Annotated in this window: 54 protein-coding genes, 25 tRNA genes and 2 rRNA genes (2 of these 81 only partly in view); 15 read left to right on the top strand and 66 right to left on the bottom strand. The window is 38.5% G+C overall.

What is annotated here, in order from left to right:
• The 5 genes from IGL07_RS01690 to IGL07_RS01670 all read right to left on the bottom strand — a co-directional run.
• On the bottom strand, window positions 1-871 hold the 5' portion of the coding sequence (locus IGL07_RS01690; protein WP_010817002.1) for an amidohydrolase family protein. It extends 341 nt beyond the left edge of the window; only the first 871 of its 1,212 coding nucleotides appear in the window; it begins with the start codon at window positions 869-871; the stop codon falls past the left edge of the window.
• A gap of 51 nt (window positions 872-922) precedes the next feature.
• The gene (locus IGL07_RS01685; protein ID WP_002373191.1) at window positions 923-1,726 is read right to left on the bottom strand and encodes an ankyrin repeat domain-containing protein; all 804 of its coding nucleotides are present in this window, start codon (window positions 1,724-1,726) and stop codon (window positions 923-925) included.
• A gap of 173 nt (window positions 1,727-1,899) precedes the next feature.
• Window positions 1,900-2,943: a DUF4822 domain-containing protein gene (locus tag IGL07_RS01680; RefSeq protein ID WP_010817001.1), complete on the bottom strand. Its 1,044-nt coding sequence runs from the start codon at window positions 2,941-2,943 to the stop codon at window positions 1,900-1,902.
• A 218-nt stretch (window positions 2,944-3,161) separates the two neighbouring features.
• Window positions 3,162-4,127 carry a DUF4822 domain-containing protein gene (locus IGL07_RS01675; protein WP_002379048.1) on the bottom strand — a complete coding sequence of 322 codons (966 nt, stop codon included), beginning with the start codon at window positions 4,125-4,127 and terminating at the stop codon, window positions 3,162-3,164.
• Between the two features lie 184 nt (window positions 4,128-4,311).
• A complete protein-coding gene (locus IGL07_RS01670) occupies window positions 4,312-5,289 on the bottom strand; it encodes a DUF4822 domain-containing protein (protein WP_002366072.1) in 978 nt (325 codons plus the stop codon).
• Between the two features lie 324 nt (window positions 5,290-5,613).
• Here IGL07_RS01670 and IGL07_RS01665 point away from each other — a divergent pair, with 324 nt between their 5' ends.
• Both IGL07_RS01665 and IGL07_RS01660 read left to right on the top strand, forming a co-directional pair.
• Window positions 5,614-6,957 (top strand): sensor histidine kinase, encoded by a 1,344-nt coding sequence (locus IGL07_RS01665; RefSeq protein WP_025189470.1) that lies wholly within the window; start codon window positions 5,614-5,616, stop codon window positions 6,955-6,957.
• On the top strand, window positions 6,954-7,646 hold the full coding sequence (locus IGL07_RS01660; protein ID WP_002355236.1) for a response regulator transcription factor: 693 nt from the start codon (window positions 6,954-6,956) through the stop codon (window positions 7,644-7,646). Before IGL07_RS01665 ends, IGL07_RS01660 begins: the two co-directional genes overlap by 4 nt.
• 54 nt (window positions 7,647-7,700) lie before the next feature.
• Here the strand turns inward: IGL07_RS01660 and IGL07_RS01655 are convergent, their stop codons facing one another.
• The 3 genes from IGL07_RS01655 to IGL07_RS01645 form a co-directional block, all read right to left on the bottom strand.
• A complete protein-coding gene (locus tag IGL07_RS01655) occupies window positions 7,701-8,846 on the bottom strand; it encodes a cysteine desulfurase family protein (RefSeq protein WP_002358363.1) in 1,146 nt (381 codons plus the stop codon).
• A gap of 125 nt (window positions 8,847-8,971) precedes the next feature.
• Entirely contained in the window at window positions 8,972-10,708 is a 1,737-nt protein-coding gene (gene ezrA / locus IGL07_RS01650; RefSeq protein WP_002375789.1) for a septation ring formation regulator EzrA, read from the bottom strand.
• A gap of 185 nt (window positions 10,709-10,893) precedes the next feature.
• Window positions 10,894-11,580 (bottom strand): HAD family hydrolase, encoded by a 687-nt coding sequence (locus IGL07_RS01645; protein WP_010816999.1) that lies wholly within the window; start codon window positions 11,578-11,580, stop codon window positions 10,894-10,896.
• A gap of 186 nt (window positions 11,581-11,766) precedes the next feature.
• On the opposite strand from IGL07_RS01645, the gene IGL07_RS01640 reads away from it, so the two are divergent.
• Window positions 11,767-13,119, top strand: a complete 1,353-nt coding sequence (locus tag IGL07_RS01640) for an aspartate kinase (RefSeq protein ID WP_002385384.1) — start codon at window positions 11,767-11,769, stop codon at window positions 13,117-13,119.
• 22 nt (window positions 13,120-13,141) lie between these two features.
• Here the strand turns inward: IGL07_RS01640 and IGL07_RS01635 are convergent, their stop codons facing one another.
• The 3 genes from IGL07_RS01635 to IGL07_RS01625 are packed head-to-tail and all read right to left on the bottom strand — an operon-like array spanning window position 13,142 to window position 15,312.
• On the bottom strand, window positions 13,142-13,678 hold the full coding sequence (locus IGL07_RS01635; protein WP_002408664.1) for a haloacid dehalogenase: 537 nt from the start codon (window positions 13,676-13,678) through the stop codon (window positions 13,142-13,144).
• 16 nt (window positions 13,679-13,694) lie between these two features.
• On the bottom strand, window positions 13,695-14,528 hold the full coding sequence (locus IGL07_RS01630; RefSeq protein ID WP_002358361.1) for a DUF72 domain-containing protein: 834 nt from the start codon (window positions 14,526-14,528) through the stop codon (window positions 13,695-13,697).
• A 49-nt stretch (window positions 14,529-14,577) separates the two neighbouring features.
• On the bottom strand, window positions 14,578-15,312 hold the full coding sequence (locus IGL07_RS01625; protein WP_010816998.1) for an acyl-ACP thioesterase domain-containing protein: 735 nt from the start codon (window positions 15,310-15,312) through the stop codon (window positions 14,578-14,580).
• A 274-nt stretch (window positions 15,313-15,586) separates the two neighbouring features.
• Between IGL07_RS01625 and IGL07_RS01620 the strand changes: the two genes are divergently transcribed.
• Window positions 15,587-16,171, top strand: coding sequence for a lytic polysaccharide monooxygenase (locus IGL07_RS01620; RefSeq protein WP_002355225.1), 585 nt, complete (start codon window positions 15,587-15,589; stop codon window positions 16,169-16,171).
• Window positions 16,172-16,213: 42 nt separating this feature from the next.
• The gene (locus IGL07_RS01615) at window positions 16,214-17,260 is read left to right on the top strand and encodes a chitinase (RefSeq protein ID WP_010816997.1); all 1,047 of its coding nucleotides are present in this window, start codon (window positions 16,214-16,216) and stop codon (window positions 17,258-17,260) included.
• 95 nt (window positions 17,261-17,355) lie between these two features.
• On the opposite strand, the gene IGL07_RS01610 is transcribed toward IGL07_RS01615, so the two are convergent.
• A complete protein-coding gene (locus IGL07_RS01610; protein ID WP_002355223.1) occupies window positions 17,356-17,667 on the bottom strand; it encodes a DMT family transporter in 312 nt (103 codons plus the stop codon).
• The gene (locus tag IGL07_RS01605; protein ID WP_002386054.1) at window positions 17,664-18,020 is read right to left on the bottom strand and encodes a DMT family transporter; all 357 of its coding nucleotides are present in this window, start codon (window positions 18,018-18,020) and stop codon (window positions 17,664-17,666) included. The genes IGL07_RS01610 and IGL07_RS01605 overlap by 4 nt, the downstream gene beginning before the upstream one ends.
• Window positions 18,021-18,286: 266 nt before the next feature.
• Between IGL07_RS01605 and IGL07_RS01600 the strand changes: the two genes are divergently transcribed.
• Both IGL07_RS01600 and IGL07_RS01595 read left to right on the top strand, forming a co-directional pair.
• Window positions 18,287-19,261, top strand: a complete 975-nt coding sequence (locus IGL07_RS01600) for a ring-cleaving dioxygenase (protein WP_010816996.1) — start codon at window positions 18,287-18,289, stop codon at window positions 19,259-19,261.
• A 21-nt stretch (window positions 19,262-19,282) separates the two neighbouring features.
• Window positions 19,283-19,903 (top strand): flavin reductase family protein, encoded by a 621-nt coding sequence (locus IGL07_RS01595; RefSeq protein WP_010816995.1) that lies wholly within the window; start codon window positions 19,283-19,285, stop codon window positions 19,901-19,903.
• Between the two features lie 44 nt (window positions 19,904-19,947).
• Here the strand turns inward: IGL07_RS01595 and IGL07_RS01590 are convergent, their stop codons facing one another.
• Window positions 19,948-21,276 (bottom strand): aminopeptidase C, encoded by a 1,329-nt coding sequence (locus tag IGL07_RS01590; protein WP_002358357.1) that lies wholly within the window; start codon window positions 21,274-21,276, stop codon window positions 19,948-19,950.
• A gap of 149 nt (window positions 21,277-21,425) precedes the next feature.
• On the opposite strand from IGL07_RS01590, the gene IGL07_RS01585 reads away from it, so the two are divergent.
• Entirely contained in the window at window positions 21,426-21,815 is a 390-nt protein-coding gene (locus IGL07_RS01585; protein ID WP_002358356.1) for a GntR family transcriptional regulator, read from the top strand.
• Window positions 21,815-23,185: a DUF5808 domain-containing protein gene (locus tag IGL07_RS01580; protein ID WP_010816994.1), complete on the top strand. Its 1,371-nt coding sequence runs from the start codon at window positions 21,815-21,817 to the stop codon at window positions 23,183-23,185. Before IGL07_RS01585 ends, IGL07_RS01580 begins: the two co-directional genes overlap by 1 nt.
• A 44-nt stretch (window positions 23,186-23,229) precedes the next feature.
• Here the strand turns inward: IGL07_RS01580 and IGL07_RS01575 are convergent, their stop codons facing one another.
• The 6 genes from IGL07_RS01575 to IGL07_RS01550 all read right to left on the bottom strand — a co-directional run bounded on the left by IGL07_RS01575 (window position 23,230) and on the right by IGL07_RS01550 (window position 29,801).
• Entirely contained in the window at window positions 23,230-23,436 is a 207-nt protein-coding gene (locus IGL07_RS01575) for a heavy-metal-associated domain-containing protein (RefSeq protein ID WP_002355215.1), read from the bottom strand.
• A 21-nt stretch (window positions 23,437-23,457) separates the two neighbouring features.
• Window positions 23,458-25,944, bottom strand: a complete 2,487-nt coding sequence (locus IGL07_RS01570) for a heavy metal translocating P-type ATPase (protein ID WP_010709189.1) — start codon at window positions 25,942-25,944, stop codon at window positions 23,458-23,460.
• Window positions 25,945-25,959: 15 nt separating this feature from the next.
• Window positions 25,960-26,400, bottom strand: a complete 441-nt coding sequence (locus IGL07_RS01565) for a CopY/TcrY family copper transport repressor (protein WP_002358353.1) — start codon at window positions 26,398-26,400, stop codon at window positions 25,960-25,962.
• Between the two features lie 127 nt (window positions 26,401-26,527).
• Window positions 26,528-27,691: a cation:proton antiporter gene (locus IGL07_RS01560; RefSeq protein ID WP_002355211.1), complete on the bottom strand. Its 1,164-nt coding sequence runs from the start codon at window positions 27,689-27,691 to the stop codon at window positions 26,528-26,530.
• Between the two features lie 20 nt (window positions 27,692-27,711).
• On the bottom strand, window positions 27,712-29,079 hold the full coding sequence (locus tag IGL07_RS01555; protein ID WP_010816993.1) for a TrkH family potassium uptake protein: 1,368 nt from the start codon (window positions 29,077-29,079) through the stop codon (window positions 27,712-27,714).
• A gap of 131 nt (window positions 29,080-29,210) precedes the next feature.
• Window positions 29,211-29,801, bottom strand: coding sequence for a dihydrofolate reductase family protein (locus IGL07_RS01550; RefSeq protein WP_002386047.1), 591 nt, complete (start codon window positions 29,799-29,801; stop codon window positions 29,211-29,213).
• Window positions 29,802-29,999: 198 nt separating this feature from the next.
• Between IGL07_RS01550 and genR the strand changes: the two genes are divergently transcribed.
• The 3 genes from genR to genA all read left to right on the top strand — a co-directional run bounded on the left by genR (window position 30,000) and on the right by genA (window position 33,726).
• Window positions 30,000-30,761, top strand: coding sequence for a transcriptional regulator GenR (gene genR / locus IGL07_RS01545; RefSeq protein WP_002362941.1), 762 nt, complete (start codon window positions 30,000-30,002; stop codon window positions 30,759-30,761).
• 173 nt (window positions 30,762-30,934) lie between these two features.
• Window positions 30,935-32,269, top strand: coding sequence for a PTS sugar transporter subunit IIC (gene genB / locus IGL07_RS01540; RefSeq protein ID WP_002355207.1), 1,335 nt, complete (start codon window positions 30,935-30,937; stop codon window positions 32,267-32,269).
• A 26-nt stretch (window positions 32,270-32,295) separates the two neighbouring features.
• Window positions 32,296-33,726, top strand: a complete 1,431-nt coding sequence (gene genA / locus IGL07_RS01535; RefSeq protein WP_010816992.1) for a 6-phospho-beta-glucosidase GenA — start codon at window positions 32,296-32,298, stop codon at window positions 33,724-33,726.
• A gap of 36 nt (window positions 33,727-33,762) precedes the next feature.
• On the opposite strand, the gene IGL07_RS01530 is transcribed toward genA, so the two are convergent.
• From IGL07_RS01530 to efp, 4 genes are all read right to left on the bottom strand, one after another.
• The gene (locus tag IGL07_RS01530; RefSeq protein WP_438747238.1) at window positions 33,763-34,899 is read right to left on the bottom strand and encodes a cystathionine gamma-synthase; all 1,137 of its coding nucleotides are present in this window, start codon (window positions 34,897-34,899) and stop codon (window positions 33,763-33,765) included.
• Between the two features lie 13 nt (window positions 34,900-34,912).
• A complete protein-coding gene (locus tag IGL07_RS01525; RefSeq protein WP_002408655.1) occupies window positions 34,913-35,830 on the bottom strand; it encodes a PLP-dependent cysteine synthase family protein in 918 nt (305 codons plus the stop codon).
• 89 nt (window positions 35,831-35,919) lie between these two features.
• Window positions 35,920-36,057 (bottom strand): hypothetical protein, encoded by a 138-nt coding sequence (locus tag IGL07_RS01520; RefSeq protein ID WP_010816990.1) that lies wholly within the window; start codon window positions 36,055-36,057, stop codon window positions 35,920-35,922.
• Between the two features lie 169 nt (window positions 36,058-36,226).
• Window positions 36,227-36,787 (bottom strand): elongation factor P, encoded by a 561-nt coding sequence (gene efp / locus IGL07_RS01515; protein ID WP_002355202.1) that lies wholly within the window; start codon window positions 36,785-36,787, stop codon window positions 36,227-36,229.
• Between the two features lie 354 nt (window positions 36,788-37,141).
• On the opposite strand from efp, the gene IGL07_RS01510 reads away from it, so the two are divergent.
• On the top strand, window positions 37,142-37,789 hold the full coding sequence (locus tag IGL07_RS01510) for a FusB/FusC family EF-G-binding protein (RefSeq protein WP_002379038.1): 648 nt from the start codon (window positions 37,142-37,144) through the stop codon (window positions 37,787-37,789).
• Between the two features lie 40 nt (window positions 37,790-37,829).
• On the opposite strand, the gene IGL07_RS01505 is transcribed toward IGL07_RS01510, so the two are convergent.
• The 3 genes from IGL07_RS01505 to fabF form a co-directional block, all read right to left on the bottom strand.
• Window positions 37,830-38,798, bottom strand: a complete 969-nt coding sequence (locus IGL07_RS01505; protein WP_002386045.1) for a dihydroorotate oxidase — start codon at window positions 38,796-38,798, stop codon at window positions 37,830-37,832.
• A 163-nt stretch (window positions 38,799-38,961) separates the two neighbouring features.
• Window positions 38,962-39,396 (bottom strand): 3-hydroxyacyl-ACP dehydratase FabZ, encoded by a 435-nt coding sequence (fabZ, locus tag IGL07_RS01500; protein WP_002355197.1) that lies wholly within the window; start codon window positions 39,394-39,396, stop codon window positions 38,962-38,964.
• Between the two features lies 1 nt (window position 39,397).
• A complete protein-coding gene (gene fabF, locus IGL07_RS01495) occupies window positions 39,398-40,636 on the bottom strand; it encodes a beta-ketoacyl-ACP synthase II (protein WP_002358339.1) in 1,239 nt (412 codons plus the stop codon).
• A gap of 297 nt (window positions 40,637-40,933) precedes the next feature.
• Here fabF and fabI point away from each other — a divergent pair, with 297 nt between their 5' ends.
• Entirely contained in the window at window positions 40,934-41,686 is a 753-nt protein-coding gene (fabI, locus tag IGL07_RS01490) for an enoyl-ACP reductase FabI (RefSeq protein WP_002358338.1), read from the top strand.
• Window positions 41,687-41,784: 98 nt separating this feature from the next.
• On the opposite strand, the gene IGL07_RS01485 is transcribed toward fabI, so the two are convergent.
• From IGL07_RS01485 to IGL07_RS01465, 5 genes are all read right to left on the bottom strand, one after another.
• Window positions 41,785-42,198: a DUF4809 family protein gene (locus IGL07_RS01485; protein ID WP_002389555.1), complete on the bottom strand. Its 414-nt coding sequence runs from the start codon at window positions 42,196-42,198 to the stop codon at window positions 41,785-41,787.
• 29 nt (window positions 42,199-42,227) lie between these two features.
• Window positions 42,228-43,163 carry a cation diffusion facilitator family transporter gene (locus IGL07_RS01480; protein ID WP_002355191.1) on the bottom strand — a complete coding sequence of 312 codons (936 nt, stop codon included), beginning with the start codon at window positions 43,161-43,163 and terminating at the stop codon, window positions 42,228-42,230.
• Window positions 43,164-43,305: 142 nt separating this feature from the next.
• A complete protein-coding gene (locus IGL07_RS01475) occupies window positions 43,306-43,980 on the bottom strand; it encodes an HD domain-containing protein (protein WP_010816989.1) in 675 nt (224 codons plus the stop codon).
• A 12-nt stretch (window positions 43,981-43,992) separates the two neighbouring features.
• On the bottom strand, window positions 43,993-44,505 hold the full coding sequence (locus IGL07_RS01470) for a DNA-3-methyladenine glycosylase I (RefSeq protein ID WP_002355189.1): 513 nt from the start codon (window positions 44,503-44,505) through the stop codon (window positions 43,993-43,995).
• A 12-nt stretch (window positions 44,506-44,517) separates the two neighbouring features.
• A complete protein-coding gene (locus tag IGL07_RS01465; RefSeq protein WP_002389531.1) occupies window positions 44,518-45,009 on the bottom strand; it encodes a methylated-DNA--[protein]-cysteine S-methyltransferase in 492 nt (163 codons plus the stop codon).
• 110 nt (window positions 45,010-45,119) lie between these two features.
• On the opposite strand from IGL07_RS01465, the gene IGL07_RS01460 reads away from it, so the two are divergent.
• Window positions 45,120-45,713, top strand: coding sequence for a bifunctional transcriptional activator/DNA repair enzyme AdaA (locus tag IGL07_RS01460; protein ID WP_173958984.1), 594 nt, complete (start codon window positions 45,120-45,122; stop codon window positions 45,711-45,713).
• Between the two features lie 17 nt (window positions 45,714-45,730).
• On the opposite strand, the gene IGL07_RS01455 is transcribed toward IGL07_RS01460, so the two are convergent.
• The 34 genes from IGL07_RS01455 to IGL07_RS01290 form a co-directional block, all read right to left on the bottom strand.
• Window positions 45,731-46,474 (bottom strand): alpha/beta hydrolase, encoded by a 744-nt coding sequence (locus IGL07_RS01455; RefSeq protein ID WP_010816987.1) that lies wholly within the window; start codon window positions 46,472-46,474, stop codon window positions 45,731-45,733.
• 478 nt (window positions 46,475-46,952) lie between these two features.
• Complete coding sequence (locus IGL07_RS01450; RefSeq protein ID WP_002377892.1) at window positions 46,953-47,567, bottom strand: hypothetical protein; 615 nt, start codon at window positions 47,565-47,567, stop codon at window positions 46,953-46,955.
• A gap of 618 nt (window positions 47,568-48,185) precedes the next feature.
• Entirely contained in the window at window positions 48,186-49,004 is an 819-nt protein-coding gene (locus IGL07_RS01445) for a histidine phosphatase family protein (protein WP_002355185.1), read from the bottom strand.
• Window positions 49,005-49,024: 20 nt separating this feature from the next.
• A complete protein-coding gene (locus IGL07_RS01440) occupies window positions 49,025-50,491 on the bottom strand; it encodes a glycoside hydrolase family 1 protein (RefSeq protein ID WP_010816986.1) in 1,467 nt (488 codons plus the stop codon).
• Window positions 50,492-50,614: 123 nt separating this feature from the next.
• Window positions 50,615-52,045, bottom strand: coding sequence for a 6-phospho-beta-glucosidase (locus tag IGL07_RS01435; protein WP_002355183.1), 1,431 nt, complete (start codon window positions 52,043-52,045; stop codon window positions 50,615-50,617).
• Between the two features lie 23 nt (window positions 52,046-52,068).
• Complete coding sequence (locus IGL07_RS01430) at window positions 52,069-53,967, bottom strand: beta-glucoside-specific PTS transporter subunit IIABC (RefSeq protein ID WP_002358327.1); 1,899 nt, start codon at window positions 53,965-53,967, stop codon at window positions 52,069-52,071.
• Window positions 53,968-54,040: 73 nt separating this feature from the next.
• Window positions 54,041-54,883, bottom strand: a complete 843-nt coding sequence (licT, locus tag IGL07_RS01425) for a BglG family transcription antiterminator LicT (protein WP_002355181.1) — start codon at window positions 54,881-54,883, stop codon at window positions 54,041-54,043.
• 242 nt (window positions 54,884-55,125) lie between these two features.
• Window positions 55,126-55,197, bottom strand: a tRNA-Glu gene (locus IGL07_RS01420).
• Window positions 55,198-55,212: 15 nt separating this feature from the next.
• Window positions 55,213-55,300: transfer RNA gene (locus IGL07_RS01415), tRNA-Ser, on the bottom strand.
• 10 nt (window positions 55,301-55,310) lie between these two features.
• Window positions 55,311-55,384, bottom strand: a tRNA-Ile gene (locus IGL07_RS01410).
• 13 nt (window positions 55,385-55,397) lie between these two features.
• Window positions 55,398-55,468, bottom strand: a tRNA-Gly gene (locus IGL07_RS01405).
• Between the two features lie 14 nt (window positions 55,469-55,482).
• A tRNA-Phe gene (locus IGL07_RS01400) sits at window positions 55,483-55,555 on the bottom strand.
• Between the two features lie 5 nt (window positions 55,556-55,560).
• Window positions 55,561-55,634: transfer RNA gene (locus IGL07_RS01395), tRNA-Asp, on the bottom strand.
• Window positions 55,635-55,682: 48 nt separating this feature from the next.
• Window positions 55,683-55,756, bottom strand: a tRNA-Met gene (locus IGL07_RS01390).
• Between the two features lie 33 nt (window positions 55,757-55,789).
• Window positions 55,790-55,879: transfer RNA gene (locus IGL07_RS01385), tRNA-Ser, on the bottom strand.
• Window positions 55,880-55,891: 12 nt separating this feature from the next.
• Window positions 55,892-55,963, bottom strand: a tRNA-Glu gene (locus IGL07_RS01380).
• Window positions 55,964-55,977: 14 nt separating this feature from the next.
• Window positions 55,978-56,051 (bottom strand) — tRNA-Ile (locus tag IGL07_RS01375).
• Window positions 56,052-56,060: 9 nt separating this feature from the next.
• A tRNA-Gly gene (locus IGL07_RS01370) sits at window positions 56,061-56,131 on the bottom strand.
• Between the two features lies 1 nt (window position 56,132).
• Window positions 56,133-56,209 (bottom strand) — tRNA-Asp (locus tag IGL07_RS01365).
• A gap of 38 nt (window positions 56,210-56,247) precedes the next feature.
• Window positions 56,248-56,321, bottom strand: a tRNA-Met gene (locus tag IGL07_RS01360).
• A 33-nt stretch (window positions 56,322-56,354) separates the two neighbouring features.
• Window positions 56,355-56,444, bottom strand: a tRNA-Ser gene (locus IGL07_RS01355).
• A 33-nt stretch (window positions 56,445-56,477) separates the two neighbouring features.
• Window positions 56,478-56,551 (bottom strand) — tRNA-Ile (locus tag IGL07_RS01350).
• A 20-nt stretch (window positions 56,552-56,571) separates the two neighbouring features.
• Window positions 56,572-56,645, bottom strand: a tRNA-Met gene (locus tag IGL07_RS01345).
• A gap of 23 nt (window positions 56,646-56,668) precedes the next feature.
• Window positions 56,669-56,741 (bottom strand) — tRNA-Ala (locus tag IGL07_RS01340).
• Window positions 56,742-56,754: 13 nt separating this feature from the next.
• Window positions 56,755-56,828, bottom strand: a tRNA-Pro gene (locus IGL07_RS01335).
• A gap of 11 nt (window positions 56,829-56,839) precedes the next feature.
• Window positions 56,840-56,913, bottom strand: a tRNA-Arg gene (locus IGL07_RS01330).
• A 14-nt stretch (window positions 56,914-56,927) separates the two neighbouring features.
• A tRNA-Leu gene (locus IGL07_RS01325) sits at window positions 56,928-57,013 on the bottom strand.
• 15 nt (window positions 57,014-57,028) lie between these two features.
• A tRNA-Gly gene (locus IGL07_RS01320) sits at window positions 57,029-57,100 on the bottom strand.
• 4 nt (window positions 57,101-57,104) lie between these two features.
• A tRNA-Thr gene (locus IGL07_RS01315) sits at window positions 57,105-57,180 on the bottom strand.
• Window positions 57,181-57,186: 6 nt separating this feature from the next.
• Window positions 57,187-57,268 (bottom strand) — tRNA-Leu (locus tag IGL07_RS01310).
• 16 nt (window positions 57,269-57,284) lie between these two features.
• Window positions 57,285-57,357: transfer RNA gene (locus IGL07_RS01305), tRNA-Lys, on the bottom strand.
• A 6-nt stretch (window positions 57,358-57,363) separates the two neighbouring features.
• Window positions 57,364-57,436, bottom strand: a tRNA-Val gene (locus IGL07_RS01300).
• A 14-nt stretch (window positions 57,437-57,450) separates the two neighbouring features.
• Window positions 57,451-57,566: ribosomal RNA gene (gene rrf, locus IGL07_RS01295) — 5S ribosomal RNA — on the bottom strand.
• Window positions 57,567-57,662: 96 nt separating this feature from the next.
• Window positions 57,663-57,671: ribosomal RNA gene (locus IGL07_RS01290) — 23S ribosomal RNA — on the bottom strand (it continues 2,904 nt past the right edge of the window).

The raw sequence follows: 57,671 nt of genomic DNA, 5'->3' as shown, positions 1-57,671 counted from the left end.
GAATCGTGTTAGGTGTGATTGGCACGCTGGAATTAATATGAATTTTTTCTGCTGCTAAAGCATCATAAACTTCGTCACGTTCTTCACCAATGAAATCATTTAACCCGAAGGCATGGCTGATAAATACTTTGTCTTGTAGGTCATATTCTTTCGTTAAACGGATAATTTCTTTAATCGTTGTTGTCCCAGCTTCGTGACGGTCATGTAAATGAATATCCACACCGACACCATGTTTATCTGCTAAGCGGAATGTTTCAGCCAATGATTTTTTGTAATCACCATCTAGTGAATAAGGATCCACGCCACCAATAAAATCGGCACCTTTTGCTAATGCTTGATCAACTAATTCAACGGAATCTGAACGTAGTAAGCCGTGCTGTGGAAAGACGACAATTTCTACCGCAAATGGTTTCGTTTGGGCCAACGCTTGGACTTCATCAAAATAACGTAAGTCTGTCATCGGTTCCACGTCGACATGTGTTCTGAAGGCTGTCGCGCCATGTGGTAATTCTAAGTCGATTAAATGGTTGGCGCGTTCAGTTAAAGAAAGTTCTAAACTATCTAAATAAGGAATTTCTGCTTCGACACGTTCCACAATTGACTTCGCTGGTGTCACCGGATACCACGGAACACCTAGTTTACTTTTATCAAAGTGACAATGTTTTTCAATCAAACCTGGTAAAATCAATTGATGGTGACCATCAATAATTGTCAACCCAGGTTCTTCTACCAATTCTTCATTGGGAATGATTTTCGTAAATACTCCATCTGTTACTTCAATTGCTACTTCTTTGGTTACTGTCCCAGATAACCAGTCACCTTCTTTTTGATACCCTGTTTCAATTCGAACATTTTTTAACCAATAATTCATGCTTACCTTCACTCCTACCTGTATTTATTCCTTCCCGAAAGGACACAATACTTAGTTGTACTGTGCTAAAATTTTACTAATTTCCGTATAACCTTTTTGATTGGCATAGTCCATTGCTGTTCGACCAGAATTGTCTTTAATGGATTGATCCGCACCATTTTCCATTAACAATTTTACAATATCTTGGTAAAGTTGGTTCCCTTCACGTAACCCCACTGCCTCAATCAACGCTGTATAGCCAAAGTCATTTTGGAAATCTATGTCTTCTCGTCCATCTTCTAACAAGAGCTTCACATTGTCAATATGTCCTTTTTCAGCTGCCGGAATTAACGCATTGCCACCGTAACGGTTATGCTTATTTAAATCTGGGGTCGCATTTTTTAACATATACGCTAAAATCTCCGTACGTCCTTGCGCTCCCGCATAAAGATAGGGACTATCACTAATGCTATTTTGCAGATTAATATCGGCACCCCGATCAATCAACGCTTTTGCAATCTCAATGTCATTATTGTGAACAGCGATATTGAGCGGTGTGTTGCCTTCTGTGTCGACTTCATCTACTTGATAAGTAGTATCTTGTAAAATTTCCTTGACCTTCTTCGTATCTCGTTGATTGGCTGCTTCTAAAAGCGCACCCACTTCATAGGTCTTCATCGGTTCTTTCACTTCCTCTTTTGATGTTGTTTGAGCCACCGAACGGGTTGTACTGGTGCTTTCAGTTTTTGCACTACTTTGAGTAGTCACCGTTTGACTATTTTTTGACGCTGCGGAAGGTGTTTCTCCTCCTTGACACGCAGCAAGTAATGGAATGGTCACGACACTTAATAGCCCCATTAAAATTTTTTTGTTCATTGTGCTCAACTTCCTTTCCTCGAGAGAAATATGAGATTTGTCTCCAGTGGTTCTAATCTAACGAATCTTTTTTTATTTGTCGATTAAAACGCTTTCTCTGTTTTTCTATTTTAAAAAGAGAGAAACCAAAAGAAGTCGAAACTTTTTTTGGTTTCCATTCGTATGTTTTGTTCTTAAAAGGTAAATTCAGGATTAAAAGTTCCTTGGTATGGTTCATGTTCCACGTAGACTTGGATATCGTTTCCTTCGTTATCTTTACCCATTCGTGTGTACGTAAAACGATTATCATTCAATTCTGTTAATTCTAAGACAGCACCATAGCGATTGGTTCCAATGGACACATGGGCACGGAATTTATTTTGATTTCCTACTTTAAAGTAGCCATAGTCGCCACGAGTTTCACCTGTTTGTAAATTGAAAAATTCATATTTGCTGCTGTCTTGGTCAAATTTCGCTAAGCTGATAAAGTTTTGGTTGGCCGAAGTTACGTCATTGCCATCTTTATCCACTACTTTTGTGCCATTCCAAAGAAGTTGCGGTGTCCCATCAAAAGAGGTTTTACCAATAATTTCATCCCCTTGTCGATTTACATCAATCTGACCTGTTTGTTCTGTCATGGCACGGCGACCATTCGTAAATTCCAATGTTCTCGGACGATTATTTGGGAAAGGTTGTGGACGGCCATAGACTGGTCCTGAGGTTGCTTTATTTTCTACAAAAACTTCCACATCATTTCCTGCTTTGTCTTTCCCTGTTTGGCTATACGTAAAGGTATCTTGGTACAAGGTTTTCAGACGATAAACGCCTTGATAATTTTTCGTTTCCGAGATAAGTACCAGACGAGAAACATCCGTAATACCAGCAGTCATAAAGAAGGTTCCTTCATCTCCTGTGGATTCTCCAGTCTCTTTATCAAAAAATTCATAGAAACTAGTGGTTGCATCAAACTTGATTGCATGCAATAAATCCTGATTTTCAGCAGTTAAGTCGGTCCCATTTTTATCATAGACACGTTGACCTGCCCAATCTTTTTCCGATAACATTTCATCTTGCCGAATACCAACCGAGCGTAAATACTCAGGTAAATCTCCTAAATTATTGGGATTAGCCATTGCTACAGGCGCATATGCCTGTGCTGTGACAGAACTCCCTACTCCACCAACTAACATTGCACTTAGGGCCAATAATGTAATTGTCCCCACCATTTTTTTCTTCATAAGCTACTACTCCCTTTCCTTTTGATAATTTAAGGATAGCAAGTAGTTATTAACTCCACCTGTCCATAATATGAACAAATTATTAAATAATAATCATTATAATTATCTTAATAATAATGTTTAATTGTAACTAATAACAATTTATTTATAGAAGAAGAGAAAACAAAAGAACGTTGGGGGACGTTCTTTTGTTAAATAAGAGAGAAGACAAGAGACTTTTAAAAAGTAAAGGCTGGATGATATGTGCCTTGGTAAGGTTCATGTTCCACGAACACTTGAATATCATTACCAGCATTATCTTTACCCATTCGAGTATACGTAAATCGATCATTGTTTAGTTCCGTTAATTCTAGCGCCGCACCGTAACGATTCGTCCCAATAGATACATGGGCCCGAATCTTGTTATTGTCCACCACTTGGAAGTACCCAAAATCGCCGCGGGTTTCACCTGTTTGTAAATTGAAAAATTCATATTTACTTGTGTTTGGATCAAATTTCGCTAAACTAATGAAATTTTGATTGGCCGCTGTCACATCATTACCGTTTTTATCTACGACTTTTGTGCCATTCCACAAGGTTGTTCCTAAAATTTTATCCCCTGATTTATTTGTCACAATTTTGCCAGTTTGATTGGTTAATGCTTCACGTCCATTTGTAAAAGCTAATTTTTTCCCATGATAAGGAATGTGTTCCACGTAAACTTCAACATCATTCCCCAGTTTATCTTTCCCTAAACGCTTGTAAGTAAATTTGTCTTTACTCACTTCGGTTAAATCCACTACGGCTTGATAATTTTGTGTCCGCGAAATTAAAATTCGTTTTGTGCCATCACCTGTCACAAAAAATGTTCCTTCGTCACCACGGGTTTCCCCAGTATTTTTGTCGAAAAACTCGTAAAAACCGGTTTCACCATCATATTTTGCTAAACCAATAAAATTAGCATTTTCTGCCGTTAAATCATTACCAGCAGCATCATAAACACGGGTTCCTTGCCAGTCCGTGCCAGATAAAATCTTTGTCGCCTTATCGCCTTTTGTTTGGCCATTGTTTTGATGTTTGCCTAAATTTGCTGTAGCACTATTTGGATTGGCTGCATGATCTGCAAATGCTGGACTTGCATAACCTGCTATAAGTAACGTACTTAATGTTACTAAAGTAATCGAACTTAATACTTTCTTTTTCATAAAGCATCGCTCCTTTTCTTTGATAAACCTATCTTAACAAACGATTCTAAACTACCACTGTCAGAAAAATGAACAATTTATAAACGATTAAAAACAACTATAAACTATTTTTTTGTTAAAAATGAAGCGGTCAAAAGAATCCTTTACTTCCTTTTGACCGCTTCATCCACTCGTGATTGACTAATTAGAACGTGAAGTCTGGCGTAAAATCTCCTTCATATGGTTCATGTTCTACAAAGACTTTAATTTCTTTGCCATTGTTGTCTTTACCCATTCGTGTATACGTAAAACGTTTATCATTTAATTCTGTTAATTCTAACGCAGCTCCATATTTATTGTCACCAATTGAAACGTGGGCCCGGATTTTGTTATTATCAATTACTTGGAAGTAACCAAAATCTCCACGTGTTTTACCCGTTTCTAAATCAAAGAATTCATATTTACTTGTTTTATTATCAAATTTCGCTAAACTAATAAACATTTTATTTGCTTCAGTAACATCGTTACCGTCTTCATCTAAAACTTTCGTGCCATTCCATAATGTGGCCCCTAAAATGTCATCCCCAGGTTCATTGGTAACAATTTTGCCAGTTTCTGTTTCTAAATCTTTACGGCCATTCGTAAAGGTTAATTTCTCGTCAGAATAAGGGATATGTTCTACAAAGACTTCTACATCTTTTCCGTCTTTATCTTTACCCATTCGCTTATAGGTAAATTTATCTTTCGTCACTTCCGTTAAATCAACGACTGCTTGATAGTTTTGTGTATCCGAAATCAAGATACGCTTTTCGCCATCGTCTGTCACAAAAAATGTGCCTTCATCGCCACGGGTTTCACCTGTTTCTTTGTCGAAAAATTCATAAAAACCTGTTTCACCATCATATTTTGCTAAACCAATAAAATTAGCATTTTCTGCTGTTAAATCATTATTATTTTTGTCGTAAACTTTTGTGCCTTGCCAATCAGTACTGGATAAAATTTCTGTTAATTCTTGTCCTTTTGATTGCTCTTTAGCTGCTTCTGCTGAACTAGAGACTGCAGTGCTTGAGCTAGCTGCACTTGATTTATCTGTTGCAGAGTTGGCTCCGCCAGCACAGCCTGCAATCAACAGCGTACTAAAGGTTAATAAGGTAATCGTACTAAAAACTTTTTTCTTTTTCATAGTTGGTAATCCCCTTTTTTCTTTTTGATATACCTAGAATAGCAAAGCCTTATAAACTCCTACTTGCCGAAAAATGAACAAATTATAAACAAATGAAAAAAAGTTAATAACAATACTAGCTTTTTTTTGTTCACTTGTAATACACTATAAGTAAGAAATAGATTAAAACCACTAGGAGGGACGCTTTTGACCATTAAACGCCGCTTTTTTATTTCTTATATTAGTGCCATCATTATTACTTTAGCCTCTGTTTTAGCTGTTTTATCCTTAGCTTCTTACATCACATTAGGAACTGTCCCCAGTTTGCCCCAAGCTTACCGAATGATGAATAAGCAACGACCATTGACCGCTAACGAAGAAGAAAGTTATTTGGCCTTAGATCAATTGTTAAAAAAGTCACCGAAATTACTAGATACGCCTTTGAGTAAAGAATTAAAGGAAACGATTCAAACAATTGAGGCAAAAGGATTAAGTGTGATTATTCGAAAGAATGCACGGTTTCCTTATTATTCGGATAATTTAGTAGAAAAATCTTTGTCTGTACATATTCCAAACTACGAAATGAATAATATTATGCCAACTGGCACACTGGATAATGCAGGGCGTCTATATCATTATGTCAAATCCGATTTTCATTATTTAGATGGTTCTAACGGGAGCTTTATTGTCTTGAAACGCGAAAGCAGCCTTTTTGAATTCTTCACACGCTGGATTATCTGGATGATTTTGTTAATTATCCTTGTAGCAATTGCGGCAGCTTGGCTCATTAATAAGCGCTTAACCAAAACCACTATCGAGCCATTAGAAGCATTAGAAAAAGCGACTAAAACATTGGGTAAGGATGCCCAAAAAGAAAATCCATTTACACCAACTAGCCACCAAACCGTCTCAACGGAAGTCAAACAGCTCCAACTTAGTTTTGAACAAATGTGGCAAGATTTAGAAGAAGCCAATGCGGAACGCGAAAAATATGAAGATAATCGGAAAGAATTAATTGCAAATATTTCTCATGACTTAAAAACACCAATTACTTCTATCATTGGTTACGTTGAAGGCTTGATGGATGGTGTTGCCAATACCGAAGAAAAAAAACAGCGCTATTTAACGGTCATTCATGAAAAAAGTTTAGGCCTCAATGATTTAATCGAAGAATTATTTTTGTATTCTAAATTAGACCTAGACCGTGCTGTCTTTACAATGGAAAAGACCAATTTCACTCGTTTTATTGCACATATTCTTGAAGAATACCGTTTGGAACAAGAACTCGTGATCACTTCTGTACTTCCCACCGAAGCTTTATACGTTCAAATGGATCCAACGCAGATGAATCGCGTGATTACCAATCTAATTCAAAATAGCATTAAATTTGCGGATCCCAATAAAGAGCAACTGGCCTTTACGATTTCTTTAACGCATAATCAAACAGACTTAGTTTTAACCATTGCAGATAACGGCATTGGTATCGATAAAAAAGAATTACCTTATTTATTCGAACGTTTCTATCGTGTGGACAAATCTCGAACCCCAACAGTTAAAGGAAGCGGCTTGGGATTAAGTATTGTCAAACAAATTATTGACTATCATCAGGGAACAATCACTGTCACAAGTAAAAAAGGAGACGGCACCAACGTGATAATTACGCTGCCGTTGTTGGAGGATGAAAAATGAAACCACATGTATTAATTATTGAAGATGATCCAAGCATTGCTGATTTGCAAAAAGATTATTTAGAAATTAATGATATGACTGTCACAATCGAACATGATGGAAAAAAAGGATTGGAAGCAGCTTTAAATGAGCCCTTTGATTTAATTATTTTAGATGTGATGCTGCCAACTATGGATGGTTTTGAAATCTGTCGTGCAATTCGGAAAAAAAAGCAAACGCCGATCATGATTGTTTCGGCTAAAAAAGAAGATATTGATAAAATTCGTGGGCTTGGCTTAGGTGCTGATGATTATATAATCAAGCCGTTTAGTCCCAATGAATTAGTCGCTCGAGCAAAAGCCCATATGAACCGTTATCAATTGCTAAGCAAAGCAGAACAACCACCACAATTACTAAAAATCAATGAAATCGCTGTCGACACTGCCGCCCACAAAGTGTTTGTTTTAGAAAATGAAGTTATTTTTACAAGCAAAGAATACAAATTATTGGTTTTCTTGATGGAACATCCTAACCGTGTGTGGAATAAAGAAGAACTTTTTGAAAGTGTCTGGGGGTTTGATGCCTTAGATACTGAGGTTTCGACTGTCGTTGTTCACATTAAACGGATTCGGGAAAAATTAAAAAAAGCCAATCTCTCTGATTCTCCGATTGAAACACTCTGGGGAAGTGGCTACCGCTTCAATCGATAAAGAAAGCAAAAAAATAAGTCAGAGCCTAGAAATAGGCTCCGACTTATTTTTTTATTAATTTACACGAGAAAATTTTTGATAAAGTTGGTTAAAAACAATCATAAATTGTTCAATCTCTGCCATTGTATTGCTTTCATCTAAACTAATGCGCACAGCGGAGGTCGCCAATTCCCCAGGCACATGCATGGCATACAAGGTGCTGCTAGCCATTTTTTTTCGGCTAGAACAAGCACTCGTAGTCGAAATATAAATCTGTTTTTCTTCCAATGCATGGACTAGCACTTCGCCGCGGATCCCTTTCAAAGCAAAACATAAAATGTGTGGCGCAAAATGTTCATTATCTTGTGAAAAAACAGTCACATTTTGAAATTCTTCTAGCGCCTTTAATAAATAACTCCGTAATGTCGCCACATGTTGCGGCCGTTGTTGTTCGTTCTCTAAATGCAAACGCAACGCTTTGGCCATTGCCACGATTGCTGGTACGTTTTCTGTCCCACTGCGTTGGTTGTTCTCTTGCCCGCCTCCTGTTAAAAGCGGCGCTAAACGTTTTCCTTGTTTCCAATACATAAAACCAATGCCTCGTGGTCCATGAAATTTATGTGCAGAAAACGTTGCAAAATCCACCCGATCCGTTAACCACTCTGAGTAATTAACTTTCCCAATTGCTTGAACCGCGTCTACATGAAAATGAATTTTAGGAAACTCCGCTAAAACCTCGCTGATTTCTTTAATTGGTTGAATCGTTCCCACTTCATTGTTGACTGCCATAACAGAAACCAAAATCGTTTCTTTTCTAATTAATTTCTGTAGTTCCTCGACTTTTACACGACCTTCTTTATCCACTGGCGCATAAGAAAGTTCAAAACCTAGTTCGACTAATTGTTCCGCTGTTTCTGTAACTGCTGGATGTTCCACTGCAGAAATAATGATGTGATTACCAAATTCTCGTTTTTCGATTGCCGTTCCTTTTAAAACCCAGTTATCTCCTTCAGTTCCGCCACTTGTAAAATAGATTTCATTTGCTGAAACATTGATTAGCTCCGCAATCTGCTTCCGTGCTTGTTGTAAGAGCCGATTCGCTTGGCTGCCTAAGTCATGCAGACTAGACGGATTGCCAATAATCCGCTGACTGGTTTTTACATATGTATCTAAAGCCTGGGGGTAAATCGGTGTAGTTGCACTATTATCAAAATAAATCATTTGTCACCCTTCTTTTTTAAAATTCTTTCCCATTATATACTTTCTAAAGTATCACTTCAAGTCACCACCACGCCATAAAAACAGAGGCTTGTCTGTCGACAAACCTCTGTTTAGTGATTGTTTAATTAAATTGCTGTTAAATTAGGGTTATTGATATTTTTAAAATAAAAATCTTCGATTCGTTTGAACGCCCCTGGCTCAACAGCTTCCAATGCTGTTCCAATTTCATCTAATGCATCTTGATAACGGAATTCTGTCGAGAATAAATACATGCTTTTATCTAAAGCCGTTCGGATGTTCTCGTGAGTATGACGATAGCGGTTTGCATATTGCATCATTTGTTCTGTCAGAGCTGCTGCATTGACTAAATCTTTTGTTTTCTTATCTAATAACTCTAAATCATCTTCGCATAAGTCACACAAACGATTGATTTCATCCATGTTAATGCGCATTTTATTTAAGGCTCGGCTTAAATCTTCAATTCGATCCGTTGCCACATAGAAAAATTCTAAGTAATCAGCAGACAAACCTGGTAATCGTTGCTTTTCAACATACCGTTTGATACTCCGTAAACGGAATTCGTATTCGTCGACTTTTTCTTGGGCGACTTTTTCGCCTTTTCTTAGTTCTTTCAATGAAGCATCAATTTCTAATTGTTGATTTTCAATATCATCTAAAATCTTATAGCATTCTTTATAGAACGCCTGAATTTCAGAGTAAGGAACGGTATGTTCTTTCATTCGAGGTTCCAAATCTTTTTGACGGCGAATAATTTCTTCAATTTCCGTTTGGAAGCCACGACTACGTCCTAGCTCGTTGTTGTTTAAGGTATAGCTTTGTGATACATGGTCCAATTCAATCATTAATTGACGGTTATTTTTTAAGGAATGAGAAATATAATCATCAATAATTTTTTGATTGGTCACGACATATTTCTTCGCTTCAATTTCACGTTCCATCACTTCATATAATGCATCAATCGCCGTTGCTGTGTCGCGGTTCGCAACCTCTACTGCGGCAATCTCTGTTTTTTCTAAATCAGCCATTGAATTCTCGACACGTTTTTTCGCATGTTGAATTTCTTCAGCAAAGTTTTGTTCAGGGAACACGTAATCGTCAGCTAATAATTGGTTATAGCCTTCTTCGATTTCTTTTAATTGATCTGGGAAAGTTTCATTTAATTCTTCATACATTGGTGGAATCCGTTTCATTAAGTCTTCCAATTCATACGTATGACGTTCCGCATCTTCTAGGACTTCTCGAGCCTCGATTGGGTCCCCCGATGTATTTAGTGTGACAAATTGTGTGAATTCAATTTCGACGTTTCTTAATTGTTTTTGGATTTCGGAGTAAGCTGGACCAAAGCTAGCTTTATCATCTTTTAGTGATTTACTTAATTCTTCATAGACATCCAAAGCTTTTTGAACTTCTAATGAATTGCGCTCTTCACTTTCACGTAATTCTTTCAAGCCATTACGAATGACTTCCACTTCGGCTTCCATTTCGGTCATCGTTTCATTCGCTTCCACGACTGCTTTCTTCGCTTTCATGAAACGGAAAATTTCATTTTGATTTTCGACTTCATAAATTTGACTCTCTAGTTCGGCGAAAGAACGCGTCGATAGTTCTACCCAACGTTGATTCCATTCACGGAAACTATTTTGACTCTGTCCAACTAGATGCATTTTTTTAATGTCATCGATTTCTTCAAAGACTGGCAAGTCAAACAGGGCTTCTTTACGAACTTCTAATTCATCTAATTGTTCTTGATTTTTTTTGCGCATAAAATAACCAATTAAGTATAGCACCGCAGCAATAATAACGATTACTAGTACTAAAATGATAATCCAATTATTCTTCATTTTGGCTCCTCCGATAATTTTTCTATAATAAAAGAAAGGTTGTTTGTTCTCTTCACACGGTTATCTATTGTTCCTGACCCTTGAAAAAGGGCATTCTTGCAGAAATACCTATAGAAAATTATAGCACAAACTGTATATTCATTCACTAGTTATAACAAACTTTTTTAAGAAAACCCGCGATCTTCTTACGAAGGGGTTGATTCACTGCTTTCATCGATCCGATTTTCACTAATTTTTTTACAAATATCACTTAGTTGTGTTAAGAAGGCATCCGCTTGACTTTGATCCATCCCAAAGTGTTCATCGCGCATCGCCCAAACTTCTAGCCCAGCTTCTTTGGCAGAGGCAATGCCTTTTTCTGAATCTTCAATGGCTATACATTCCTGTGGCGCAACATCTAATTCTTGTAACGTGTGCAGATAAATATCCGGCGCCGGTTTACTTTCTTCGAAATCTTCCCCACTCACGACCGCATCAAAATAACTACTTAATTGCCCCACTGTCAAAACCTCTTCAATTGCGTCTTTTGTGGAAGAAGAAGCTAATCCGATTTTATAGCCTTGTCTTTTTAAAAATTGTAAAACACGTTTCGCATTTTCATCAAGCACAGCTAAATAATCTATCGGATGCGCTTTTTTATAGGCTATGTATTGTTCATTTAAAAAAGCAATATCTAGCTCTTTTTTGTTGACTTGTTCAATCTTTTGCCATAATGAACGCATATCCGCACCGACTAATTCCGGCAAGGTTAGGCCCTCAATGGTCAAATCAAATTCCGCTAAAAATGCTTTACGTCGCTCATAATAATAAGCTTCGCTATCTACTAGGACACCGTCCATATCAAAAATAATGGCAGTTTTGGATTCTGTCATACTATTTAACTCCTTCGTTACGACTCATATCTTTACAGTTTAACAAAATTTTAAGGAAAAATGAAGAACAAATATTTTCATGATTTCCTAACTTTCTGAAAATAAGTGGTTGCTTTTCTAAATGTTTTTCGGTATCCTTTTACTAATCTACAAATGAGAAAATAATTAAAAACAGGAGTGATAAACGTGAACGTAGTTAAATTCGGCGGTAGCTCGCTAGCATCAGCACCACAGTTACAGAAAGTCTTACAAATCGTCAAGGAAGAGCCGCGCCGAACGTTTGTCGTTGTATCCGCTCCTGGAAAGCGAACCCCGCAAGATATTAAAGTGACTGATTTATTGATTCAATACTATCAGCGCTACTTAAATAATGAGGAAATTGAATCGACAATCTCTGCCATCATTCGTCGTTATGAAGATCTTTTTGATGAATTACACTTGGATAAAGCAGTTTTAGCTGATATTGCTATTTCGATTCGCCAATTAGCCACTTTACCAAAAGAAAACAATGCTTTTTTATTTGACTATTTTTTAGCTAGCGGCGAGGACAATAATGCAAAAGTTGTTGCCAGTTTTTTCAATCAGAATGGCTTAGATGCTCGCTACATTAGTCCAAAAGAATTAGGTCTCCTAGTAACACCTGAGCCAGGCAATGCTCGCATTTTACCAAAAGCTTTAGAGAAAATTAGTGCCTATCGTGAGACTCAACAAATCTTGGTTATTCCAGGTTTCTTTGGTTATACAGAAGCCGGCGAAATTTGTACTTTTTCTCGTGGCGGTTCCGATATCACAGGGTCCATTGTTGCCGCAGGTGTTCAAGCAGATTTGTATGAAAACTTTACCGATGTGGACGGAATTTATGTCGCCCATCCTGGAATTATTGAACAGCCTCAAACGATTCAAGAATTGACCTACAGAGAAATGCGGGAGTTAGCTTATGCAGGATTTGCCGTCCTCCACGACGAAGCCTTAATGCCTGCCTATCGCGCAAATATTCCAGTCGTTATCAAAAATACTAACAACCCACATCATCCTGGCACCCTAATTACCACTTCTCGCAAAGTTAAGCATGCCCCTGTTGTAGGAATTGCTAGTGATCAAGGGTTCGCAAGTATTTACATTAGTAAGTATTTAATGAATAGAGAATTAGGTTTTGGGCGACGGCTTTTAGAAGTACTAGAAAAATTAGCCTTAAGCTATGAGCATATGCCCTCAGGAATTGATGACATCACGATTGTTTTAAGAGAAGACCAGTTAACAACTGAAATTGAAAATCGACTGATGGCTCAACTCCAAGAAGTTTTAGCGCCTGATGAGTTACGCATCACGCATCACCTTTCCATGATTATGATTGTCGGGGAAGGCATGCGCCAACGAATTGGGGTTACTGCTGAAAGTACAATGGCGTTAGCCAAAGAAAAAATCAACTTAGAAATGATTAACCAAGGATCTTCGGAAGTAAGTATTATGTTTGGTATCAAAAAAGAACAAGAGGAAAAAGCCATCAAAGCCTTATATCGGACGTTCTTCCATGATTAATAAAAAAGACGAATGAGAAAACTCATTCGTCTTTTTTATTGGTCTCAGTAATTTTCAATTGGCGTTGAATTTCCGCTTTAATTTTAGCTTCTGGCGCAAAATCTTGTTCCCAATTTTCAGGTTTTAATACTTTATTTGTTTCCGGATCATAATGTGGCTGTCCATCTGGAAATAATTTTCCCATATTGGCTTGATGAACGATTTCAATAATTTTTGTTGGATTGACGCCCATTAAGCAAAACGAACCATAAGTAAAATACAATAAATCAACTAGTGCATCCACTTCCTCCACTAAAGGATCAGATACTGGTTTGCCTTTCGCCAAGACTTTCTGCTCTGCTTTATCGACAGATTTTTTTAATCCGTTGACCAATTGTTGAAAAAGCACTTGGTCATTATTAGCAGCACTATATAAAAATTCCACAAGTTCTTCGACTTTAAACTCTGCTCGTCGACTGGCTAGCTCTGGCGAAAAAGCAGTTGGTTGCTCTGGTTGTTGTGGATTAAAAACCTCGTGGAAGGCACAAGCCATTTCATAAGGGGATTGCTTTTCAGACATTCAGCTACCTTCTTTCTCAAAATAAATCTAATTGTTTTGGATTCAAATCATCGTAACTCAAATTCAAGACTTTTTGCATCTGTAGAGCGTTTTCTGCGGCATCGCCGCCAGAATTATTATTAAAAATTACGCCCACTTCTTTAGCTTCTTGCGACATTTTTAAAACAGCTTCGCTTAAATCAGCGATTTCCTGCGTATTATAATGATAGAGGGTTCTTTTTTTACGCCACTCTGCATCATTGGCTAACCAGCCAGCCGCATTACGTCCGTGAAACCGGAAGAGCACGAGATTAGGATTCGTTACATAAGGATAAAAGGGCACTGGATTCGTAGGAATCTGCGGTTCATCTACAATCACAAGTGAAAATTGATTTTCTTTCATAAATTGCAACATTTGTTTTACAAAGTTTGGTTGATACCATGAATTATTTCGTAATTCAATGGCGATGGGTAGGTCTTTAAACCAGTGACGAATTTTTTGCAAGTAAGCGACATTTTCTTTCGTACAACCAAATGTTCCTGAAAATTGTACCAGAAAGGCAAATAATTTTTTACTTTCAATTAATGGGGCCATACTTTCTAAAAAGGCGGTGATCATTTCTTCTTCACTTGCATAATAAGTCTGCCACTCACCTTGACAACTGATTCCACTATAAACTTTCATGACAAAGCGAAAGTTTTCGGGAACTGCTTTGACCCATTCAGCTACTCGTTCTTTGGGAGGAATCCCGTAATACGCCGTGTCCATTTCAACTAGCGGTAAATGACTGGCATATTCATAAAGCGTGGCCCGTTTTTTTCCAGTTAAATAGTCGTGTTCACTAAAAGATGTTAATCCTAAGCGAATCATGTCCTTCCTCCTCTGCGTAACTTTTTATTTTTTAAATCGTCATCTTAACTTAGTTGGTCCAATCGATATTCGCTTCACAATAGGTTTGACCATCAATCCGAATCTCATGGCGCGTTTTCAACTGATTTTCTTGTTCGACAATTTCGTAATGACTTTCGACTTCTTGCCCATATTCTACTTCTTTATCAAATTTCACAAGAATTTTTTTCGGTTGATGCGTTGTCAAAAAGTCATACCCTAACACATCCAATAACCAATTAAAGTAAATCGCATTATTAACATGTTGATTGCCATCAATATCAAAAAAACGCACACGATAAGGTAAAAAGTTCCCCTCTGCGACTTTTTCAATTTTTTCATGGCGATAAATTTTAGTGATTTTTTCAGAATCAAAAGGTGCAATAATTTCTGGTAACACACTACTGATTTTCCGATTTTTTTGATCCATTAAGACAAAGGTTGATTTCACAAAGACACATTCATTGCCTTTTTCATCATGAACCCAAAAGTTACGATAACAAAAATATTTGTTATAACTCATAGCTTGCGTTGTAATTGCTACTTTTTCACCAACTTTTGGTAAGCGGTGAATCTCTATTTCATAATTGGTGATGACCCAGCCTAGGCCAAATTGAGCGACATAAGCTGCATCTCTTCCTAGTAATTCTGTTTGTTCTTCTGATACTTTAATGACAACCGCTAACAAAGCCGGTATCTTCATTGCACCAGTAAAATCGCCGTCATAGTAGGCAACTTCATAAGAGGATGTATGTTTTTTTCCCACGAAATAATCTCCTTTTTCCAATGGCTACTTTCGTGTCATTGTTTCTTCTTAAAAGTATACCACGTGATTTCTTCAATTGCGATTCCGAATGAAAAATTAACAAAACTTTGAAAAACACTATTATTTATATTATTTAAAAACGTTCTTAATATTACTTAAAAAATATTGTTTTATTTTTAAAAATAACATTTCTTATTATTTGTATCCGAAAGATTATTATGTTATATTCCTATCTGTAAGCGCATACAAAATAATTTTTTAGGAGGTTTTTTTCGTGAAAAAGAGTTTATTAACAATCGTCCTGGCTTTTAGTTTTGTTTTAGGTGGCGCTGCATTGGCCCCTACTGTTTCGGAGGCTCATGGTTACGTAGCAAGTCCTGGAAGTCGTGCTTTCTTTGGTAGTTCTGCTGGTGGTAACTTAAATACAAATGTTGGTCGTGCACAATGGGAACCTCAAAGTATCGAAGCGCCCAAAAATACGTTTATTACTGGTAAATTAGCCAGTGCAGGTGTCTCAGGTTTTGAACCTTTGGATGAACAAACAGCTACTCGTTGGCACAAAACAAACATTACAACAGGTCCCCTTGACATCACTTGGAACTTAACTGCCCAACATAGAACTGCTTCTTGGGATTACTATATTACTAAAAATGGCTGGAATCCCAATCAACCATTAGACATTAAAAACTTCGACAAAATTGCTTCAATTGACGGCAAACAAGAAGTTCCTAATAAAGTTGTTAAACAAACAATTAATATTCCGACAGACCGCAAAGGTTATCATGTCATTTACGCTGTCTGGGGCATTGGTGATACGGTGAACGCCTTTTACCAAGCGATTGATGTGAACATTCAGTAAAAATACTCACATCTTAAACTAAATTAAAGGAGTTCTCAAAAAATGAAGCTAAAAAAAATAATTCCTGCTTTTCTCCTTCTTTCAACCGTAGCAGTTGGCTTGTGGTTAACGCCTACTCAAGCTTCTGCAGATGCTGCGGATACGATGGTAGATATCTCTGGCAAAAAAGTGTTGGTTGGATATTGGCATAACTGGGCCTCAAAAGGACACGATGGTTACAAACAAGGAACATCAGCATCGCTGAACCTTTCAGAAGTAAATCAAGCCTACAATGTCGTACCGGTTTCCTTCATGAAAAGCGATGGTACGACACGGATTCCTACGTTCAAGCCTTATAACCAAACGGACACTGCCTTCCGACAAGAAGTCGCACAATTAAATAGTCAAGGTCGCGCAGTTTTATTGGCACTTGGTGGAGCAGATGCACATATCCAATTAGTCAAAGGCGATGAACAAGCCTTTGCGAATGAAATCATTCGTCAAGTGGAAACATACGGCTTTGATGGTTTAGACATCGACTTAGAGCAATTGGCGATTACTGCTGGTGACAACCAAACCGTCATCCCTGCTGCGTTGAAAATAGTCAAAGACCATTATCGAGCACAAGGAAAAAATTTCATCATTACGATGGCGCCAGAATTCCCTTATTTAAAACCTGGTGCCGCTTATGAAACATACATTACTTCCCTAAATGGTTATTATGATTACATTGCCCCACAATTATATAACCAAGGCGGCGACGGTGTCTGGGTTGATGAAATTATGACTTGGGTTGCTCAAAGCAACGATGCTCTAAAATACGAGTTCCTCTATTATATGTCTGATTCATTAATCCATGGCACGCGCGGCTATCTACAGATACCAAATGATAAATTAGTCCTTGGTTTACCAGCAAATCGGGATGCGGCTGGTAGCGGCTATGTCGTTGAGGCTACCCCTGTAGCCAAAACTTTTGATCAGTTAGCAAAAGACGGTAATCCTATCCGTGGCTTAATGACTTGGTCTGCAAATTGGGACGTTGGTCAAGATGTCAACGGCAAGTCCTACAACAATGAATTTGCGACACGTTATAGTAACCTTGTAAAATAAAAGCTATTTTGAGACAGAACACCGCATTTGGTTCTGTCTCTTTTTAAATTTTACTCACCTGTCTTTCAATAATCCAAACAATGTTCTCTTGCTTTCTAACCAATTAATTTTAAACCAATCACAGAAACAATGATTAAAAAAATAAAAAATATCCGGCGTAGGTCTTTTGATTCACCTAAGAGCATTCCTAAAATAGCGCCTCCTGCTGTACCAATTCCTGTCCAAACTGCATAAGAAACGCCCATCGGTAGTTGTCTCATCCCTAAATATAAAAATAAAAAACTACCACTAAACGCTAGAATTAAAATTAACAATGAACGTAAGTCTTTTTTTGTTGTAAATAATTTAATTGAACCTACGCCAAAGATTTCAAAACAGCCTGCAATAACTAAGTATAACCAACTCATCTTGTTTCCTCCTCTTTATTTCCAGTTACCATTTTTAAGCCAATCACACCTATTAATAACAGCAACAGAAAAAGAACTTTTCCTATGCCCAATGGTGTGTGGAATAAAAAATGATCTGTTACAATAGTTCCAGCACTACCTAAGCCGACAAATACAGCATAGGCTGTGCCGACTGGCAATTCCTCTCCTGCTTTAATCAGCGCATAAAAACTGATAAAGATTGCGATTACTGTCCCTAAAATCTCCCACCATGTTGTACTATGCTTCATGCCAATGACCCAAATCACTTCACAAAAAGCGCCAAAAATAACTTTTAACCAAGCTTTACTCATCTTGTTTTCCTTCCCTTCCAAACAAAAAAAGTGCCAACAAACAGTTCAGCTATGGCCTAAGAACTGTTCATTAACACTTTAGTCGCAAGCATCCGGCGATGTTTACGAAAGTTTTATGTATTAAAATATCTCAGGCTATTATATTCTTATTTTTAAAAAAAATCAACTAAAAAATAATAGTTCGAATTCGAGACATTTCTTTTGCATTTTTAGGACTAATCACTTAAACTTACTTTTAGTAAGTTAATTAATTGAAAAATTATTTTTCTTTTAGGAGGATTTTTATTATGAATACACAAATTTTAGGTTTACACCACGTCACTGCCATGACTTCAAGTGCCGAAAAAATTTATCACTTTTTCACCGATATTTTAGGTCTACGTTTAATTAAGAAGACTGTTAACCAAGACGATATTGAAACATATCATTTATTTTTTGCTGATGATGCCGGCTCTCCCGGAACAGATATGACTTTCTTTGACTTCCCAGGCTTACCTAAAGGAACCAAAGGAACCAATACAATTTCTCGTACTTCCTTCCGTGTAAAAGATGATGCTGCTTTGGATTACTGGGTATCACGCTTTAATGAATATGAAATTGATCATGGAGAAATTCAAGAACGTTTTGGTAAAAAGTATTTAGAATTTGAAGATTTTGACAATCAACGTTACCAACTTATTTCTGATGAAAAGAACCAAGGTGTTGCAGCCGGCACGCCTTGGAAAAAATCTAACGTTCCTAGTGAACATGCTTTAATCGGCTTAGGACCAGCCTTTGTAACTGTCGAAAATTACGAACATCTGCAACTAGTTTTAACTGAAGTTTTAGGGTTCAAATTGATTGATGCTGAAGGTAGTTTCCATTTATTTGAAGTTGGCGAAGGTGGGAATGGTGCCAGCATTATCGTAGAGCATCGGGAAGATTTGCCAGCGGCTCAAGAAGGCTACGGCAATGTCCATCACTTAGCCTTGCGTGTTGCCGATGAGGAAGCACTACGTTTCTGGATTGAAAAAATTAATCGTTTGGAATTTCCTAATTCTGGCTTTGTGGAACGTTTTTACTTTAAATCTGAATATTTCTTGGCAGCAACACATGTTTTATTTGAACTGGCAACCGATGGTCCTGGATTTTTAGAGGATGAAACCTATGAACACGCTGGCGAAAAATTATCATTACCGCCATTTTTAGAACCAAAACGGGCAGGGATTGAAGAATTTGTGCGTCCTTTCGATACTTCAGATGCGAATGTTCAACGAAATTAGTATTTTTTCTAGGAGGCTCCTATGATTCATTACAATAGTAACGAGTTATCTGCAAAAACAGCGTATAAATTTTTATCAGGAAGCATTATTCCTCGACCAATCGCTTGGGTTACGACACAAGATACAGCCACAGGTATCGTCAACGCTGCCCCCTTTAGTTTCTTTAATGCGGCGGCAGCTGAAATTCCTTTAGCAACGTTGTCCATTTTACGACCAGACAAAGAGCCTAAAGATACGGCACGAAATATCTTGGCTACTAAAGAACTTGTCATCCATTTCGTTAACGAAGACGTTCTTACTCAAATGAATCAGACTTCGGCGTCTTTAGCAGCAGAGATCAGTGAAATTGACACATTTGGGATTGAAACCATTGCCAGCCAGACTGTTGCTGTTCCAGCAATCAAAGCCGCGCCGATTCGGATGGAAGCTCGCTTACATCAATATGTACCTATTGATAACCATGAAGGTCAAATTATTACGGATTTATTCATTGTAGAAATTACCGATTTCTATTTTGATTCAGCCGTTTTTGATGAAGAACATCAGTACATTTTACCTGAAAAACTCCAACCGATTGCTCGTTTAGCAGGTAATGATTATACAACATTGGGCGAAATCCGTGAAGTTCGCCGCCCAACGTAAAAAGAAGGCCCCCGCCATGACGGCGGGGGCCTTCTTTTTCTGTTTTATGCTAATGCTCCCATTGGATCCCAAGGTGCCAAAACAGTTGGCGCTTGTTCCCAAGCTTTTTTCTGTTCGTCAGTTAATAAATCTTTGTGCACAACGATTTGATAAGTGTATTCGTCCATCCACGCATCGCTCATGACGAAGAAGCCATTTTCACCGACTTTTTCGCCCCAGCTATTTTCCACTTTCCATTTTGTTGTTTGACCATCAACGATATCAACACCTGTTAAAACCATGGCGTGTGTCATTAAGCTTTCACCAAAGTCTAAACGTTCTGCTTTAGTCATCGTAAAATCAATATCAAAAAGATCGTTCATATCGTAAACGTCTAATGCCATAATTCCTGTGTCACGTGTTGAAGATTGTCCGACATCACAACCAAACCAAACAGATTCGCCTTGTTCCAATTGTGCAGCAGCTAATTTTTTGAAAGCAGCCATTTCTACATTTAAATATTTAACTTCTTTGCCGCCGACAACATTCCCTAACATTTCAACAGTGTATGTTTTGTTGAAGGGTTTATCTTCTGTAGGAGCATTAATAATACTTACATAATCATGTAAATTAACGCCAACGTATTTTTCAAAGAATGTTTGCGGTGTTAGATTTTGATCCAAATGATAATTTTTTTCTTCGTCACGGTATTCAAAATCAAAGGTTTCTGGCGGCGTTCCTAAAGAGATTGCTAAGAAATTATAAATTTCTTGTAACATTGCTTCTTTGTTTTTTTGGACTTCTTCAGCAGAAGCGCCTTTTTCAATTAAACTACGTAAAATTGTTGCATCTTTGCGTAATTTTTTATTTAAATAGTTGTTTAAATCACGTGAATTGGAACTGTTGCTGCTTTCAGGCATTGCCGTTTTAGGCACTACGCCATATTTATCAAAAATTGAAACGATCATATCCCATTGCCCACCATCTTGTTGTGGTGTAGCTAATAAAAAGGCCACTTTACGACTAGTCAACGGTTGATCGGCTGTTGCAATAATATTTTCATAGAAATAATTTGATTTTTCATATTTATCCCAGAAAAATGTATAGTTTTGTGATAATTCAAAATCTTTTAATTGAAACGCATTTAACATTCTATGTCTAAATGTATTTAATGCCGCAAACATCCAGCAGCGACCGCTTTGTTTTTGATTGGCCACTTTTCCAGTAGCTAAGTCGACTGAAAAGACGGGTACGTTATTCACGGCTCCTTGTACAGATTCACCTGAAGCGCTGATACCATTTTTTACTACACTACGTTGTAAGGCATTTTGTTTATTATTGTTCAAGAAATCTTGATGGAATTTCTCTGTTAATTTTGGTTCAATTGCTGTCATATTTTCATCGTCCTTTCATTTTACGTTCTTCTTCATTATATGCTTCTCTTTAAACAGAAACAACCATTTACTCTAAATTCCTTGCTTTCCAACTCTTTTTGTATTAGTATATATAATACAGATAGCACAAATAAGACAGGAGTGATTCGATGCTTTTAGAAATAGATGAACAAAGCGAACAGCCCATCTATCAGCAACTCATTGATCAAATCATTGTAGGCATTGCCAAAGGTGAACTGGTTCCCAATGAAAGTTTGCCTTCTATCCGACAATTGGCGGACGAAATCGGGGTCAATATGATGACTGTTTCAAAAGCTTATAACAAGTTAAAGCAATCAGGTTATATTGTGACTGACCGTCGTAACGGCACCAAAATTGCCGCAAAGTTACCTGCTACCGCTGTTTGGCAACAGCAATTGCATGAGCGTTTAGAACTTCTGTTGGCTGAAAGTTTTTTACATCAGCAATCCGAAGCAGAAATCCAAGCACTTATTCAGAAAATTTATCAAAATTTTGATTCGAAAGGGCGTGCATTATAATGGCGGTATTCTTTTATTTCATCCTAGTTTCTGTCGCTTTTTTTATGGCATTTACTATGGGGATTTATGCAAATCCTCACAAAAATATTATTTTGGAAAACACTTTACCAGAAGATAAACTACAAGATCCCAGCGTTCAAGCAATCCGAAAAAGTTATAAAAAACGCTTGGTTCAACTAGCAGCCGTTTTTAGTGTTCTTAGTTTACCTTTGTTATTTATTCCTTATGATTCGATTTTATTGTTCCTTTTTCTGTTACTTTTATTTAGTTTTATTGGCAGTGGCTACTATCTGCAAATTGTTTATATTCGCAAAATGGCCGCTTTAAAAATGCAAAACGGCTGGTTGCTACCTAAGCGTCCTCTCTTAATCGATACGCAATTAGTTTTAAATAAAAACCAGAAACTTATTTCATTTTGGTGGTTTTTACCTGCGATTATTCTTACTTTTGCTGGGGGCTTTTATTCCTTGCAAACGGCGATTGGTTCCTGGATTCTTTTCTTAATTACTGTTTTGATGTTAAGTTTGTTCATTGGCGGCTATTATTTTATTGCGCGCTTACCTGTCAAACCGCTAACTAGTGACTCAAAAATTAATCAGCAAATCAATGATTTATTTCGGCATCATTGGTCTGTTTTAATGGTTTTATCCGCCTTAGTTTTTGCACCGCTAACCATTTTACCAACTTTCACAATTGTAATTGATTATACGGTTGCGATGGCTCTTACATTTTGTTACTTTATTCTTTTGTTTGTTTATGTAGGCTTTCTCTTCTACTACCTATTTTCAATGCGCAAAAAACAAGATCAATTCGTTTTACAGGCTGGCGATTATCGCTATGGGGATGATGATCAATATTGGCGGTATGGGATTTATATCAATCCAAAGGACCCCAAAATCATGGTTCCTGATCGCATTGGTATGAATTTATCTATTAACCTAGGACGGCCTGCTGGGAAAATTATTCTAGCTGCTACTGGGATTTTAACGATTGCGGTGCTGTTCTTTGCCACAGTGCCGATGTTTATAAATGATTTTTCTAGTCATGCCTTTCAAGCAACTATTGAAAAGAAACAAATTGAGTTATCTGCCCCATTAGCAAAAACAAGGTCAATTTCTTTTAACCAAATCACTGCTGTTTCTTTGATTGATGACTTACCTCAAGAACGCATCCGCACAATGGGTGCTGCGACAGATAGTTACTTAACAGGAGAATTTAAAGTCGCTGGAAAACCTGCTTATTTACTAATTTATACAAAAAGTCATCCGATTCTGAAAATAGAAACGCGGAAGAAAGTTTATTATTATACTGCGCGTGAGGGTCAAGAAACAACTAAGATTTATCAGGAAATCAAAGCAAAACTTCCATAACAAAAAAACAGGGTCTACTCATGATGGTAGGCCCTGTTTTTTTGTTATTCGCTGACAACCTTGAATTTTGTATCTGCCAACGTGGTATTCAGTTCATCCTGGCTTACTTCACGATCTGCTGTCACAACGGCTGTTTGATCTGCCAAGTGAACCGCAACATTCGTTACGCCGTCAATTCCACTAAATTTTTCAGTGACCGCTTGAACACAGCCATCACATTTCATCCCATCAATTTTTACTGTTTTTTCCATTTCACTTCATCCTTTTCAATTTTATTTTTGACTTCCACTAGTTCTTTTCACCGTCGAAGGTTTAAATCCTTTCAATCGTAAGGCGTTTAGTAAGACAGAGACTGAACTAAAACTCATAGCTGCTGCTGCAATCATCGGACTTAACAAAGGTCCACCAAATAAGTGTAACACACCCATAGCCACTGGAATACCTAATGTATTATAAGCAAATGCCCAGAAAAGATTTTCTTTGATGTTTTTGATGGTCGCTTTACTTAATTCAACTGCTGTAGGCACATCCATTAAATCACTACGCATTAGCACAATGTCGGCCGATTCCATTGCAACATCTGTGCCTGAACCAATAGCAATCCCCACATCTGCTTGGGCAAGTGCTGGTGCATCATTAATACCGTCACCCACCATCGCAACTTTTTTGCCTTCTGCTTGTAGTTTTTTCACTTCTAACGCTTTATCTTCTGGTAAAACTTCACTTAAGACACGATCGATACCTACTTGTTTTGCAATCGCCTCGGCAGTACGCTTGTTGTCTCCCGTAATCATCACGGCTTCGATCCCCATTTTATGCAAACGTGCAATGGCTGTTTGACTGCTATCCTTCACAGTATCTGCTACCGCAATGATACCCGCAAACGAACCATCTTTTGCCACAAACATTGGGGTTTTCCCTTCTTCTGCCAAACGATCCGCTTGTTGAACAAATGTTGATAGCTCGATGGCTTCTTCTTTCATTAATTTTATATTGCCCAAAAGTAGGACTCGTTCGTTGACTGTCACACGGATCCCGTGACCTGGAATCGCTGAAAAATCGCTTCCTTCTGCTAATGGCAATTGACGTTCTTTAGCCGCCCCCACAATTGCTTCACCTAGAGGATGTTCTGATCCTTGTTCTGCAGAAGCTGCTAATGTTAGTAACTCAGCTTCTGAAAGTGCTGAATCAGCAACTAAAATATCTGTAACCACCGGTTTGCCTTCTGTAATAGTTCCTGTTTTATCAAACACGATTGTTTGAATTTTGTGAGTGGTTTCTAAAGCATCCCCACTTTTAATTAAAACGCCATTTTCAGCGCCCTTACCTGTCCCCACCATAATCGCAGTCGGCGTTGCCAAGCCGAGCGCACAAGGACAAGCAATCACTAACACAGAAATGGTAATTGTCAAAGCGAAAATCCATGACTCTTGTCCTAAAAAGAACCAAGCCAAGCCAGAAAGAACAGCCAAACCAATAACGATTGGGACAAAAACACCCGAAATTTTATCAGCTAATTGTGCAATCGGCGCTTTTGAGCCTTGCGCATCTTCCACTAATTGAATGATTTGGGCAAGGGCCGTCTCTTTTCCCACTTTTGTCGCCTTGAATTGAAAGCTGCCATTTTTATTGATGCTAGCACCAATTACTGCATCACCGACTTTCTTTTCAACAGGCAAACTTTCGCCCGTTAACATGGCTTCATCCACAGAACTACTGCCTGAAACAATCACTCCATCAACAGGGATTTTATCTCCTGGGCGAACAATCACAATGTCATCCAACTGAACAGCATCAACTGGCACTTCAATTTCTGCGCCATCACGTAAAATATGAGCAGTTTTCGGCGCCAAACCCATTAATTTTTTTATCGCATCTGAGGTTTTCCCTTTTGAAACAGCTTCGAAATATTTTCCTAATGTAATTAAAGTTAAAATAACACCCGCTGATTCATAATAAAGAGCCATTGTAAAACTTGTATCTCCTAAGAATATCATGACTGTGCCATATAAACTATACACAAAAGCAGCACTGGTTCCTAAAGCTACCAAAGAAAACATATTCGGATGCCCTTTAAATAATGCTTTAAAACCAACTGTGAAAAATTCTCTGCCGACATATAGAACGGGTAACGTCAAAATCAATTGAACCATTGCAAAGGTCGTCGCATGTGTCATTGGATTCAAAAAATCCGGCAATGGTAAGCCTACCATGTGTCCCATCGCAATATAAAGAAGTGGCACTGTAAACACCGCTGAGATCCAAAAACGTTGCCACATCTCAGCAATATGTTTTTGTTTCTTTTCACGATCTTGGTCCGCTGTTGCACCTGCAGCGACTTCTTCTGTCGCCTGATAACCTGCATCCGTAACTGCTTTGATAATTTCAGCACTCGTTACTTGATGGTCGTCATAACTAACCACCAGTTTTTCCGTGGCTAAATTAACAATCGCTTGTTGAACACCAGATAATTGGTTCACAGCTTTTTCAATCGTTTGGGCACAGGAAGCACAACTCATTCCTTCAATCGCAAACGTTCGTTGCTGGGCTGGGCTAATCGCCTTGTAGCCAGCATCTGACACAGCTTCCTTAATTTCTTCTTCTGTGACTTCCGTCTGATCATACGTGACACTTAATTTTTCCGTAGCTAAATTGACACTTGCCTTTGCCATCCCAGGTAACTTCGCCGTAGCCTTTTCAATCGTTTGGGCACAGGAAGCACAGCTCATCCCTTCAATATCAAACGTTTTACTTTCCATTTTTTTCACTCCTTTTTAAATTAAATGACATTGGCATTGACCAGGAATACAGTTGCAAGGGACGGATTCAACCGCCGTCTTGCGCTTCTCTTTCAAGAGTTCCTCTAATCGATCCAAATCGTCATAACTCAACTGACTCTCTGTTAAAATTGTTTCCACCACGGAACCAACTTTACGGCTGCACACCTTGGCTAAAAGTTCGTCTGCCACCGTTTCAACGCTCCGACGTTCTTCTACTAGCGGATAATAAATATATTTATTACCTGCTTTCTCCGTTCCAACTAACCCTTTATCTGTTAAACGACTTAGTAACGTCTTGACGGTCGTTGATTTCCATTCTTTCTTCTCATTTAAAAGTGTATGCACTTCACGACTCGTGGTCTTGCCTTGGGTCCAAATAACCCGCATGACTTCCCACTCTGCATCTGTAATTGTCGCTAATTTATCTTTTGCCATACTCGTTAAATTCCTCCTTCATCAATAAAAAAAGAGTTCAAGAATACTGACTACAAACGTAGTCGTTTATCTTGAACTCATCATATAGCTATTTTATTTTTTTGTCAACAACTTCTGCTCATCTTTTTTATTGCAACGCAGATTCTTGTTTTTTAACAAAGTATTTCAATAAGAACGGTGCAACTAAGGTCGTTAAGATAATTACCACAATCATGCTCGTATAATACGCTTCTGAAAGTAATTTAGATTGGTAGCCAATTTGCGCAATGATTAATGCCATTTCCCCACGCGAAACCATCCCAGCACCGACCATTAAAGAACTTGTATTGGAGAAACCAACCATTTTCGCTCCCCAGGCACCGCCCAGTAATTTCGTTAAAATCGCCATAATCGTCATTACCAAAATAAAAGGTAAATCCTTTCCTAACGTGTTAAATGTCACTGATAAGCCAATGCTGGCAAAGAAGACGGGAATAAACACGGCATAGCCAATAGCTTCAATATTGAAATCAATTTCTGTTTTTGCATCCGTTTGTCCCACAGCAATCCCTGCAAAAAAGGCACCTACGACAGAACTTAAACCAACTAAATCAGCCAAATAAGCCATGCCCAAACAGATAATCAATGACATGATAATAACAGACGACCCAATATTCATTTTTTGACTTAAACGTAGTAAATAGGGAGCGATAAATCGGACCAAAAAGAAAATCCCAATAAAGAATAAGCCTTGTTCAATTAACTTAACAATAAAGCTGACTTCTGTATTGCCGCCTGTACTTGCACCAATCATGCCGACAGCAACACTTAAAATAATCACGACCACGATATCGTCAACGACAGAAGCCCCAAGAATCGTTGCACCTTCTTTACTACTTAAAACATTCAACTCTCTTAATACTTCTACTGAAATGCTGACCGACGTTGCTGCTAAAACTAACCCAAGGAAAAAAGCTTCTTTCCAAGAAAAAGCAAACAGCTGACCAATCAACATAGTAAAACCAACCGGTAAAACGATGCCCAAAATAGCGACCATGACACTAGGTTTCGCATATTTTTTCAATAATTCCAATTCACATTCCATTCCAGCAATAAACATCAGCATAATGACACCAATTTCTGAAAAGTCATGCACAAACACATCTTGATGCACAATATTTAACATCGCTGGACCTAACACAATCCCTACTAGCAATTGCCCAATTACCGCAGGAATTCCTACTCTTTTACAAGCAACACCTGCTAAAGTTGTTGTAATTAAAATCAAACATAAAATACCTAAAAATTCCATTCTATTTCCCTCTTTCTCTATTAACCAATCATCACTGATTCTTTTGGATATTGAACTTTCGACTGACTTTCCAAGCCTTTCTTAATTAATGACAATAACACCGTGTACACACCCACACGACCGACGAACATTAGAAAAATAATCACCAGTTTACCAAAAACAGTTAAATCTGGTGTTAACCCCATTGTTAAACCGACCGTTCCAAATGCAGAAATCACTTCAAAAACGATATACTCAATCCCGTTTTTTAAAGGTAATGTTTCTGTAAACGAGAGAATAACCGAAGCAGTTACACATAAAAAAGTTGCCAAGAAGAACAAAGTAAATGCTTGGAGCACTACTCGCTCAGGAATTGTGCGTTCATGGAATTCCACTCGCTGTTTCCCTTTAAAAATCGCACGAAATTGTAAAAATAACACACCAAACGTAGTGGTTTTCAAGCCGCCAGCGGTTGATCCTGAAGTGCCACCAATAAACATCCACAAAATCGTGACAATCAGGCCTGGATTACTCATTTTCAAATAATCAACTGAATAAAAGCCAGCCGTTCTTGGTGTAACCGACAAGAACCAACTGTTGACAAGACGCTGCCAAAAAGACATGTCAGCTGGAAAATGGCGATATTCCGAAATGTAAAAAATAACGGTCCCTAAGACTAAAAAGGTGGCGGTCACCGTTAAAGCAAGGCGTGTATGAATACTAACACGGTGCTTAATTTTATTTTTATAACCTTTAATCATTGCAAAAATATCGCGCCACACAATAAATCCTAAGCCACCAGCTATAATTAAAAAGCTAATGACTAGTAAAAGATAAGGCGAATTTTGATAAGGAACCATACTATCCCCTAGCAAATCAAAGCCAGCATTACAAAATGCCGAAACGGCATGGAAGAGACTAAAAAACATCCCTTTTTTCCACCCAAATGTTGGCACAAATTGAAAGGACAACAAGAAGGCTCCAAGTAATTGAATAATGGCCGCAAACTTCATAATATATTTCATTAAACGAAAAACTCCGGAAACTTCACTAACATTTAAAGCTTCTTGATACAACATCCGTACACTTAGTGACGCTTTTTTCCGTAGCAAACTAAAGAAAATCGTGGCAACGGTTAAAAAGCCTAAGCCGCCTAATTCAATCAAAATCATAATAATAACTTGCCCGATAGGACTCCAATGTTCCGCCGTATTCAAAGGCGAAAGCCCTGTAACACAGACGGCGGAAGTTGCCACGAAAAAAGCATCAATCCATTGCGTTTTTTGTCCAGCTTGTGCAGAAAAAGGCATCATTAATAAGATTGTGCCTACAACAATTAATAAAAAAAAGCCTAAGACAATTGTTTGAACAGGTGAAATATACAACCTTTTTTTGATCTGATGTTTCATTTTTTTCTCCTCTACCATTTCTTTGTCAATCAAAAACAACACAAACGGCTAGACAACTGTTGCTTTGTTCCTCTCGCCCTATGAGAAACTCAAAACCTTGAAAGCAACTTGCCCAACCGAATAATTATTTTTTAATTTTTGTTTTCACGTTGATAAATCGAATAAACCAACTCATTTTTTTGATAAACCTGTTTTAAACGAACTGGAATTGATTGAGCCATTGTCTCGTATAGAGCAATGCCCTCACCCAGAAACAGTGGTATTGTCGTCAAAATGAAGGTATCAATTAAATCAGCTGCCAAAAGCGGTTGAACCACTTTCGGGCCGCCAACAATCCAAATTCCCGCGCCGTCTTCTTCTTTGAGACGACGAATTAATGTGACGGGATCTTCCTTGGTAAAAGTTCTTGAAGCAGTTGATGGTTCTGGATGAGAGGTAATGATATAAGAATGCTTGTCTTCATAAAAATACACATCTGGGGACAATTCTTGTGTCACTTGATCATAAGTAGTCCGCCCCATTACCACAGTGTCTATTTTTTCATACATTTCATCGTAACTACGATCTTCTTCATCGCCACGAATATTCTCTTCTAACCAAGCAACACCGCCCGCTTTGTCCGCAATGAAACCATCAATACTCGCTGCAATAAATAAAATTACTTCCCGTGCCACATCAACGCCTCCTTTTCTCTTCTTATCTATTTTAGCTTGTTTTCTCAAAAAACTCTAGGGGTGCGCATTGTTATTTTTAAAAGAAAAAAGAGAAAAACTAGGATAATTGGGCTACTTTTTGTAAAATAGGAAATAAGAAACTTTTTATTGAGTTATTTTACATTTTTTTCAAGAAAAATAAGAATTGGTTTATTTGATTTACACAAAAAAATAACATATTCAGTTTTTATATAAAGGAGGATTACTTTGTTTGATTTAGAGAAGGTTCAGACCTTGAATGAATTAGAAATGCTCGTTTACCATTATGTATTGGAACACCTGCACCAAATCCCTCAACAGACCATTCGCCAACTGGCTACTTCCTGTCATGTCTCCACCTCAACGATTCTACGATTTTGTAACAAAATGGGCTATGCTGGTTTTTCCGAATTAAAATATGCAGTGAAAGAAGAAGCCAAACAAACACAAACGTTTGAAAATTTTTATGATGCCACGGTTCACGTCGATGCTTTTTTAAAAAAATTAAACCAAGAAACCTATTACGAAATGCTTCGTCCAGCAATCCAAATGATTGTTCAAGCACGTCACGTTGCCTTTACTGGCATTGGTACTAGCGGAATTTTAGGTAGTTATGGCAGTCGTTATTTTGCCAACTTAAATATCAATTCTTACAGTATTGCTGACCCCTTTACGCCTATCCCCAAGCGCGGATTTGAAAATACATTAGCCTTGATTCTGTCTGTATCTGGGGAAACCAATGAAATGATTAAACAAATGACCGATTTTAAAACAGCTGGCGCCAAAGTACTAAGCATTACCAACAATCAACATTCAACTATTGCCCGCTTGGCTGACTACAACATCTCCTATTATATGCCCGACGAACGTTCTCCATTTGCAGATAAATCAGTTAATACAACCACTCAAATCCCTGTCATTGCTTTAATTGAACTCCTAGCTCATCAAGCAAGTCAACTTTTAAAGGAACTAGATGAAACACCTTCCTAGTTGTTTTTCACAAAAGCTCATGCTGTCTAAAACAGCATGAGCTTTTGTGTTTTTTTTCTTGGTACATGTTTCTCATTCAAGCAAAAGTCTATTTTTTCTTCAAATAACCTTATATAGTAAATATGTAAACGGATACATTTGCATTTATATTATTCTTCAAAGGAGAGATTTTTATGAACGAATGGATTAACGAGAAATTATTACCTCCAGTACTAAAATTCGTCAATACCAAAGCAATTACTGCCTTACGGAACGGGATGCTTTACACGATGCCTTTTACCATTGTTGGTTCCGTGTTTCTTCTATTAGCGAATTTCCCAGTTACAGCTATTTCTGAATGGGTTAACGCAAGTGGCCTGGCTGTTTATTTCAATCAAGCATATGGGGCATCTTTTGCGATTATGTCGTTATTTGCGGTCATCGGTATTGCCTACTCATATGTAAAAAGCGAGGGATTTGAAGGCCTCCCAGCGGGCATGATTGCCATGGTGGTTTTCATTTTGTTTATGTCATCTGAAGTCAAAGATGCGGTTTCTGGCGCAGTAGTTGGCAATGTCATCAACAAAGATTGGACAGCTGGCAAAGGGATGATTACAGCTATTATTGTTGGTTTGTTAGTCGGCGTTGTATATAGTTGGTTTTTACGTCATGATATTCGTATCAAATTACCAGAAGCTGTACCAGAAAATGTGGCCAATTCCTTTACTGCGTTAATTCCTGCCAGCGTCATTGTAACTGGTGCAATGCTAATTTTCATTCTTCTAGATAAAGTCTTCAATACGACATTCTTTGACTTTATTTACGAAGTGCTACAATCACCACTTCAAGGAGTCACAGATTCACTAGGTGGCGCATTACTATTAGGTTTTGTCATTCCCCTCTTTTGGTTTTTCGGTGTTCACGGGTCAACAATCGTTGGCGGTATCATGGGCCCTATTTTACAAGCAAACTCTTTAGAAAATACCGAAATTTTGAAATCAGGAAAAGACTTAACACTGGCTAATGGTGGCCATATTGTTACACAACAATTTTTAGATCAATTTTTAACGGTCACTGGTGCGGGCATGACAATCGGGTTAGTCGTGTTCATGGTTTTCTTTGCCAAATCAGCTCAGTTTAAGCAATTAGGTCGGCTTTCAATTGGGCCAGCTGTTTTCAATATTAACGAGCCAATTGTCTTTGCTACACCTATCGTGATGAACCCAATCATGGCTGTGCCATTCATTATCACACCGATTGTTTCTTCTGTTGTGACATATTTTGCCTTGTACACAGGACTGGTTCCTCTCTTTACTGCGGTACAAGTTCCCTGGACTACTCCTCCAATCATTTCTGGACTTTTAGTTGGTGGTTGGCAAGCCGCGTTGCTTCAAGTAGTAGTACTGACGATGAGTTTCTTTATCTATTTACCGTTTGCTAAAAAAATGGATGCACTTAATTACGCAGAAGAAACCAATCAACCAATTACTGAAGAAACCCTTGAAAAAGTCGAAGCACAAAACGTATAAAAATTTGAACAAAGGACTGAAACGATATGTCAATTTTGAAAAATGATTTTCTTTGGGGCGGCGCTGTCGCTGCTCATCAATTAGAAGGAGGCTGGGACCAAGGCGGTAAAGGGGTGAGCGTTGCGGATGTAATGACTGCCGGTGCACATGGCGTCCCTCGTAAAATTACCGCAGGCGTTTTACCAGATGAACACTATCCTAACCATGAAGCGATTGATTTTTACCATCGCTATCAAGAAGATATTCAACTATTCAAAGAACTTGGTTTAAATTGTTTCCGAACCTCTATTGCTTGGACACGAATTTTTCCTAACGGAGATGAAGAAACGCCCAATGAAGAAGGCCTTCGTTTTTATGATGCACTTTTTGACGAGTGTTTAAAAAATGGCATTGAGCCAGTCGTCACACTGTCTCACTTTGAAATGCCTTATCATTTAGTCACAAAATATGGCGGTTTTCGCAATCGCCAGGTCATTGATTTTTTTGTCAAATTTGCTGAAGTCTGTTTCACTCGTTACCAGAAAAAAGTCAAATATTGGATGACCTTTAATGAAATTAACAACCAAGCCAATTATGAAGAAGATTTTGCACCTTTTACTAACTCTGGTATTGCTTACCAGGAAGGAGAAGACCGCGAAGCAATTATGTATCAGGCTGCTCATTATGAACTAGTCGCTAGCGCACGTGCAGTGAAAATTGGCCACGCTATCAATCCCGACTTCCAAATTGGCTGTATGATTGCGATGGTGCCTATTTATCCTTATTCTTGTAATCCTGAGGATATGATGATGAGTGTTAGCTCAATGCAAAAACGTTATTGGTTTACCGATGTTCATGTCCGCGGTCATTATCCAAGTGCAATTCAATGCTATTTGAAACGAAAAAACATTTCATTAGATGTCACAGAAGAAGATTTAACTGATTTAGCTAATGGCTGTGTTGATTATATTGGCTTTAGCTATTACATGTCGTTTGCTGTGAAAGGTGCAGAAAAGGCCCCTACTTTTGACTACAATGAAGCAAAAGACTTGGTGCGAAATCCTTATGTAGCAACATCTGATTGGGGTTGGCAAATCGATCCTATGGGCTTACGCTATGCAATGAATTGGTTCAATGATCGGTATGAATTACCACTCTTTATTGTTGAAAATGGCTTTGGTGCTATTGATGAGCTAGAACCAGACGGAACGATTAACGACACTTACCGAATCGCTTATTTACGTGAACATATTGAGATGATGAAAGAAGCCGTTGCGTATGACGGCATTGATTTGATGGGCTACACACCTTGGGGATTCATCGATTTAGTGAGTGCTAGTACAGGCGAAATGAAGAAACGGTATGGCTTCATTTATGTAGATAAAGACAACGATGGTCACGGAACGTTGGAGCGGCGAAAGAAAAAATCGTTTGCTTGGTATCAACAAGTGATTGCTACGAATGGGGAAGAATTATAAACAAAAAGCCTTCGTCTAAAGACGAGGGCCTTTTGTTTATGCTTGTAATCCCTTTTCTAAATCAGCCAATAAATCTTCGACTGCTTCAATTCCTACAGATAAACGAATGAGTCCATCTTTAATTCCCACAGCTTCACGATTTTCTTTGGGAATAGATGCGTGAGTCATAATGGCAGGTACTTCAATTAAACTTTCTACGCCACCTAAACTTTCCGCTAAAGTAAAAATTTCCAACGCTTCTACGAAAGGAACGACTTGCTCATCCTTGGCTAATTCAAAAGAAATCATGCCACTAAATCCCGACATCTGTTTTTGCGCAATTTCGTGACCAGGATGACTCGCTAGTCCTGGATAATACACCGTTGCTACCGCTGGATGCGCTTCTAAAAATTCTGCGATTTTTTGAGCATTTTGGGCATGCGCTGCCATCCGGACGCCTAATGTTTTTAAACTACGTTGGACCAGCCAACTATCATGTGGTCCTAAAACAGCACCAATCGCATTTTGTAAAAAGGCAATCTTTTCTGCGCTTTCTGGGTTATTCGTTACGACTAAACCAGAGACTACATCACTATGGCCCCCTAAATATTTTGTCCCGCTGTGAACCACAATATCAGCACCTAACGCTAACGGCCGTTGAAAATAAGGCGTCGCAAAAGTATTATCGACAATAGTTAACAACTGATGTTTTTTAGCAAGCTTAGCCGCCGCTTCAATATCTGTAATTTTTAACAGTGGATTACTTGGTGTTTCCAAAAACAAGGCTTTTGTATTTGGCTGAATTGCGGCTTCAATTGTTAATAAGTCACTGGTGTTTACAATCGTGTAGCTTAACCCATTTGCCACAAATACTTTATCCAATAAACGGAAACTCCCCCCATAGACATCGTCACCTAATAAAATATGATCTTCGGGTCCAAACATAGAAATGATTGCATGAATACCCGCTAAGCCTGAACTAAACGCAAAGCCATGGCTCCCACCTTCTAACTCAGCAATTAAGGTTTCTAACGCGTGACGTGTGGGATTACCTGAACGAGAATATTCATATTCTTTTGGCTGGCCCACGCCGTTTTGTTCAAAGGTTGACGTTTGATAAATAGGAACACTCACTGCACCTGTTGTTGTGTCTTTACTAATGCCGCCATGAATTAATTTGGTATTGAATTTCATAAAAGTTTTCCTCCTAAGAATAAATATTTTTTGATAAATAACGGTCACTACCGTCAGGAAAAATAGTTACAATTGTGCTGCCTGCTGGTAAGCGGCGCGCCTCTCTTAATGCCGCCGCAAACGCTGCGCCGCTGGAGCTTCCCACCAGCAAAGCGCTTTTCTTGGCTAATTGTTTGACCCAGAAAAAACCATCCTCGTCTGAAATGGTATAAAAGCCGTCCACAGGAATCTGTTTAAGAAAAGGCGGCACGAACTCCACGCCAATGCCTTCGATTTCATGTCCGTGTGCAGGTCCGCCATTTAAAATCGAACCTTCTGGCTCCACGCCCCATAATTGCGTCTTACTATTTTGTTCTTTGAGATATCTGCCAACACCTGCAAACGTTCCACCACTGCCTAAACCTGCGACAAAGCTAGTAATCTTCCCGCCTAAGTCTTGAACAATTTCAGGTCCTAATCCTTCGTAGTAAGCAGCAGGATTATCCGGATTTTCAAATTGTAACGGCACGTAACTATTAGGAATTTCCTTGGCTAAGTTTTGGGCACTAGTTATCGCTCCGACAATCCCTTGCTCTGTTGGCGAAGGGACAATTTTAGCACCTAACGCTTGCATCAGCTGTTGTTTTTCCTGACTAAATTTTTCTGGCACAACAAAGATTGTCTTGAGGCCCAGTTGACTGGCAGCTAATGCAAGTCCAATCCCCGTATTCCCCGCTGTCGGTTCAATAATTGTTGTGGCTTGATTTATCTTTCCCGTTTTCATTGCTTCTTTGAGAAGATGCACACCAAGCCGATCTTTGACGCTACCACCTGGATTCAAATATTCTAGTTTCGCATAAATTTTAGTGCCTTCTGGCATAGGATATTGTTCACTTGTAAATTCAAATAATGGTGTTGCTCCGATTGTGTCTAAAATTGACTGAACAATCATAGCGAATTCCTCCTTCTAATACATGTACATAAAACAAAAAGGTGCTGATCGCATCAGCACCTTTTTTGTTTATTTCTGGTTGTCTAGATTCAGAGAGGAATCGTGTTAGGCAATTTTTCAGAAATAACGGAGGTTTTCCCCATCACAAAAGAGTATGCTGCACTATTTTGCACCATACAACAACAGCTTTCCGTTTTTAAAAAAAGGCTAGCTTGTTTTTTCGTCATGGTTGATTTCCTCCTTCGTCATGTGTTGACCAAACTATACCATTTCCCATTTTCTAGTGTCAACGATTCTAACGATTGTTATTTCCTATCACACCAATGGTTTTCTTATAGGTAAAAGAATTAATAGACCAAAAAAAAACAGAAGGCTAGCCTTCTGTTTTTCTGCTACTTATTTAGCACGTTTTAAATACGTACCTTCCGCAGTATTGATTTCTAATAATTCGTCTGCTTCAACAAAATCTGGAACGTTAACAACTAATCCTGTTTCCATTGTAGCGGGTTTACCAGAACCAGTTACTGTTGCGCCTTTGATTGAAGGTTGCGTTTCAGCAACACGTAAGATTACCGTTGTTGGTAAAGTTAAACCAATGACTTCTTCACCATAAAATTGAATTTTTACTTCCATATTTTCTAATAAATATTTTAGTTCTTCTTCAATTAAAGCAGTTGGTACTTCATATTGTTCATATGTTTCTAAATCCATGAAAATAGCCATATCATCTTGGCTGTATAAATATTGAACCGGTTTTGTATCGATGTGCGCTTTTTTAACTTTTTCATCTGGGCGCATTGTTGTATCTGTTGTTGAACCCGTACGAACATCTTTTAATTTCATACGCATAACCGTATTACCTTTACCTGGTTTGTGGTGGCTAGCTTCCATTACTTTAATTAATTTGCCGTCTTGCTCAAAAGTCATACCGGCTTTTAAATCGCTTGCTGCAATCATTGTAATTTCTCCTTTTCTCTGGTTAATTCTTCATTATTGTAGCAAATAACCTAGGATTAATCTAGGAAATCACGTATCTTTTTTAGAAGTTTATCACTCCCCAGACATTGAATTGGAAAATAAAACGAGTTTAACTTGCCTTTTTTCTTGAATTGCGTTAGAATTACCAAGCTTTCATCAATTATTTTCACTTTTTACATAGAAAAAATCAATCATTAAAGGGGGTGATGATATGATACGTCAAACGCTATCTTTATCAAAAACACATGAGGTTGTCTGTCACTAAACATACGTTGGTGAGACAAATTGCCTTTCAGCGTATGTACTCGGTCTATTTGAAAGGAATTTAAAATCATGAACCCAACTATTCAACCTTACCAATTTAACATAATTAAAGAACAAGTCGCTGTGTTACTGAACACCTATACGTCTGTCAACGATGCTACGACTGTCAAAACTGTCCAGGCCCTATGTGCCGAAAAAATCAATGGGTTATTTTCAGAAGAACACCCTGCTGTTACGATTTTGTTGGACAAAGTGATGGATCGTCGTTTAACACGCGCGCGTGCTGAAAAATATTTAGACGAATTAAAAGAAACCGTGTTGCCCTTTAAAGAACCTTCAACACCACAAGTCACGAAAGTCTTTCGCAAAGTGAAAAAGTTAAAGATTCCTGAGTGGGAAAACATGGATTTACGGAACAATACCTATGTCGGTTGGAACGACGCTGGGACTCAGAAAAAATTTATCTTAGCTTATCGAGAAAATAAATTAATCGGCGTCCACGGCACCCTTTCACCCACCATTGTTAAAGGTGTTTGCTCCATCTGTCAAACAATCACGAATGTGTCTATGTTCCTAGCTACCACCAAATCAGGCGGCGACGGAACCTACACGAAAAAAGGCAATTACATTTGCCATGATAGCGACACCTGTAACCAACAATTAACACAACCTGAATATTTGGAAGCCTTTATGGAAAATGTTAAGGCTGTGAAATAACAAAAAAAACCGTCAAGAAAATTTCTTGACGGTTTTTTTGTTACATCTCTTTCAATTTCCCACGAAATTCTTCAATACTTTCATAACCTTTTGCTGCCATGATTTCTTGTAATTCTTTGGCTAGACGCTCAAAAACTTGTGGACCTTCTTGATGCAATTGTGTGCCAACTTGTACTAATGTCGCACCGCATAAAAGATGCTCAAAAACATCTTTTCCACATGTAATACCGCCCGTTCCAATAATTTTGATTTCTGGTTTCAAACGTTGCGCAAACGCACGAACATTGGCTAACGCTGTTGGTTTGACATATTCGCCGCCCAGCCCACCGAAACCTCCTTTTGGTTTAATGACCACTTCTTCCTTGTCACTGTCAATATATAAACCATTACCGATGCTATTAATACTATTCACGTATACTAAAGGGAATTTATTTAAAATTTCAGCCATTGCGTCAAAATGCGCAATATCAAAAAATGGGGGTAATTTTACACCTAATGGTTTAGTAAAAAATTGGAAAACTTCTGTTAAAAGCTTTTCTGTTAATTCAAAATCATAAGCAATTTGCGGTTTACCAGGCAAATTGGGACAAGACAAATTAAATTCTGTCACTCCTGTGTATTCACTTTCTTGCACTTTTTTTAAAATAGCGATATTTTCCTCATAATTCATACCAGATACAGATAAAAAGCGTAACTCCTCAGGAAATTCCTTTTGACGTGCAATCTGATAATCTAAATAATAATCAATCCCTAAATTAGGCAAGCCCATTGAGTTAATACTTCCTAATGGTGTATCAAAATACCGAGGCTCCTCATTGCCCTGACGAGGATTAGGTGTTGCCGTCTTAGCGACAAAAGCACCTGCTTGAGAAGCCGCTAACTCATCCATTTCCTTAATTGTCATACAATGAATGCCTGATGCGTTCATTAACACATTCGCCAATTTATGTCCCGAAAACTCTACTGAAATATCCAAAAGAAAAACCCTCCTGTAAATTGTTTTACTCATAAGCTTACCACCTTCACATAAGCTTTTTATGATTATAGCATGTTCTTTGACTTTCAGCATGTTTTTTTGTGTTAGTGTTATTTATATAAATTAAAAAAGGAATAAGCCAATGTGACTTATTCCTTTTCTTAGGGAAACTAACGTATCCAAAATTGATTGATTCTTATCGTCCCACAATAAACGTCAATTCACATTCGCAGACCTTTTTATCTTCCACGTAAGCAGTCGCTTTGCCGATGCCGACAAAGTCACGTAATTTGACGATTTCAAAATGTAATTTCAAGACATCACCAGGGACCACTTTTTGACGGAATTTGGCTTTGTTGATACCGCCAATATAGGCTGTTTCACCTTCAAATTGATCCATTTTTAAGATTAAAATCGAACCTACTTGTGCCAATGCTTCAATAATCAAAACGCCTGGCATTGTTGGATTTCCAGGGAAATGTCCTTGGAAAAATTCTTCGTTAATTGTCACATTTTTTGTTGCAATAATCTTTTCATTTGGAATAATTTCATCCACATAATCAATATAACAAATCGGATAGCGATTAGGAATCATTTCCATAATTTCTGTTGCAGTCATTACTTTTTTCATATTAGTTTTCCTCCCATTTCTTCAAGCAAATTACACCATTATGGCCACCAAAGCCAAACGAATTACTAATTGTATAGTCCGCTGTAATGTCACGTGCACCTTCTGTGACATAGTCTAAATCACAATCTGGATCAGCTACTTGGTAGCCTACTGTCGGATGAGCTTTTCCTTCTTGCAATGTTTGCACACAAGCGATCGCTTCGATACCGCCAGCCGCGCCCAATAAATGTCCAGTCATACTCTTTGTACTTGAAATTGGAATTTGCGATGCTCGCTCACCAAAGACACGTTTGATGGCCGTTGTTTCCGCAGCATCATTCGCTGGGGTTGACGTACCATGAGCATTGATATACCCAATTTGTTCCGGCGTAATCCCTGCTTCCGCAATCGCCATTTCCATCGCAGCCGCCGCGCCACTACCGTCTTTTAAAGGAGCGGTCATGTGGCTAGCATCACAGTTGCTGCCATATCCAACAATTTCGCCGTAGATAGTTGCGCCACGTTTCTGTGCATGCTCGAGTTCTTCTAAAACCAGCATTCCTGCGCCTTCACCCATCACAAAACCTTTTCGTTCTTTATCAAAAGGAATCGAAGCCCGAGTCGCATCTTCTGTTGTATTTAAAGCATTCAATGCTGCAAAACCGGCAATCCCAATTTCACATACTGTGGCTTCTGTCCCACCAGTTACCATCATGTCCGCTAAACCATATTTAATCGTGCGAAAAGCTTCACCAATCGCATTCGTCGCAGAAGCACAAGCAGTCACGATAGTTTGAGAAGGTCCTTTTGCACCTAGACGAATCGAAATATTTCCCGCTGCCATATTAGCAATTACCATGGGCACGAAAAATGGTGTTACGCGTTTTGCGCCTTTTTTATCCATTACCCGTACTTGGTCTTGTAAGGTAGTCATCCCGCCGATCCCACTACCGACAATCACACCTAAACGAGTCGGGTCAATCGTTGCTTCTGTTAAACCACTCATTTCCCACGCTTCCAAAGCAGCGACCAAGCCATATTGAGAAAATAAGTCCATTCTTTTTTGCTCTTTGCGTTCTAAAACAGCACTTGGGTCAAACTCTTTCACTTCACCAGCCAAAGCCACCCCAGTATCTTCAGAATCAAATTTAGTAATTTTGCCAATTCCTAGCTTGCCATCCACTAGATTATGCCAAAATTCTTTTACGGTATTGCCTAATGGTGTTACGGCACCCATGCCGGTTATAACCACTCTTTTCATACTGTACCTCCGAGTTTATTTTGATTATCAAACTATTATTTCATGCGGTTTCCAGCACTTTTTCTTAAAAAATAAGAAAAATAGTTTGACTTTCAAAGTATTTTGGTTAATAATTCAGACATCAGGAAAAATGTCTGTTTTTTTCAAGATTAGAAAATTGAGAAGATTTTGTTATCATTCTCACACAGATAATACCAGTTGAAATTTTATTCGTCAACTCAATAAATGTAACTTTTACATTTTGATGAAGAAAAGCCTATTCTATCAACAAAAATTTTTTATTAAAGGAGATTTTATATGTTTTTACAAAATAAGAATGTCGTCGTAATGGGTGTTGCCAACAAAAAAAGTATTGCTTGGGGCTGTGCAAAAGCATTAAAAGATCAAGGGGCCAATGTTATTTATACGTATCAAAACGAACGCATGAAAAAGCAAGTGGTTAAATTAGCAGATGAAAATGATTTGTTGGTGGAATGCGATGTTGCTTCTGATGCGTCCATTCAAGCAGCCTTTGAAACAATTAAAAATGAAGTGGGCACGATCGATGGACTAGTCCATGCGATTGCTTTTGCCAAAAAAGAAGAATTGTCTGGAAACGTTAGTGACATCACTCGTGATGGTTTCCTATTAGCACAAGATATTAGTAGCTACTCTCTTTTAGCAGTCACTCATTATGCGAAACCTTTGTTAAATCCTGGTTCAGGAATTGTCACATTGACGTATTTAGGTTCCGAACGTGCAATTCCTAACTACAATATGATGGGGATTGCTAAAGCTTCTTTAGAAACTGCCGTGAAATATCTAGCTTTTGAATTAGCTGCAGATAAAATTCGTGTCAACGGAATCTCCGCAGGAGCGATTAAAACATTGGCTGTGACTGGTGTAAAAGACTACGATCAATTGATTAGTATTTCTAATGAGCGGACACCAGATAAAACAGGTGTAACCATTGAAGAAGTCGGAAACACTTGTGCCTTTTTAGTCAGTGAACTAGCTAGTGGTGTGGTCGGTGACATCATTTATGTCGATAAAGGCGTTCACTTAACTTAATCATTTTTTGTCTTTATTTTCTATTTATACATTAAAAAACAGAGATTGGACAATCTCTTTCACTCATTGATTGTCCAATTTCTGTTCTATTTTTTACTTTATTCTATAATAAAATTGACAGTTTCAATTCCAAAAACAGTTGTTAGGATTTGATTAACTTGTTCAAAAAGTTTTGGTAAATCTTCCAGTTTATTTTTAGATTGGATTTTTTCAGAACCGTTATCGTAGCTTAAATGATTGTACGTTTCTTTAAAGGTTACTGCTGTGTCTTCTTTTCGATAAAGGATATATTCGTCATCTAGCATATCCATTTGCAGCTCCTGTTTAAATCCATTTCTGGCAACAACTGCAGAAACTAGATGAGCAACTGTCAAGCCATCTAACGGAATGTCCACTCCATTCATTGCTAATGTGTAGACGGTATCTTCCACTAAGCCACAGGCGTTGCAACCACCACTGGTTAAATCTACTGTACTTGTTATAATTGCCTCTTGCATCGTTTCTTCCCCCATATTGTTTTTTAAAATTATTCTTTCATTTGTTATTTACGAACGTAATTCACATCATAATCGTCAACTTCAATATAGATATAGATTTTTTTATCAGGCATTTTACTGCGAATGTCTCGTTCAATCGCATTCACAACATCAGGTGCATCTTCTTCCATTGGTTCTACCACATCAATTTTTGCCGCTACTAAAATTTCAGTTGGGCCTAAATGAACGGTTTTTACATCAATTAGTTTTTCAACATCCGCCCGATCAAATGCGGTTTTAATTTTTGCTAAATCTGTAGCGGTCACACTTTCGCCTATAATCAAACTATAAAATTCTTTCGCTAAGAAAATGGCTGCACACATTAATAGTAAACCAATCAGTAAACCACTGATAGCATCAAATGCAGCAATCCCAGTTACCATTGTTAAAAGGGTCCCCACCAAAGCTAAACACAAACCAATAACCGCACAAAAGTCTTCCGTAAAAATAATTAAAATTTCACTGTGACGACTTTCTCGCAAAAATTTTAAGAGCGATAACTTCTCTGTATTCAATTCTTTGATTTCTTTCATCGCTACACGCAACGAGCTACCTTCCACAAGCAAACCAAAAATTAAAATACCAATGACAATAGCCACATTTTCTACTTCGTGAGAGGGATGCAGTAACTTCTGAATAGCCTCCATTACGCCTAACGCGCCCCCACCAAAAAAGAGCATCGTTGCAACAATTGTACTAAAAAAGTATTTTGCACGGCCTTCTCCAAATTGATGTAACGCACTTTGTCCACGAGAAGCGCGCTTATTCCCAAAAAGCAATAACACCTGATTACTACAGTCCACGACACTGTGGATACTTTCATTCATCATAGCGGTACTACCACTTAAAGCAAAACCAACAAATTTACTAATCGCTACTAAAATATTCGCAATCAGTGCGGCAATAACTGCAAACATGCCACTCGATTTTTTTGTCTCCATAATTACCTCCTATATGTAACGTAAAACTAAGATAAACCACCCGTTTATTCATCCATCATTTTACCACTTCTGAGGTATTTGTAAAAAAGAGTTCTCTTAAAATTCAAAAAGAAATGTACTGACTGTTTTAGTTGGCCCTCATTTATCGGTGTCCATCCCACTCTTGATAAAATTCCTCCAGATAAAGTTCCATAAATTGATGACGCTTTTCCGCCAATAAGCGACCATAATTTGTATTCATTTGTTCCTTTAACTTTAAAAGTTTCTCATAAAAATGCATAATAGCAGTATCTTCCCCATTCCGGTATTCTTCTTGGGTTAACTGTTCACGAGGTTGTTTATGAGGATCGTGAATTAAACGGCCTTTATTTCCCGAATAAGCCATCACCCGTGCAATTCCAATTGCGCCGATGGCATCTAGTCGATCCGCATCCTGGACCACTTTTCCTTCTAATGTAGTGACTGTTTTCCCAGTATTTCCTCCTTTAAAGGACATATTAGCAATAATGGAAAGGATGTTATTCGTTTGCTCTGTTGATACGTTATTTGCTTCCAACCATTGTTGCACCTTTAGCAAGCCAGCCTCTTCGCTTTCGTTAAATTTTTCATCGCCAATATCATGTAACAATGCTGTTAATATACATAAAAATAAATTTGCTTGTTCTTTCTCTGCAATTGTTTTTGCTAATTGTGTCACCCGATAAATATGCCACCAGTCATGGCCACTTGCTTCGTTGGCTAATTCTTGTTGAACATAACGCTCTGCTGCTTGAATAATTGTTTGTTCTTCAAAACTAAGAGATTCATTTTCAAACATCCTAACACTCCTTTATTCTGGATTTAAAATTTCCACTTGGATAATCCCGCTAGCTTTCAGAAACATATTGGTGACAATCGGACCTACAAAAGAAAATCCTCTTTTTTTTAAGTCTTTTGCTACGTTATCTGATAAAAGCTGTGTGCGTGGGACTTGGTATGCTTCTTCATAAATAGATAAAACGGGGACGTTTTTTACAAATTGCCATAGATAATTGGCAAAACTGCCAAATTCTTCTTGTACTTTTAAAATTGCTTGCGCATTTTTAATGGTTGCTTCAATTTTGCGCCGATTGCGAATCATATCTGGATCAGCTACTATTCGATCGACTTCGTCAGGCAACAGCGCGGCAACTTTTTCCGGCTTCATTTGGCAAAAATTTTTCATGAATGCTACTTTTTTCCCTGCTGCTGCTTTCCAACTTAAACCAACTTGAAAAACACCCACCGTCAACAATAAAAACAGCAAATCATCCTCTCTTGTAGGTTTTCCCCATTGTTCTGTATACCATTGATAGTTGTTCATCGCCGCCTCCTTTTAAGACTGTTCAAATGTTAATAATGCTTGTTTCATTGCTAAACCACCACGGTAACCGGTTAATTGTCCCTTGCTGCCGATGACTCGATGGCAAGGAATGACCATTAATAAAGGATTTTTCCCAATCGCTGTGCCAACTGCTCGAACCGCACGTGGACGCCCAATTTTTTCTGAAATTTCTTGATAGGTCATTGTCTCACCATAAGGTATTTCTTGCAACGCCTGCCAAACTTCTTTTTGAAAGGGCGTTCCTTTGATGTCTATGGGGCAAGCAAACGTTGTCGAATGTTGGTTAAGATAACTTATTAGTGCTTCTTTATAAGGCGCAGTTTTCTTTTCAGAAGCTTCTAATTGTGCTTGAGGGTACCAGTTTTTCAGCTCTTCTATCGATTGATTGGCTGAACCTACAAAAGCTAGTCCAGCGTCTGTCACACCAAGATAATAGTGATCGTTCTGCCATTCTTGTTGCGCATAATAAATCTTTTTTGCCATATGTCTACACTTCTTTCTCGTGTTTTCTTATCTTCATTATAATTCTTTTGGCTTTCAAAATCTTGCGTTCCTATCACTTTTTACTTGTTTTTATTAGGGATTCTTTTACAATGAAGAAAACGGGAGGTGTGCTTACAATGAAAACAACGTATCGACTTACTCAGAAACGTTGGGAAGCCATTCAAAATAATAATACGCAATTTGATGGTGATTTTTTTTATGGTGTGACCACAACTAAAATTTTTTGTCGTCCTTCGTGCCCTTCCCGTGCGCCCAATAAGAACCACGTTCTGATCTTCAAAACGGCTCAGGAAGCTTTAACACTTGGTTTTCGTCCATGTAAAAGATGTCAACCAACCGGGCAAGTCGTTCCTAACGAGGAATGGGTTGCTCAAATTAAGCAATTTATTGATCGGCATTCAGCGGAACCATTAAGTTTAGACTATTTAGCGCAAGCCTGCCACGGTAGTCCCTTTCATTTGCAGCGAACCTTTAAGGAACAGACAAAACAAACCCCATTAGCTTATTTAACAAGTATCCGAATTAGGCAAGCCCAAGAATTGCTTCTCCATTCACCCCTTACGATTCAACAAATCGCGAAAAAAGTTGGCTTCCAAACCGCAGCATATTTTGCCACCACTTTTAAAAAAGAAACAGGCGTAACCCCCTCTGTTTATCGAAGTAAAAATGAGCCGAAAAAATAACATTTCGGCTCATCGGATTATTTATTGGGGCGTGATTGTAGCCATGCTACAATCAATTGACTGATTTCTGTTTGCTGTTGCTCATTAGAAATTGTCGCTTTGTTGTCTCCTTTTTGGACACCGTAATTACCAAACCCTGCATGATTCCCACCTTCGATAGATACATACTGCGTATCTTTTGGCAAAAACTGTTTGGCTTTTTGGTAGCTAGTCCAATTTAAAACACCATCGTTTGTGGCTGTTATTGACAGAACCGGCAGATTTTGCTTGTTTAGTGCACCTTTTTCGTCAGGATAGCTGGCTAAATAAATCATGCCTTTGATTCGTTGCTCATTTTCCGCTACAAAACGACTAGCCATCACACCACCCAGAGAATGCCCAGCCAAAACGAAGTTTTGTTGTGGATGATCCTTTATAATTTGTTCTGCAGCATTTGGTGCAAGAACCGCTAAATTCAAAGGAAAATGAACAACATAGACATCGTAACCTTTCGTAGCAACTTCTTGCGCCCATTCACTATAACTAGCTGGCACAACCAATGCACCTGGATAAAAAATCAGTGCTGTATCATTTTTTTGCCCGTTTGTGTAATAATCATAGTTTTTTTCTTGCGTGGCACTTTGACTTATTTTTAAGGCCGAATCGGTTGCTTGATACGTACTATTTTTAATAAAAATAGTCAGACCGATGACTAATACCGCTAAAAAAAGCCCGATTCCTAGGACAATTTTTTTCCAACGTGATTTTGTTCTATTTTTCATCTCATTTCCTCCCAATGAAAAAATTCTTCTTTCTGATTCTACCTTTAATAAAAAAAGAACACAACAATAGGAGTTGGTGAAGCAACCCTTTTCTTGCTCCACCAACTCCTAACTAGACCGTTTCTCGATTCCTTAGATTATTTTGATTCTTTTTCGCCTGCTTCTAAGTAGCTGATAATAACCGTTTCAAATCATCATTTATTTTTCCTACACTTCCCTTATTAAAATAACAATGAAGCTGAAAGCAGAAATATCAACACCGAACAGATCAATAAAGCCCTGTTATTTGATAAAGTATAGTCTAAATAGATATACTCGCCAATGAAAAATACTATCAGAGCTAACGAAGCCCTAAATAAACCAACATTTTCAAAAATATATTCTTTGAAAATGAAGGAAAGGACTCCCAAAATAAGGAATGATAGTAACATTGACTTAACAATAAACCATTGCTTCCTCGCCATTATAACACTTCTCTCTAAGGAATATTAATTGTATAGTTCCAATTCCAGCCACCGATATATTTCCCTAAACTTATTCTTCTAATTCCGTTTTCTACTGCCCATTTTGCTGTTGCAGCTGCTCCAGCTGTTATAACTGCTGCTACACCTGCACCGACTGGTCCTGCTGCTGCAAATTGCTTGGCATACCAGCCCACATATCCACCTACAAATGCGCCAGCTGCCCATGCATTCATTTTTCTTACTTTTGGTCCTAAATTAATATATACACCTACAAATCTGGATAATTGTGGTGTATTTAAATCAATTTCATTTGTAGCATCAATCATCAATTGCGCATCCGAAACTGAAATATTTAAATCCGAAGCTAAAGTCTCAACATCTGTGTTAATTACAAGAACACCATTAACAGTATCGAAATAGCCTTCTAATTTTTCACTAGCCTGCAACATTTCCTTATCTAAAGTTCCATATTCATTTTCAATATCCGTAATTGTTTCATTAATTTTATCTACTGAAACAACTCCAAAATCCAAAATACTTGTTGAGTCGGTTGCTAAAGCTCTCATAGGAATTATAGTCATTCCTAAAATGCCTAAGACAGCTACAGAAATTAAAAATTTATTTTTCATAATTTAAAGCTCCTCCTTTTACTTTGATATCCGATTTTTTAATACCTAACAACTGTTAATTTTTGCTGATCAACAAACATACTATGGTACTTTCTTCATCAATTCCCTCCCTTTCATAAATTTGTCTGTTGTAAAAAATAGTAGCATACACTATTTTAAATAGACATAGCTATTATTCTATTTTATAGGGACACATTACTAATATAAGCAAGCATAGTAACAGCCTTATACAATTTAGATAATAAATAACAACCTATTTCATTAACTAAAACAACAATAGTCATAAAAAGGACTGGTTTTTAACAGATACATGTCACAATGTTTTCATGCTATTTATTTAATAGTTGATTCACTAATTAAAAAAATAATTTCTAATTTTCACTTAATATAAATGTAAAAATACCCCATCAGAACATGCTTTTATTCAGTTAGTAAAAAAAACGGTCCAAAATCTAGTCAGCATAGTTATGCGATAAATCATTTTTGAGCTCGAACCACTTCTATTTAAAAATGTGATGAGGTAAGCCTTCACTTTTAATAAAAAACAATAGGAGTTGGTGAAGCAACCCTTCTGTTGCTCCACCAACTCCTAACTAGACCGTTTCTCGATGCCTTAGATTATTTTGATTCTTTTTCGCCTGCTTCTAAGTAGCTGACATCATTGACTTTATCCAAAGTATATTCGCCATTTTTGTAATGAATTGTTGTGACACTAGCATTCTTCAAACCGCCTTCTGGGACTTTAAAATCATCAAATAAAGTTGCTAACAACGCTGAAATACTCAAGCCATGAGAGACCACTAAAACATTGCCATTCCCGGAATTGGCTGATTCTGTGGCAACAATTTTATCTAAGCCTTTTTTCAAACGTTTGGTAATTGTAGCATAGTCTTCTGCAGGCCAGTTATTCTTGCTTTCCTCGCGCTGTTGATCCAGTTTAGCTACACTGTTGGCAAAGGATTCAGGAGTCATGTTTTTCATAAATTCTTCTAAGGAAACACCTTGATCATCAGCAATATCCTGCCACATTGTCTTGTTTAAATCACCTTCATAGCTACCAAAATTAAATTCACGTAAATCTGGGTCACGCACGACTTCAAGGTCTTTGCCTGCTTTATTTTGATCTAAAATAAGTTGAGCAGTTTGCAAGGCGCGGCCACTATCACTACTATATGCATTTTGAAAGGCAACATCTTTCAGTCCAATCCCAGTTGCTGTCACAACTTTTTCACCTTCTGGTGTTAGGACCGCATCTGACCATCCTTGTACGCGGTCCGTCGTATTTAACATGGTTTTTCCGTGGCGCACAATGTAAAGAGTTAGTTCTTCAGGTTTTGTCTCTTTTTCTTTTGTCGTTGCTTGCTGATTTTTACCACAACCAACCATTACTAAAATGGCCAGAAAAAGCATCCCCACAATCGTCAATCGTTTTTTCATTTTTTATTTCCCCTCATCTTCTACTCTGTTGTTAAGTTTTCACCATTACTAGCGATAACTTGTTTGTACCAATTAAATGATTTTTTCTTAGTTCGTTTCAAGGTTCCCTGACCTTGGTCATCCATGTCTACATAGATAAAGCCGTAACGTTTTTTCATTTCGCCAGTCCCTGCTGAAACTAAATCAATACAACCCCAAGGCGTATAACCAATTAAGTTAACTCCGTCTTCTTCTACTGCGGTTCTCATGGCTTCAATATGTTGTTTAAAATAATCAATGCGGTAATCGTCGACAATCGAGCCATCCTCTTGCAATGTATCCACCGCGCCAAACCCGTTTTCAACCACAAACAATGGCATATTGTAACGATCTGACAACTGACACAATGAAATTCTTAACCCTAAAGGATCGACAGCCCAGCCCCATTCAGATTCTTGCAAATAAGGATTTTTAACCGCAGGCATTTGGTTGCCTCCGACATATTTTACTTCTTCGGGATAAGCAGTCGAAACAGTCGACATATAATAACTAAACCCGATATAATCAACTGTTCCTTTTTGAATAATCGCTAAATCATCTGACTCCATTTGAATTGTCATTCCTTCACGCTCAAATTCTTTGAGCTTATGCGCTGGATAATAGCCCTTAGCCTGGACATCCATATAAAATTCTTGCTCTCGGTTAAATTGAACAGCTGCCATCACGTCCTCAGGTTTGCAGGACAAAGGATAACTTGGAATATAAGCCACCATCATACCAATTTGGAAATCTGGATTGATGGAATGTCCTAATTCAACTGCTTTCGCACTTGCTACAAATAGATGATGCGCTGCTTGATATTTACTTTGTTTATCATTATTGTGAATCCCAATTTGCGTCCAACTTCTTAAAAAATTAATTTCATTAAAAGTCATCCAATACTTCACTTTATCCTGATAACGTGTAAAAATGGTTTCGCAAAAGAAAACAAAGAAATCAATCACTTCACGATTTTTCCAACCATCATATTCATCGGCCAAATACATCGGAATATCAAAATGGTTAATCGTCACAACGGGCTCAATTCCATGGCGCAGCAAAGTATCAAAAACTTTATCATAAAAGGCTAAGCCTTCTTCATTAATCTCTTTTGTTCCATTTGGGCAAATCCGGCTCCAGGCGATAGACAGCCGAAAACATTTGAAACCCATTTCTGCAAATAAGGCGATATCTTCTTCGTAATGATGGTAAAAGTCCGTCGCTACATGACTAGGATAGTATAACTCTTCATCGATATAGCCAATCGCTCCTTCGGGTAATGCTTGATCGCGCGTACACGAAGCTTTTTGGCCTTCTTTAGTTAAATACGTAATCCGTCGCGGTTCTGTTTGACTACCACCAGTAATTGCATCTAATGTACTCAGACCTTTGCCTCCTGAAAGATAGCCACCTTCATATTGGTTAGCAGCTGTTGCGCCGCCCCATAAAAAATTTTCTGGAAATCCCATAAAATCCCTCTTTCCCTCTGTTTTTAGGCATCACAAAGAAACCATCAAGGGAATTGACGCTGGCAGAAGAGTCCTTGTTTTTTCTGCCAACGTCAAACGCCCTTTAATAGTTGCTAAATTTTATTAATTACTTAAATCTTCACCATTTGTTGCGATTACTTTTTTGTACCAATCAAACGATTTCTTCTTGCTTCGTTTTAACGTACCATTTCCTTCGTTATCGCGATCCACATAGATAAAGCCATAGCGTTTTTTCATTTCACCTGTTCCAGCTGATACTAAATCAATACAGCCCCAAGTCGTATAGCCTAACAAGTCGACACCATCTTGTTCAACGGCATCTTTCATCGCTTGAATATGCGCCGCCAAATAATCGATACGATAATCATCGACTACATAACCATTTTCGTCTGGTGTGTCTACCGCTCCTAAGCCATTTTCAACAATGAATAGTGGTTTTTGATAACGATCATATAAATCATTCATCGTAATTCTCAAACCAAGCGGATCAATTTGCCAACCCCATTCACTGGCTTTTAAATAAGGATTTTTCACAGAGGCAAAGATGTTACCAGCTGTTTGTTCATTAATTTCTGGATCTGTTGATGTGACACGAGAAGAATAATAAGAGAACGAAATGAAGTCCACCGTATGTTCTTTTAAAAGTTCTTCGTCGCCTTCTTCCATTTCAATTTGAATACCTTTACGTGCCATTTCTTTTAAAGCATACGCAGGGTATTCCCCGCGTGATTGGACATCAATAAAGAAATAATTTTCACGATCTGCTTGTCGAGCAGCGAAAACATCTTCTGGTTTGCAAGTATAAGCGTAGTTGGAACCAGCCGCTAACATACAACCTACTTGGTTTTCAGGATCTACCTCATGAGCAATTTTTGTCGCAATTGCACTTGCTAGTAGTTCATGATGGGCCGCTTGGTATTTCACTTGTTCTTTGTTTTCGCCTTCTTCAAAGTATAGACCTGCTCCCATAAATGGTGCATGTAAAATCATATTAATTTCGTTAAATGTTAACCAATACTTGACTAATCCTTTATATCGGTTGAAAATTACACGGCAAAGATTTTCATAGAAACCTACTAACTTACGACTACGCCAAGCGCCATATTCTTCCACTAAGTGCATTGGGCAGTCAAAGTGTGTAATCGTTACTAGTGGCTCAATCCCATATTTATGACATTCTTTGAATAAGTCTTCATAGAACTTCAAGCCTTCTTCATTCGGCTCTGTTTCATCTCCCATTGGAAAAATTCGACTCCAAGCAATGGATAAACGGTATGTTTTAAAACCCATTTCACCAAACAAGGCGATATCTTCTTTATAGCGATGATACATATCAATCGCCTCTTGTGCAGGATAGAAATGTTCCTCATCAAAGTTAAACATTTTCTTTTCACCAGTGATTACTGGAAAACGATCTGGACCAGTTGGCGCTAAGTCGACGTTTGCCAAACCGCGTCCGCCTTCGTTATAGCCACCTTCACATTGATTGGCTGCTGTTGCGCCACCCCATAAAAAGTCTTTTCTAAATGCCATAAATTCTCTTCCTCCACATCTTTTTATATTAAAGCGGTCAGCAAATCATCGCTTGTTGAAACTTCATTACTGCCGACTTCCAAAATATCTAAATAATCCGCTGTATTCGTCACAACGATTGGAATTTGTGTACTAAACCCAGCTTTTTTAATTCCTTCTAAATCAAAGGTTACTAATGTTTGACCTTTTTTCACGCGGTCACCTTGTTTTACAAAAGCTTCAAAGCCTTCGCCTTCTAATTGAACTGTATCAATCCCAATATGAATCAATAATTCTGTGCCGTTATCTGAAATCAAACCTAATGCGTGTTTTGTTGGGAATAGTGTGACAATCGTTCCATCAAAGGGTGCAACCACTTTGCCTTCCGTTGGTTCAATCACGACCCCATTTCCTAATGCTCCATTTGCAAAAGCAGGATCCTCTGCATTTTTTAAAGATAACACTCGTCCTTTGACTGGACTTGTAATATTTTCTTTTTTAATCGTTGTTTTATCAATAATCACTTCTTCTTCCTCAACTGTATTGTCTTTCCAGAAGAAGAATGTTAGACCAAAACCAACGACCGCTGCAATGGCAATTGCAATAAAGGACTGAATCATCCCACTTGCATCATCACCATTGATAAAGTTTAGCACACCGAAAATTCCTAAACCACCCATTGTATAAGCTGTCACATTGTTGATCATCAAATATAAACCACCGACAGCGCCACCAATCATTGAATAAATAAATGGCCATTTTTTCGGTAAAGTGATTCCATAAATCGCTGGCTCTGTTACACCAAAAATACCAGAGATAATTGCTGGCGGACACAAAGCTTTTAACTTTTTATCTTTCAATTTGAAGAACATCGCTAAAACAACCGCTGTTTGCGCAAAACTAGCTGCAAATGATCCCGTTAATACTTGGCTTGAGCCTTCTTGTGTCACTTGCATAATAGCTAATGGCACAACGCTCCAATGTAAACCAAAAATAACTAAGACTTGCCAGAAGAAACCAAGAATCAAACCATACAAAGCTGGTGAGAAACTCATTAATGCTGTAAAGCCAGCGCTTAATAAATCTGTTAGCATGCTAACGATTGGCCCAATTACTAAGAAACCAATTGGTAAGGCAATCAACAAGACGAAAAACGGTACTAAGAACGTTTGAACAACTTCTGGAATAATCCGTTTAAACACTTTTTGAACTTGTGCCGCAAAAGCAATAATGAAGATGATTGGTACGACACTACTTGTATAGTTCGCACCTACCCAAGGGATCCCCATAAATGTATTATAGGCAGGTAAGCCGAATAAATTATACGGTGCTGCGGCTCCGGCACCCGCTGTTGTTTCAAAGGCCGTTTGTAATGCACTTCCTTGAATCGTTGGGTAACATAAAGCTGCACCAATCACGATCCCTACCATTGGATGCAACCGGAATTTTTTAGCTGCTGTATAACCTAAAATAACTGGCATAAAGTAGAAAATTGCATCGCCAATCCCATTTAACATGGTATAAGTCCCTGACGTAGCCGTATAGAGCTTTAAGAAAACCAATAAGGCATTTAACCCTTTAACCATCCCAGCCGCTGCTAACGCCCCTAAAAAGGGTTGGAAACAACCACTTAAAATATCTATTAAGCGATCAAATAAATTCCCGCTGGAAGCTTCTTCTTCACGTTCTCCTGACAAGCCTGCAATACTAACTACTTCTTCATAAACGGCTGGAACATGGTTCCCAATAACGACTTGGTATTGTCCACCGCTTTTCATAACAGTTACCACACCGTCCATATTTTTTAAGACATCATCATTCGCTTGACTCTCATCTTTTAATTTGAAGCGAAGACGTGTGATACAATGTGTCAAACTATTAATATTCTCTTGCCCACCGACATTTTTTACAATTTTTTCTGCTAGTTCATGATATTTTCCCATCTTTTTTTCCTCCAAAAATTTATTTTCATTTGAAGGTTTAGCCAACTGAATGTCACTATCCAAAGTGGTGCGTTTATTGTTCCGTTGTTTGTACAATTCGTGCAATGTGAATCGTTAGGTACAAGCGTTCTTCATTTGAAACTTGATAGTCATAGTTCTCATTTAAATACAAGCTAATCTTTTCCACGCAACGATAGGCGTTGAGATATTTCTTTTTAATTACCGCATACAGTTCTTCATCATCATTTTCGACAACTTCACGTTGGTGTAATAAGCGATAACAGAAAAATTTTAAATGTGTGCTAAATCGATAAAAGTAAACAGAGTCTTCATCAAAACTTACCTTAAAATAGTATTTGACGATATTTGTAATCTCTTGCATCAACTTTGTCAATTCGTAAATATTACCGACTTCTTCCTCCATCTCCGCATTCACCAAGTGCAATGCGATAAAACCTGCCTCATCCGTTGACAATTCCATTCCTACGCGCTTTTGTACCATTTTTAAAGCATTTACTCCTACTTCGTACTCTTCAGGAAAAAAACGTTTAATATCCCATAATAATAAATTCTTAATTGCAATTCCTTGTTTTTTTCTTTCTAAAGCTGTGTACAAATGATCCGTCAGAGAAATATAAATGGTATCATTCAAACTCTTTTTCAACGTTGATTTTGCATAAACAATAATGTCATCCGAGAGTTTCATCATCTCTAAAGGAATATTTCCTAACAATTCTTGAAACTTAAGTGATGTTTCTTGATTGGCTAAATAAAAAACTTGATCGATACTTTCATCAGGAACCCAATCACCAATGCGTTTCTTAAAAGCAATTCCTTTGCCCATAACAATTTGCTCTCGTTTATCATCATCTAATGTAATAACCACATTATTGTTTAAAATTTTGTGAATAATCAATGCCCCACCTCCTTTGTGTTTCGTTGAAAAAAGAAAAACCCAATTTCTTCAAAAAGAACGACACATATGTCGCTTCATGAAAAAATTAGGTTTAGCTTGTCTTTAAACAATCACTATCCATCTATTTACTTATCCCTACATCCAAAGAATAACATATTTACAACAAATGTCAACGCTTTCAACAACATTTTTTTGTAATAAAAATAAAAAAAGCATACAAACAATGTTTGTATGCTTCACTATGACCCGTACGGGACTCGAACCCGTGTTACCGCCGTGAAAGGGCGGTGTCTTAACCGCTTGACCAACGGGCCATTAAAAAGAAAAAACGGAGAAGGAGGGATTTGAACCCTCGCGCCGGTTTCCCGACCTACACCCTTAGCAGGGGCGCCTCTTCAGCCACTTGAGTACTTCCCCAAGAAATAAATGGGCCTAAATGGACTCGAACCATCGACCTCACGCTTATCAGGCGTGCGCTCTAACCAGCTGAGCTATAGGCCCCAAATAAGAAAAAAGCGGGTGACGAGAATCGAACTCGCGACAACAGCTTGGAAGGCTGTGGTTTTACCACTAAACTACACCCGCAAATTTTTCTTGGATGGCGCGGGACAGAATCGAACTGCCGACACATGGAGCTTCAATCCATTGCTCTACCAACTGAGCTACCGAGCCAAAAACGGTCTGGACGGGACTCGAACCCGCGACCTCCTGCGTGACAGGCAGGCATTCTAACCAGCTGAACTACCAAACCAATTCGTTTTTGCTTTATGCAAATGTATGCTTTAAAAAATAAAAGCAATTGCGGGGGCAGGATTTGAACCTACGACCTTCGGGTTATGAGCCCGACGAGCTACCTGACTGCTCCACCCCGCGATAATTAGACTAAGGAAATTTAATTCCTAAGAAAGGAGGATAAGGGATTCGAACCCTTGCACGGTTTTACCCGCCTGACGGTTTTCAAGACCGTTCCCTTCAGCCGGACTTGGGTAATCCTCCGTAACAAAACTATGACCCGTACGGGACTCGAACCCGTGTTACCGCCGTGAAAGGGCGGTGTCTTAACCGCTTGACCAACGGGCCATTTTATAAAATTATGGGCCTAAATGGACTCGAACCATCGACCTCACGCTTATCAGGCGTGCGCTCTAACCAGCTGAGCTATAGGCCCAAAAAGAAAAGCGGGTGACGAGAATCGAACTCGCGACAACAGCTTGGAAGGCTGTGGTTTTACCACTAAACTACACCCGCATGGCGGTCTGGACGGGACTCGAACCCGCGACCTCCTGCGTGACAGGCAGGCATTCTAACCAGCTGAACTACCAAACCATACTTTTCTTTTTATGTGCTTTTGAATTCAAAAGCAATTGCGGGGGCAGGATTTGAACCTACGACCTTCGGGTTATGAGCCCGACGAGCTACCTGACTGCTCCACCCCGCGATAATTAGACTAAGGAAAATTGATTCCTAAGAAAGGAGGATAAGGGATTCGAACCCTTGCACGGTTTTACCCGCCTGACGGTTTTCAAGACCGTTCCCTTCAGCCGGACTTGGGTAATCCTCCATGATAAAAATAAAACTATAAACAACGTCACAATGGACCTTGTAGGACTCGAACCTACGACCGGACGGTTATGAGCCGTCTGCTCTAACCAACTGAGCTAAAGGTCCAGGCTCTTCCAAATGTATAATCGCGGCGGAGGGGATCGAACCCCCGACCTCCCGGGTATGAACCGGACGCTCTAGCCAGCTGAGCTACACCGCGAAACTCTTATATTAAAATAAGAATGGAGCCTAGCGGGATCGAACCGCTGACCTCCTGCGTGCAAAGCAGGCGCTCTCCCAGCTGAGCTAAGGCCCCATGAAAATTATTATCGGGAAGACAGGATTCGAACCTGCGACCCCTTGGTCCCAAACCAAGTGCTCTACCAAGCTGAGCTACTTCCCGTATATAACTAATGCACCCAAAGGGAGTCGAACCCCTAACCTTTTGATTCGTAGTCAAACACTCTATCCAGTTGAGCTATGGGTGCTAAATATAAAACAATGCCGAGGACCGGAATCGAACCGGTACGGTGATCACTCACCGCAGGATTTTAAGTCCTGTGCGTCTGCCAGTTCCGCCACCCCGGCGTAATGAATTGGCTAAGCGGAAAACGGGGTTCGAACCCGCGACCCCCACCTTGGCAAGGTGGTGCTCTACCACTGAGCTATTTCCGCAAAATGGTGCCGGCTAAAGGACTTGAACCCTCGACCCTCTGATTACAAATCAGATGCTCTACCAACTGAGCTAAGCCGGCTAAATATGCGGGTGAAGGGACTTGAACCCCCACGCCTTGCGGCGCTAGATCCTAAATCTAGTGCGTCTGCCAATTCCGCCACACCCGCAAATGAAATATGAATATGAGCCGTACAGGGCTCGAACCTGTGACCCTCTGATTAAAAGTCAGATGCTCTACCAACTGAGCTAACGGCTCAAAAAATGGAGGTTAACGGGATCGAACCGCTGACCCCCTGCTTGTAAGGCAGGTGCTCTCCCAGCTGAGCTAAACCTCCAAAAACAACAATTCGCGTGGCGACGTCCTACTCTCACAAAGGGAAACCCTTCACTACAATCGGCGCTAAGAAGCTTAACTTCTGTGTTCGGCATGGGAACAGGTGTATCCTTCTCGCTATCGCCACCACACTGGGTGTTGTTTCTTATTGAGTTGAATCTTCATTCACTCAAAACTGGATTGAAGTTTGAATCAAAATAACCAAGTTGCTTTTACTTATCCATTCTTTGGTTAAG

Origin of the sequence: Enterococcus sp. DIV1368f (assembly GCF_051712245.1) — a bacterium.
Taxonomy (GTDB): Bacteria; Bacillota; Bacilli; order Lactobacillales; family Enterococcaceae; genus Enterococcus; species Enterococcus faecalis.
This window is presented reverse-complemented; position numbering and strand designations above follow the sequence as displayed.

Coding starts and splice junctions, on each gene's coding strand:
- IGL07_RS01685 (WP_002373191.1), bottom strand. CDS start 1,726: ATGAACAAAAAAATTTTAATGGGGCTATTAAGTGTCGTGACCATTCCA.
- IGL07_RS01680 (WP_010817001.1), bottom strand. CDS start 2,943: ATGAAGAAAAAAATGGTGGGGACAATTACATTATTGGCCCTAAGTGCA.
- IGL07_RS01675 (WP_002379048.1), bottom strand. CDS start 4,127: ATGAAAAAGAAAGTATTAAGTTCGATTACTTTAGTAACATTAAGTACG.
- IGL07_RS01670 (WP_002366072.1), bottom strand. CDS start 5,289: ATGAAAAAGAAAAAAGTTTTTAGTACGATTACCTTATTAACCTTTAGT.
- IGL07_RS01665 (WP_025189470.1), top strand. CDS start 5,614: ATGAATAAGCAACGACCATTGACCGCTAACGAAGAAGAAAGTTATTTG.
- IGL07_RS01660 (WP_002355236.1), top strand. CDS start 6,954: ATGAAACCACATGTATTAATTATTGAAGATGATCCAAGCATTGCTGAT.
- IGL07_RS01655 (WP_002358363.1), bottom strand. CDS start 8,846: ATGATTTATTTTGATAATAGTGCAACTACACCGATTTACCCCCAGGCT.
- ezrA (WP_002375789.1), bottom strand. CDS start 10,708: ATGAAGAATAATTGGATTATCATTTTAGTACTAGTAATCGTTATTATT.
- IGL07_RS01645 (WP_010816999.1), bottom strand. CDS start 11,580: ATGACAGAATCCAAAACTGCCATTATTTTTGATATGGACGGTGTCCTA.
- IGL07_RS01635 (WP_002408664.1), bottom strand. CDS start 13,678: ATGTCTGAAAAGCAATCCCCTTATGAAATGGCTTGTGCCTTCCACGAG.
- IGL07_RS01630 (WP_002358361.1), bottom strand. CDS start 14,528: ATGATTCGCTTAGGATTAACATCTTTTAGTGAACACGACTATTTAACT.
- IGL07_RS01615 (WP_010816997.1), top strand. CDS start 16,214: ATGAAGCTAAAAAAAATAATTCCTGCTTTTCTCCTTCTTTCAACCGTA.
- IGL07_RS01610 (WP_002355223.1), bottom strand. CDS start 17,667: ATGAGTTGGTTATACTTAGTTATTGCAGGCTGTTTTGAAATCTTTGGC.
- IGL07_RS01600 (WP_010816996.1), top strand. CDS start 18,287: ATGAATACACAAATTTTAGGTTTACACCACGTCACTGCCATGACTTCA.
- IGL07_RS01595 (WP_010816995.1), top strand. CDS start 19,283: ATGATTCATTACAATAGTAACGAGTTATCTGCAAAAACAGCGTATAAA.
- IGL07_RS01590 (WP_002358357.1), bottom strand. CDS start 21,276: ATGACAGCAATTGAACCAAAATTAACAGAGAAATTCCATCAAGATTTC.
- IGL07_RS01585 (WP_002358356.1), top strand. CDS start 21,426: ATGCTTTTAGAAATAGATGAACAAAGCGAACAGCCCATCTATCAGCAA.
- IGL07_RS01580 (WP_010816994.1), top strand. CDS start 21,815: ATGGCGGTATTCTTTTATTTCATCCTAGTTTCTGTCGCTTTTTTTATG.
- IGL07_RS01575 (WP_002355215.1), bottom strand. CDS start 23,436: ATGGAAAAAACAGTAAAAATTGATGGGATGAAATGTGATGGCTGTGTT.
- IGL07_RS01570 (WP_010709189.1), bottom strand. CDS start 25,944: ATGGAAAGTAAAACGTTTGATATTGAAGGGATGAGCTGTGCTTCCTGT.
- IGL07_RS01565 (WP_002358353.1), bottom strand. CDS start 26,400: ATGGCAAAAGATAAATTAGCGACAATTACAGATGCAGAGTGGGAAGTC.
- IGL07_RS01560 (WP_002355211.1), bottom strand. CDS start 27,691: ATGGAATTTTTAGGTATTTTATGTTTGATTTTAATTACAACAACTTTA.
- IGL07_RS01555 (WP_010816993.1), bottom strand. CDS start 29,079: ATGAAACATCAGATCAAAAAAAGGTTGTATATTTCACCTGTTCAAACA.
- genB (WP_002355207.1), top strand. CDS start 30,935: ATGAACGAATGGATTAACGAGAAATTATTACCTCCAGTACTAAAATTC.
- genA (WP_010816992.1), top strand. CDS start 32,296: ATGTCAATTTTGAAAAATGATTTTCTTTGGGGCGGCGCTGTCGCTGCT.
- IGL07_RS01530 (WP_438747238.1), bottom strand. CDS start 34,899: ATGAAATTCAATACCAAATTAATTCATGGCGGCATTAGTAAAGACACA.
- IGL07_RS01525 (WP_002408655.1), bottom strand. CDS start 35,830: ATGATTGTTCAGTCAATTTTAGACACAATCGGAGCAACACCATTATTT.
- IGL07_RS01520 (WP_010816990.1), bottom strand. CDS start 36,057: ATGACGAAAAAACAAGCTAGCCTTTTTTTAAAAACGGAAAGCTGTTGT.
- efp (WP_002355202.1), bottom strand. CDS start 36,787: ATGATTGCAGCAAGCGATTTAAAAGCCGGTATGACTTTTGAGCAAGAC.
- IGL07_RS01510 (WP_002379038.1), top strand. CDS start 37,142: ATGAACCCAACTATTCAACCTTACCAATTTAACATAATTAAAGAACAA.
- IGL07_RS01505 (WP_002386045.1), bottom strand. CDS start 38,798: ATGAGTAAAACAATTTACAGGAGGGTTTTTCTTTTGGATATTTCAGTA.
- fabZ (WP_002355197.1), bottom strand. CDS start 39,396: ATGAAAAAAGTAATGACTGCAACAGAAATTATGGAAATGATTCCTAAT.
- fabF (WP_002358339.1), bottom strand. CDS start 40,636: ATGAAAAGAGTGGTTATAACCGGCATGGGTGCCGTAACACCATTAGGC.
- fabI (WP_002358338.1), top strand. CDS start 40,934: ATGTTTTTACAAAATAAGAATGTCGTCGTAATGGGTGTTGCCAACAAA.
- IGL07_RS01485 (WP_002389555.1), bottom strand. CDS start 42,198: ATGGGGGAAGAAACGATGCAAGAGGCAATTATAACAAGTACAGTAGAT.
- IGL07_RS01480 (WP_002355191.1), bottom strand. CDS start 43,163: ATGGAGACAAAAAAATCGAGTGGCATGTTTGCAGTTATTGCCGCACTG.
- IGL07_RS01475 (WP_010816989.1), bottom strand. CDS start 43,980: ATGTTTGAAAATGAATCTCTTAGTTTTGAAGAACAAACAATTATTCAA.
- IGL07_RS01470 (WP_002355189.1), bottom strand. CDS start 44,505: ATGAACAACTATCAATGGTATACAGAACAATGGGGAAAACCTACAAGA.
- IGL07_RS01465 (WP_002389531.1), bottom strand. CDS start 45,009: ATGGCAAAAAAGATTTATTATGCGCAACAAGAATGGCAGAACGATCAC.
- IGL07_RS01460 (WP_173958984.1), top strand. CDS start 45,120: ATGAAGAAAACGGGAGGTGTGCTTACAATGAAAACAACGTATCGACTT.
- IGL07_RS01455 (WP_010816987.1), bottom strand. CDS start 46,474: ATGAAAAATAGAACAAAATCACGTTGGAAAAAAATTGTCCTAGGAATC.
- IGL07_RS01450 (WP_002377892.1), bottom strand. CDS start 47,567: ATGAAAAATAAATTTTTAATTTCTGTAGCTGTCTTAGGCATTTTAGGA.
- IGL07_RS01445 (WP_002355185.1), bottom strand. CDS start 49,004: ATGAAAAAACGATTGACGATTGTGGGGATGCTTTTTCTGGCCATTTTA.
- IGL07_RS01440 (WP_010816986.1), bottom strand. CDS start 50,491: ATGGGATTTCCAGAAAATTTTTTATGGGGCGGCGCAACAGCTGCTAAC.
- IGL07_RS01435 (WP_002355183.1), bottom strand. CDS start 52,045: ATGGCATTTAGAAAAGACTTTTTATGGGGTGGCGCAACAGCAGCCAAT.
- IGL07_RS01430 (WP_002358327.1), bottom strand. CDS start 53,967: ATGGGAAAATATCATGAACTAGCAGAAAAAATTGTAAAAAATGTCGGT.